Consider the following 57,545-nt stretch of genomic DNA (forward strand, 5'->3'; position numbering starts at 1 on the left):
AGGGCAGATTTGGGAAGCTTATAAATCTCGCACCCTACCAGACAGATAAAAACACCCCCCCCTACCCATCCCCCCTATACCCCCAGGGGTATCCCTCTCCGGGGTATACCGAGAACGAAAAGGGAGTATATAGAATTTCTATTTAAGGGGAACAAAAATAGTTATGCCCTCCTTACAGGGTATCACTACCCCCTCTACCCACCTCCCCTATACCCCCCTCCCTACCCCCATTCTGGGGGAGTAGAAAAACTGGAATAGGGGGTGCGACGGTAAAACGAATCCGCGTCTTTGCGTTGGGACGGCTAAAGCTCGTATATTGATTAAATCAGAATCAAAATGCCAAGGGGGATTTTTAGGTAATTACTGAACTCTTGCGAAAGCGTTCCCTCTGTCATTCCCACCCAGCTCCTCTTACTTAAACACAAACAAAGAGAGTGTTAGAACACCGCCGACGATATAGAGCATAAGCGTATTGGGCATGGCATAAGGATAACCCATGAGGAGAAATCCGGTGAGCATAAGCTTGGCATCGGAACGCTTCTTGCCGACCATGAATGCGGACAAACCGACACATCCGAATATCAACGCTCCAAACAAATCAGCTGCGGTCATTTATCACCTTCCGGCTTAGGAGGTATTTTCATCGAATAGACCGCTCCGGAGGCGGACAGATGGATAATTCCTTCTTTGCTTACCGCCATCGCATTGATGTGGCCCTTGGGCAAATTGCAATTCATTTCAACCCAACTTTTCCATTTATCATAAGAGACAAAGACGCCTGCCCTCGCCTCCGCCACGACCATGGTATAGTCATCAGAATTGACGAATGCAATGCCGACAATCCCGGACGGCATATTCGGGGTGACTTTTTGAAATATGCATTCCGTAGCATTAGTTTTTAAATCCACCCGGTAAACATATTGGGTGAATTTTTCCCTCCGCGAACCGCCGATATACACAACATCCGGATTAGCCGGATCAAAACAAACAGCAGCAATGAATAAAAACGATTCATCGCCAAAGGTAATATCCTTCTTTTTCCATGTCTTGCCCTTGTCACCGCTAAAGGCAATTCCTTCAGTGCCGATAGCCAGGGCTGAATTGCCGTTTCTTACGATAAATTGAACGCCTTCGCCGATATCGCCCGGCAATTCTCCGGCTTTTTCCCATTTGTTCCCACCGTCAGCGCTTTTGAGCGATTTTTTATCATTCCAAGTGAGGCAATATATTTCATCTTTCCCGCAATAAACCGCGTTATAGGGTGTTTTATCTTTTAACGATTCTATAAGCGACCAGCCCTTGCCGCCGTCCGTACTGCGGCAAAACCCCACATCCGTTTCGGCTATCAACAAATCGTCCGTCCCGACTATATTATATGTATTGCTGAAAGGCCGCTTGGGCTGGATAGGCTCCCATGATTCACCGCCATTGCGGCTGATTCTGATTCCGGAAGTATACTCGGCCAGATAAATATCTTTCGGATTATCAGGGTCAATATATATTTTTTGCGCCTGGTTTGCCGCGAACCCTTCTCCGCTCCACTGCCATTCTTCGCCGCCGTCGGTGGTTTTGAAAATGCCGTGCTGAGTGCCGCAATACATCACGTTTTTATCCGAAGGGTCAAAAGCGATTGCGCTGACGCTCATGTTATGCAATCCGGTATTAAGTGTTTCCCATTTTTTGCCGTTATCGCGCGAGACAAAAAGCCCGTATTCATGCGAACCGACGTAAATATCAGCCGTTTCCAGGTGGAAAGCAATGAACCTTATCGCCCGGTCTTTAAACTTTTCATCCAAAAGCTTCCAAGTCGCGCCGCCGTCGACCGATTTAAATATCCCTCCCTTGTCAGATTTATCAGAACTTAAGAAAGATATGCCGAAGAGCGTTTTGGCGTCCCGCGGCGAACAGACGATTCTCTTGTTGCCGATGACAATATCTTTCATCCAGGTCTTGCCGCCGTCTTTTGAGGTCAATAAAATGGAATCGTGCAAAGTGCTGTCCATATCGCTCGCCATCTGGCTTATGGAGATGACAAGCGTATCATCGCCGATAAAATTCAGCGACTTATTAAAGAACAGCGGCGCCGAATAGTAATAACTGCTATACGAAAAAGGGCCTATTTTAAACTGTTCCCATTCGGTTTTGTCGGAAGGCAAACACGCCAGGAAACAATCGTAGGTATGCCGGAATTCCGGTTTTTCCGCGTTATCCACCTGCTCAATCTGGCAGGAAAACAACAGGCAATAAACGCCCTTGGGCCCGCTTTCCATCAGGCCTATTTTCAGGTTATTTTTAAAGGTGTGGATTTTATTCCATGTTTTGCCATGGTCCTTGCTTTGATAAACGGACGAATCGCTATAGATATACAAAATATCTTTTACAAGGTGCACCGGCTGGTCTTCAAGAAACACTTCCGGAGGAATTATCCGGTTCCAGGATTTTCCACCGTCGGAACTGACATAATTGCCGCCGCCCGGTCCATAGGCGTAAACAATTTGTGAATCGACGGAATCAACCTCTAAATCGAAAACCAAACTCCCCCAAGGACCATGGGTCACCCAGAGATTTTCTTTGTTGCCGGCAGGCTCATCCCCGGCATAAATAAATGAAAATAACATTAAAACACATAGGATAAGAATTGCGGATGTCGCGTATCGATTCTCTTTTAACATCTGTTTCATTTTTTCTCCTGTCTGCTCAGCTGCGGTCATTTATTCTCTCCGGGTTTTAGTAATGATTCATCCTTAACATCAGCCAGCCATTTCATAAGGTCATCAGCTATATATTCCCTGTCCTGGGGGTTTTTAGTCTCGCCGGCCCATAAATATTTATCATCCGGATTATCGGCGAAATCCAATATTTTATGCTGGCCGCTATCCGGAAGCCCGACAATACTTAAGATGCAGACAATCCTGACCCATTCATCATCGCTTAAAACGCCGGATATTAACTCTCGTATCCCTTGTTTCCCCAAACCGGAAAGATTTTTTCCCGCTTTCATCACCGCTTCCTTATCCCAGGTATTATTAATTTGGGTATGATTCAACTTATACGCGTAATATTTGACTTTAAGATACGTTATCGGATTGCCTATTAAGATGACTAACCCGACCAAAGCGGCTATTATGATTACGGCAATTATTATCTTTTTCATATTATTTACTCCTCTTATTTATATTCGGTTATTTATTTCCCTTAACGTTTTTAATAGTCATTTTCCGTGTGTATTTGCGGCTAAAATCACGTATTATTCCTCCACCATTTTCAAGAACTCTTTTTCATCAATCACCTTAATCCCCAGTTTTTTTGCCTTATCCTGTTTCTCGCCCGCCCCCGGGCCGGCAACGACATAACTTACCTTCTTGCTCACGGATTCCGAGGTCTTCCCTCCAAGCGATTCCACAATCTCCTTTGCCTTGGAACGCGGATATTTTTCAAGCTCACCGGTAAAGACGAAAATCAGTCCGGCAAGTTTTCCGACTTTTGGCTTTCCGGCCTTCGGGTCTATGCCGGCTTTCTTAAGCTTTTCAATCACCTTGCGGTTGCTTGAATCGGAGAAAAACTGCCTGATAGTTTCGGCAACGACAGAGCCGATTTCCGGAATCTCCTCCAGTTTCTCCTGCGGCGCCTCCATAAATTCGTCTATTGATTGGAAATGTTCGGCAATGGTCTTGGCAATGGCCTCGCCGACATGGCGGATGCCCAATGCATAAATCAGGCGCGGCAAGGTTGCTTCCTTAATTGAATTCTTTATGGCGTCCATAATATTCTGCGCCAGCTTCTCCCCCATCCGCTCCATTTTCAAGATATCGTCCTTCGTGAGCGCGTATAAATCCGATGGGTCTTTAACCAGCCCTTTATTGACCAGTTGCTCGATAATCTTTTCACCCAGTCCTTCGATATTCATCGCCTCGCGCTGGGCAAAGTGCTCGATTCTCCCCTTGACCTGCGCCGGGCAGGCGATATTCGGACAGCGCGCGATGACCTCATCCTGCGGAAAGACTATCTTTGAACCGCATTCCGGGCATTTATCCGGCATGATAAAATTATCTTTGCCCCTGGGTTTGGAGGTAATCACCTTGACAATCTTCGGGATAACATCACCGGCGCGTTTTATCACCACCGTATCGCCTATTTTAAGGTCAAGTCGTTTTATCTCATCCTGGTTATGTAGCGTGGCGCGGGAAACCTCCACCCCTCCGACAGAAACCGGTTCCAGGATGGCAACCGGGGTGAGGGCGCCGGTTCTCCCGACCTGCACTTTGATATCCAAGAGTTTGGTGGTTTCTTCGCGTGCCGGAAACTTATAGGCAATCGCCCATCTGGGACTGCGCGCGCGCATGCCCAACCGGTCGCGCAAACTAAAATCATTCACCTTAATGACAATACCATCTATCTCGTAAGGAATTTTATCGCGCTCTGACAGCATCTTTTCGTGGTATTTTTTAAGCTCTTCCAAATTTCCGCATAGTTGCGAATGCCTGATAACCTTTAAGCCGAGCGCGGATAAATATTCCATCATATCTTGGTGTGTTTTCTCTTTAACCCCTTTGGTGTCTCCGATGCCATGAATCATAATGTCAAGCGGGCGCGCGGCGGTTATTTTGGGGTCGAGCTGGCGTAAGGAACCGGCCGCAGCATTGCGCGGATTGGCAAAGAGTTCTTCCCCTTTTTGGGCACGCTCCCGGTTAAGCTTATTAAAGGCATCCTTATTGATAAAGACCTCGCCGCGGACTTCCAGATAGGCGGGCAAGGGAAAATCCTCTTCTATCAGGCGCAGGGGAATGCTCTTTATGGTCTTAAGGTTTTCGGTTATAAGCTCCCCTGTCATCCCATCGCCCCTGGTCGAACCGACTTTAAATATGCCTTTCTCATAAACGAGTTCCACGGCCGTACCGTCTATCTTGGGTTCGGCAACGAAATCTATTTCTTTAGCGCCCTTAAGCTCGGACATCAAACGTTCGTACCATTGCTCAAATTCGGCCTCATCCATGGCGTTTTCTAGGCTGACCATAGGCTGTTTATGCTGGACGGTCAAGAATTTATCAAGCGGCTTGGCGCCGACGCGCTGGGTGGGAGAATCCGGCGTAACGAGTTCCGGATATTTCGCCTCAAGAGCGGAAAGAGCCCGCATCAATTTATCGTATTCGGCATCTGATACCTCAGGGTCATCCAGAACGTAATAACGATGGTTGTGGTAATTTATTTCCGTCCTGAGCTCATCCGCTTTCTTTTTAATATCTAGGGATATCATAAATGGTTTATTTTCGAGCTGTCATTCTGAGCCCCGCTTTGCGGGGAGAAGAATCTCATTCTCAAAACGCCATAAGATTCTTCACTTCCCCCTCCACTTTATTTCGGGGGGACACCCCGAATAATCGGGAGTCCCCGTAGGGGGCGTTCAGAATGACATTAAACCTTTATATTTTGATAGTTCGCATTATACCAGATATGGGTTTTTAGTCAAAGAGATTATCTACAGATTTAAGAAGGTTTATTCCGATAGACTTACTATGCCTGATTTATCAAATTACATAGCTGGTTTCATGGAATACCTAACGGCTAGGAATGTTTCCGTGGAAACCATCCGCGCGTATAAATCGGATTTGGCACAGTTTATTGATTTCTTTAAGGGGAAGAAAATAACGCTCGACCCGAAATCGCTCGATACGCTCCAGATGAGGGAATACATTATCCATCTAAAAGAGCTAAACAAGCTCAAGACCTCTGTGGCACGCAAGGTGGCTTCGCTCAAGGCGTTTTGCCGCTTCCTTAATAAAAAAGGCATCATGGATAAAAACCCGGCGCTGATATTGCGCTCGCCGAAACTGGATAAGCGGCTACCATCATTCCTGACCGAGACAGAAACTTCCGGATTACTGGATAAAATAGACCTTTCAACGCTGGCCGGCAAGCGCGACAAGGCAATTATCGAACTGCTTTACAGCACGGGATGCCGGGTAAGCGAACTAGCCGGATTATACATCAGAGATATTGATACGGGAGGCGCCATAGTCAGGTTAAGAGGAAAGGGGAAAAAGGAGCGGTTGGTGCCATTGGGTAATTTCGCGATAAAAGCTATCGAGGATTACCTTAATTCGCGCATCAAGGAAAACCAGTTGGCAACTCCGAATATACCGCTTTTCTTAAATCACCGCGACGGACATAAGCTAACCGACCGCAGCGTCCGGAGAATTATCAAACTGCATACCAGGATGGCCGGACTGGAAGGCAAGAAAATCAGCCCGCACACCTTGCGGCACACCTTTGCCACGCATCTATTAGACCACGGGGCGGATTTGAGGAGTGTGCAGGAATTCCTGGGGCATAAGAGTTTATCCACCACGCAGATTTATACGCACGTAACAACAGCGCGTTTGAGGGATATTTACAGTAAAAGCCATCCGCGGGCAAAAACCAAGACAGGATAATTTCGGCTATTCTAGAAAGACAAAATTTATTCTTTTACCTTCTTCACTTCCGAAGTGATCGTAATAAGCCCTTCAACCTTTATAATGGATTTAGTTTTTTCTTCGGCCTTGCTTTTTTTATCCAGAGTAAATTTGCCGTCTAATTTGACATAATGGACTATTTTATTCTCCAAATCAAAGTAACAAACGCCGGTTAATTCCACAGTCGCCTGCGGTGTATCAGCAGACTGCTCACGGGCCGCCGAGATTTTAACGGCTATCTTGGCGCAGGTATATCCTTTGTAATCGGTTATTTCCTCTAATGACGCATCCCCTATTATCGAACATTTATCGGAATCGTAATCTTCCCGGAAAATAATCATCCCGAAATCGTCTTCCCTTATTTTCCATGAATCGCCCACTTTAACCTGGGCCGGGGCAATAAATCCGTCGAATTCATTAGAAGGGATAACATACGGGACATCCCTCGATAAAATCATATCCTCTTCTTTGCTTATCACCCTGGATTCAGCAACTTTGCTATCTTTTATTTTTAATCCTAATTTCCGGTCTTTCAGGGAGGTGTCTTCGTCTTTAATCGAAGCTTTCGAATCGCTGGTAGGCAAACCGCTCTTTTTGACATGGGAGGCCGTATACACCCTCTCGGCTTCCACGGTTTCCCCGGTTGAAATAATATTTTCCGTATATTTATTCTGTATGGATTGGACAAAGGTGTAAGTTGATGGTTTCTTACCTTCGGTTTCCAAGGTAAGATTCCCTTTCCATTCCTGCGATTGATAGACCTCAAATTTATCACCGGCTTTCATTTCCGGGGTCAATTGATAAAGGTTATCAGCGGAATAATCCGTCTTCTTTGTATTGGCAACATCACCGCCGACAGGCAGATCGGATTTTGCCGCCGGTTTATCCTGCGTCCAGATTACGCCCGTGATTAAAAGCAAAAGACTCAAAGAAACGATGATGTATTTCATGTTCATAATACAGCCTCCTTTCACAATGCTATTTAGATTATATTAACCCTTGGGATTATGTCAAGAAAATCGCTTCGCGATAACTTTAATGTGATTTTCCCCTTCCCCCCGCAAAGCGGGGAAGGGACTCCCTATCAGTCCCCGCAGTATAACGGAGCAGGGCAGTGGTTAGGAAAGTTTAAACTTTTCTATACCACAAGATATGTTTTATTTAAAATAATTATTAAACAGCGCCTGTAAAACGACTGATTTTTCTGGAAGATGCATTGTGATTTTGATATTTGTAATGTATTATGAACATTAATGAAAAGCTGATAAACCATATCGCACATCTGGCGCGGCTGGAACCCAATCTTGAGGAAAAAGAAGCACTCCGCAAAAACCTCGCCCAAATCCTGGATTATATCGGGAAGCTTAAAAGCATTGATACGGATAAAATTGAGCCGTTAATCCATTCAATTGAAATGAATAACGTCTTAAGGGAAGATAAAACAAAACCGGGCATTACGCGGGAGCAAGCATTAAGCAATGCTCCAGAAAAGGAAGCGGGCTTTTTCCGCGTTCCTAAAATCATAGAATAATATGGAATTATATAAGCATACCGCCCTGGAAATAAGGGACATGGTTTTAGACAAAAAAGTTTCCTCCACAGACGTGGTTAAAGACACTTTTAAGCGCATTGATTCGGTTGAGCCGAAAATCAAGGCGTATCTCACCCTCTGCAAGGAAACCGCTTTAGCCCAGGCTGGGAAAATAGATGAGAAAATACGTAAAGGCGAAAAAATCGGACAGCTTGCCGGCATCCCGATAGCCATCAAAGATAATATCTCTACGCAAGGAATAAAAACCACCTGCGCATCCAAAATACTTAGCAATTTCACCCCGCCTTATGATGCCTATGTAATAAAGCGCATCAAGGAAGAAGATGGCATTATCATAGGGAAAACCAATCTGGATGAATTCGCCATGGGTTCTTCCTGCGAGAATTCCGCTTTCGGCCCGACCCATAACCCGCACGATTTATCCAGGGTTCCGGGTGGTTCAAGCGGCGGCTCGGCAGCGGCAATTGCTTCTGATATGGCTTTTATTTCTCTGGGTTCGGATACGGGCGGCTCTATCAGACAACCGGCGGCTTTATGCGGAGTGGTTGGACTGAAGCCAACTTATGGCGCTGTTTCCAGATACGGATTGGTTGCCTTTGCGTCTTCGCTTGACCAAATCGGACCGATAACCAAGGATGTCCGTGATGCGGCTTTGATGATGAACGTCATTGCCGGATACGACCCGCAGGATTCGACATCGGTAAAAGAGTTCAATAGTTCAAAAGTTGAATGGTTCAAAAGGCTGGAAGATGGAGTAAAGGGATTAAAAATCGGCATACCAAAGGAATACTTCGCAGAAGGAATAGATAAAGATATCAGTAAATCAGTATATCAGAGTATCGGATTATTAGAGAAATTGGGAGCAAAAACCATAGATATTTCGTTACCGCATACCGAATACGGAATCGCCACTTATTATATCATTGCGCCGTCTGAGGCAAGCTCTAACCTAGCTCGTTATGATGGAGTGCATTATGGATACCGAACCACAGATTACACAGATTTAATGTCTATGTATCATAAGAGCCGGAGCGAAGGATTCGGCCCCGAAGTAAAACGCCGGATTATGCTCGGCACATTTGCGCTTTCCAGCGGATATTACGATGCATATTATCTCCGTGCTTTAAAAGTAAGGCGTTTAATCAAGAACGATTTCGATGAGGCATTTAAGAAAGCGGATGTCATCCTCTCCCCCACCTCGCCGATACCGGCTTTTAAGATGGGAGAAAAACTGGATGACCCCTTGCAGATGTATTTATGCGATGTGATGACCGTCTCCGCAAACCTGGCAGGAATCCCGGGTATTTCCATCCCATCAGGCTTTACTAAAAGCAAGCTTCCGGTTGGCTTGCAGATATTGGGAAAACCATTTGAAGAAGAGACAATATTACGAGTCGCCAGAACGTTTGAACGGGAAACCGATTATCATAAAACAAAACCAGTTATTTAATATATGGACTACGAAATAGTTATAGGGTTAGAAGTTCATCTTCAGCTTAAGACTGATTCGAAGATGTTCTGCGGCTGCCGCAATAAATTCGGGGCGGAGCCGAATACCTTAACCTGCCCCGTCTGCCTGGGAATGCCCGGAATACTGCCGGTTATCAATAAACAAGCCTTTGATTACGCCTTGCGCGCCGGACTGGCATTAAACTGCAAGATTGATTCATTTACTAAATTCGACAGGAAGAATTATTTCTATCCGGACCTGCCTAAAAATTACCAGATATCACAATACGATCTCCCCTTTGCCAAAGACGGATGGCTTGATATTAAACTAACAACTGATAACAAACCACTAACAACTAAAAGAATCGGCATTACCAGAGTGCACCTGGAAGAAGACACGGGAAAACTTATCCACCCGGAAGTAAGGCAGGAAGCCGGGGCAGAAAAGACACAATTAGGCTATAGCTTGGTCGACCTAAACCGCGCCGGAGTGCCACTTTTGGAAATCGTCAGCAAGCCGGAGATTAACTCGCCGGAAGAAGCCTATGCGTATCTGGGAGCTTTAAAGGAAATTATGCAATACCTGGAAATATCCGATTGCGATATGGAAAAAGGGTCGTTGCGTTGCGACACCAATCTGTCCGTCCGCCCGAAAGGCGACAAGAAATTAGGCACCAAAGCAGAGATAAAAAATATCAACTCATTCAAGTTTGTCAAGAACGCCCTGGTATATGAAGCGAAACGGCAGACAGAACTCCTTAAGAAAGGCGAACCTGTTATCCAGGAAACACGACTCTGGGATGAAAAGGAAGAAGTGACAAAACCGATGCGTTCCAAAGAAGAAGCTCATGACTACCGCTATTTCCCGGAACCTGACCTCGTTCCGGTAATAATAGACGCCAAATGGCTGGAAGAAGTCAAAAAAAACATGCCAGAATTGCCGGAGACACGGCGCAAACGGCTTATTAACCAGTATCAAATCTCTGAACACGAAACAAATGTATTAACGCAAGAAAAGGCTATGGCTGATTATGCCGAATCCGGTCCCGTGAGAACAAAAACCGCCCGGAATCTTATGCTGGGAATAGTCCTGCAGATTATTAATGAGCGGAAGATAGAGTTCGGTGAATTCGCACGGAAAGTGCCGCCGGAAAATCTCTTAGAGCTGGCAGAACAATTAGACAAGAAAATAATTGTCTCTACAATGGCAACAACCGTTCTCGGTAAAATGCTGGATAGCGGGAAAACCGCCGCCGAGATTATCAAGGGACAAGGATTGGAACAGGTATCAGACAAAAGTTCGCTTGAACCGATTATCAAGGAAGTGATTAAGAATAATGCCAAAATCGTGGCTGATTATAAAGGCGGCAAGAAAACCGCCATCCAATCGCTTATCGGACAGGTAATGAAAGCCAGCCGAGGCAAAGCCAATCCGCAGATTGTAAAAGAATTGCTTGCTAAATTGTTAGACAATTAATAGAAAGGAGCTAACCATGGACCCCATGAAAGAATTTTTCCTGTTTCTTTCACGGCAGAAGTCACTGCACAAGATGTTGTCATCATCCGGTCCATTTTGCGTCATTACCAGAAGGTTTGTTTCCGGAGATACCATCGAAGAAGGCGTCAAAGCCAGCAAGGAACTAAACCAGAAAGGCGTAATGGTGTCACTGGATTGCCTTGGCGAAAGCGTCCTGGATGAGAAAATGGCTGATGCGGTCGTCCAGGAATACCTAAAAATCATGGAACATATAAAAGACGAAGAGGCGTTTAAAATCAGCGTCTCCCTGAAATTAACCCAGCTCGGACTGGATATCGGCAAAGAGCTATGCCTTAAAAACCTGCGGCAGATACTGCAAAAGGCAAAAGATTACGGCAAACTGGTCACGATTGATATGGAAGATACGCCTTACACGGACCGCACCATAGATATCTATAAATCAATGCTTGCCGAAGGCTTCAAGGGAACCGGAATCGTTATCCAATCCTATTTAAGGAGGACAGAAAGCGATATCCGGAACATGCTTCCTTTGGGGCCGCGGGTGAGGCTATGCAAAGGCGCCTATAAAGAACCGGCCACCGTCGCTTTCCCGGATAAAAAAGATGTTGATAAAAACTATCTTAACATCCTTTCCATACTACTGAGCAAAGAAGCGTTAGGCTACGGCACTTACCCGGAAGTGGCCAGCCACGACGAAAAGATAATCAACTGGACATTGGATTATGTTAAGAAAAACAATATCGCGCACGATAAATTCGAATTCCAGATGCTTTACGGAATCCGGCGCGATTTGCAGGAAAAACTTGCCAAGCAGGGCTACAGGATAAGGGCATATGTGCCCTACGGAACGCATTGCTATCCGTATTTTATGCGGCGTCTGGCCGAACGTCCGGCAAATGTGCTGTTTATGGCAAAGAATATGCTCTATAGATAAAAGGAGATTTATTATGATGGTTATCGGTTATGTCTTGGTGGGATTGGTTGCCGGCGTGGCAGGCGGAATGCTTGGAATAGGCGGAGGACTGATTATTATCCCGGCCCTTGTTTATATTTTCGGATTCGGGCAGCACATCGCGCAGGGCACGACCTTGGCGCTGATGGTCCCGCCTATCGGCATTTGGGCAGCTTATATATATTATCAAAAGAATTTCATAGACTTCCAAGCAGCGCTTTTTATCTGCCTGGCTTTTTTTCTGGGCAGTTACTTCGGCGCTAAATGGGCAGTATCAATTCCGGCTCCGCTATTAAAGAAAATATTCGCGGTCTTCCTGGCTGCAATCGCAGTCAAGATGTTTACAGAAAAATAATTCCATGCAAACAGAAACGTTAGGCGATTTTGAATTATACCGCGACCAGCCGATAGGCAAAGGCGGCGGCGGCGAGGTCTACAAAGGCAGGCAGATTTCGCTTAACCGGCCGGTAGCCATAAAGTTCCTTTCTTCAGAATTGACCGATGACGAATCATTTGTCCTGCGTTTCCGGCGGGAAGCTGAATGCCTTGCCAAGCTTAATGATGAGCATATCATCCAGGTTTACGGGGCGGGCGAATACAAAGGCTCCCATTACTTTGCCATGGAATACGTGCCGGGCGTGCCGCTTGCCAAGTTTCTGGAACGCAAGTATAAATTCTCGCTTGACGATATCATTTATATCGGCGCTGCCGTTGCCAAGGCATTAAAAGCCGCCTGGGAATGCGATGAGCAAATCATCCACCGCGATATCAAGCCATCCAACGTCATGGTAGCTTTCCCAACCGCCGTATTGGAATCAAAGAAACTCGATATGAAAGAGGCGAAAATCAAGGTAATGGATTTCGGGCTGGCGCGCGCCATCAAAACACAAGCTTCGGCGCAGGACCTGACCATGACCGGCACGATTATGGGCACGCCCAGATACATGTCGCCGGAACAGGGGCTTGGAAAACCTTTGGATATCCGCTCTGACTTATATTCATTAGGAGTCGTCCTTTACGAGCTTGCTTCAGGAAAGGCTCCTTTTGAAAGCGATACCTCAATGGGCTATATCAATATGCATATAAACACCGACCCGATTTCCATCCATAATATAAAACCAAATATCCCGAAAGAAATGGAAATGGTCATAATGAAGTGCTTGAGAAAAGAACCTGCGGAACGATATCGCAATCCAACTGAACTGATAGACGATTTTGAGGCTATTAAACAAAAGCACGCGCCATTTTATGCCAAAACTCAAATGATCACGACAGAATCGCCTGCCCAGCCAAAACCCGCGCCAAAAAGCAGGCGTTTCCCAATTGGATTAAGCATCCTTCTTATACTCGCCATACTGGGATATATCGGCTATAGAATTGCCATGAATAACCCGGATGTCCAGCGTTATATCAAGCCGAATATTGAACCGGCCATAATCGGCCAGCCTTCTCCGGAAACCATCCTAGGAGACGAACAGATGAAAATCATCAATCATACGGGAAAGGATATAAACAATCCCTTTGATTACGGCATCCAGATTATGTCCTTTATAGAAAATACTTCCGGCGAAATACAGACGCGGAAATTACGGGTTGAAATTGACTGGCAGGGAAAAACTTATATCAAGGAAAAGGAAATAACGCTTTCTCCGAAAAGCTCCAGCACATTCACGGTAGATTTCTACGAACCGACTGAAAGCGAAGATTTTTACAAGTACCGGGTTTTATTAACCAAGCCGTAAAATCACTTCGCCACCCCATTCCAGAATTTTCTATAATCGGGTGTCCCCGAACCCCGCTTCAGCGGGGGGAGAGGGGCATCAGTCGCCGTATCCAGTCAACCGTTCCCGCGCCGAACATAAATAAAAGCGACCCTATTATAAACGCCAGGCGATATATGAAAAACACAAGCCACCCTCCGCCTATAAGTTCAAGCATTTCACTGTGTTCAAAGTAGCCAATAAGAACTATCAGCAATGTCCAGCCGATTATGATAAAGAACGAGATGAGCCCTGTCTTGAAACTTGCGTTAGCTATTGATTTGCTGCCGTCAAATCCGCCTAAATTAATAGCCGAAAGAATTGCCGAAACAATGACACAAAGCAAACAAATAACATAGATAATCCACGTCAAAGTGCCCAGAAAGCCAAGCGTTTCCGTATTGAATGGAATAGACAATAATTTCCCGATATCGGCTATTGATGCCGTTTGAACGATTTGGATTGCCGCAATTATCAGAAAAGCAATCGCCGCAACCCCTCCAAGGAAACGCGCAATATCGTTTTTCTCATAGAACATCCTGAGCCGCGCGCCTGCTAACATAAGTATAAAAGCCAGTACTCCGAAAACCATCAGCAGGTTATTGCTTTCAAATGAATTAGACATATTTGAAGACATGTTGGTATTAGAGGATTTTGCCGTATAAATCAGGAAAACGATCAAACCAACTATGCTAATAGCTACCCCGCGGAAAATACCGTGGCTTAGCATCGGAAGCACAAGCAATATCACGCCGCATAACGCAGGTAACAACGAAACAAAACCATCCCAAAATGATATCTCGAAAGAGCCCCAGCTCATGTCTGTTTGTCCCATAAAAGATTTTAATGGGATGAAATAGTTGATGATTAAAGCGACACCGATAATCTTAGCCCACTTATCAATAGCGCCGGCGCCTTTATGGCTTAAAAACTGGGATGTGCTGACAACCCCGGTCCTCCGGCATGCCGGGCAAAGCCGCCTGCGGTCAACTACCATAAGGCATTCAGAACAAAAATCTTTCCGGCAGGCATCGCAGAAGCCGGCAATAGGTTTCCCCGGATGGTTTGGGCAGGTTTTTCCGCCATGATGCAAACTATCCTCGCCGCGATGGTGGACATCAAATTGATCCGGATCCGCATCCTTCTTAAGCATTTCGCCGCACAGGTTGCACGTCAAAGCGCCTTCTTTATTTTCATACTGACACTTCGGGCATTTCATAATGCTTCTCCTATAAAATATTGGCTTAACGATTATTTACACTCTGCCGGAAGGACCTCTATTTTATCTCCTTTTCGCTCCAAGTAGCCGCAATTAATTTTTGGGTCATGCTCCCAAAAGCAAATCCATTTTTCTTTCACGGCCTGTTCGATAAGGAATCCTTTTGATTCCATGGTTTCTTCCGGGTAGAGGTCATAACTCATCGCGTAAGGCAAATCAAGATGCGCGGTCGTCGGGATGAGGTCGCTCCAGAAAACACCCTTTTTCCCTCCGGAGCTAAACAAGATAACCTGATGCCCCCTGGTATGTCCGCCGGTCGGTTTCACTTTCACTCCAGGGGCAATCTCTTTTTCCCCGTCAATCAACTCCAGGACGCCGTATTCTTTCAAAGGCATGATATTTTCCGGGCGGTAGCTGGCGCGGGTGCGGACGGTCGGCGCAACCGCTTTTTCCCACTCCGCTTTCTGCACGATGTATTTCGCATTCGGGAAAGCCGGTTTGAATTTATTATTGCCATCGGGAACGGTATTATATCCGGAGTGGTCAAAATGAAGATGGGTATTAACCACCATATCAATATCTTCCGGCTTTAAGTCACAGGCGGCAAGACTGGAAAAAAGGTCAGGCGGGTGCTGAATGGCGTAAATCTCCAGGAAACGCTTGTTATATTTCTCATTCGGCCCGACGCCGGTATTAATCAGGATGTTTTTACCGCCTGCTTGTATGGCAAGGCACCACAGCCCCATTTGTATCCTGTTTTGTTCATCGGCGCTAATGCGTTTTTCCCACAAGGCTTTCGGGACAATCCCGAACATCGCCCCCCCGTCAAGCCTGAAAAACCCGTCGCTGACTATATTAATATTTACGCTTCCGAGTTTCATATCTCCCTCACCACAGAGACACAGAGACCACAAAGATTATACAATAAATCTCCTGAGCCCATCCTTTAAAAGGGGAACATTAAAATTAATTAATAATCCAATACGTATCTTTGTTAATTTCAAATACGTTATCAACTGGGCTTCATGAATCGGTAATATTTCATCTACGGATTTAATTTCTACAATTACCGATTTTTCTATAAGTAAATCTAAACGGTATCCACAATCAACTTTTAAGCCCTTATATTCAACAGAAAACGGGAGTTGGCTTTGAAATTCAATATTACGCAATTTTAATTCTTTACACAGGCATGCTTCGTAAGTACTTTCCAGCAATCCCGCACCTAAATGACGGTGGACTTCAATAGCGGCTCCGATAATCTGTTCCGTAATCTTATTATCCACTTTGTGTCCTCTGTTTCTCTGTGGTAAAATCATCCGTTTTTCCGCTCCCAGTTATATGGGATTTCCGGCGTATCAAACGGCAAACGGTATTCATCCGGTTCTTTCGGATTATACGGCTGGGTCGGGCAATTAAGCATTATCGCTTCTTCTTCGCTGATGCATTTAAACCCGTGGTAAACAAATGGAGGAATCTGGACGAGAATCGGGTTATATGCGCCCATGAAAAATTCGTTAACCTCGCCCTTGGTCGCGGAGCCTTCCCGGGAATCGTATAAAACCACTTTCATCATCCCGTGCACAACGCAAAAAGAATCGGCCTGTTTTTTATGGTAATGCCAGGCTTTAACCACGCCCGGGTAAGCGGTAGTAATGTATACCTGCCCGAATTTGATGAATAAATCATCGTCCGAACGCAGGATTTCCATAATACGCCCCCGTTCATCCGGAATCGGCTTTAACTGCTTAATCTTAACATCTTTTATCATATATTAAGCCCCTGTCTTTCTCGTATATGCGATTACCTCATCCAGTATCTGGTCAATATTCTTGGTCGGCTTATAGCCGATGGTTTTATTTATTTTCTTTAAATCCGGGACACGCCTTAGCATATCTTCAAATCCTGATTCGTAGGCTTTATCATAAGGAATATGTTTTACGGTAGATTTGCTGTTGGTTTTGGCTTTTATCTTGCGTGCAAGTTCATTTATGGTGATCTCATTTTTACTGCCGATATTAAAAACCTCTCCCACCGCCTTATTGGTATTAACTAACTTAATAATTGCGCCGACCACGTCCGTCACCGCGGTGAAACAGCGCGATTGTTTCCCGTTTCCGTAAACCGTCATAGGCTCACCGCAAAGCGCCTGCTGGACAAAGCGCGGGATGACCATTCCGTAACTGCCGGTTTGCCTCGGTCCGACCGTGTTAAACAAGCGGGCGATGACCGTGGGCGTTTTTTTCTCGCGCCAGTAAGCGATTGATAAAAACTCGTCTATCGCCTTGGAGCAGGCGTAACTCCAGCGGCTACGGCAAGTGGGGCCAAGAATCGTGTCATCCGATTCCTTAAACGGAATCTTATTGCTTTTGCCGTAGACCTCTGATGTGGAAGCGATAAAAACCTTCTTCTTTTTCTTGGAGGCATGCCTTAAAACCACTTCCGTTCCGGAGATATTCGTCTCGATAGTCCGGACCGGGCTTTCCACAATCAACCGCACCCCGACCGCCGCCGCCAGATGGAAAATGACATCGCTCTGGTCAATCAATTCCGCCAGGACCGGCTCGTTGAAAATGGTGTCTATCGCGTAATAAAACCGCGGATTATTCCTGATATGCTCGATATTTTTTATGGAGCCGGTTGAAAGGTCGTCTATAACGAATACTTCGTGTTTCTTATTAAGCAAAGCCTCGGCAAGATGCGACCCGATAAAGCCGGCGCCGCCCGTGATTAAATAACGCATTGTTTTCCTGACTCTTAAATATAATTATCCACCAGCTTGGCTAGTTCATCCTTGGAACGCATCCCGACAATCTGTTCCATTAATTTGCCGCCTTTAAATATCATCAGGGTCGGGATGGCCGAAATCCTGTATTTCGTCGCGGTTTCCGGATTATCGTCTGTATTAACCTTTCCTACCTTGACTTTGCCCTTATAATCATCGGCAAGCTTTTCAACTATCGGGCCCAACATCCGGCAGGGGCCGCACCAGGGCGCCCAAAAATCCAACAACACCGGCAGGCTGCTTTTGGTCACTTCGTTTTCAAAATTACTATCTGTTATCGCTACAACATTTTCTGACATACAGCACCTCTCATTTTTAACTTGTTCGTCATCATTACCAAATCTTATTGACAAACGCAAGAAAATATTTATATATATTGTATAACTTATATAAGGAGAATGTATGAAACAAGTTAAGGTCTATTCGACCCCGACCTGCCCCTGGTGCCGGAAGGCAAAAGAGTATCTGCAAAACAAGGGAATCCAGTTCGAGAATTGCGATGTCTCCTCTGACCGCGCCAAAGCCGATGAAATGGTCAAATTAACCGGGCAGATGGGAGTTCCGGTAATCGTAATCGACAAGGAAATCATAATCGGTTTTGATACGGCCAAGATTGATAAATTGCTGTCTTAATAAAACCACGTCCCTGAATAAATAAGGAGCTTGTGATATGGCAAGAATTGTCAGATGCGGATTGATTCAAGCGGCTAATGCCAAAGGGCCCAAGGAATCCAATAGCGCCATCAAAAAAGCAATGGTGGATAAACACGTCAGGCTAATCGCCGAAGCGCACCGTAAAAAGGTCCAGGTTTTATGCCTGCAGGAATTATTCTACGGGCCGTATTTTGCCGCCGAGCAGAATCACCGCTGGTATGATATGGCGGAAAAAGTCCCTTCGGGTGCGACCACCAAACTCATGCAGCAGCTTGCCAAGAAATATAAGATGGTTTTGGTTGTTCCTTTAATGGAAGAAGTGATGAAAGGCGAATATTACAACACCGCCGTAGTGATTGACGCGGACGGCAAATACCTCGGTAAATACCGAAAGTCCCATATCCCCCATTGCTTCCCGGGCTTCTGGGAAAAATTCTATTTCCGCCCCGGTAACCTCGGATACCCGGTATTTGAAACGGCTTACGCCAAAATCGGCGTTTATCTTTGCTACGACCGCCACTTCCCGGAAGGGCCGCGAATCATGGGATTAAACGGCGCGGAAATAGTTTTTAACCCCAACGCGACCGTCGCGGGATTATCCGAACACATCTGGAAACTGGAAATGCCCGCCCATGCCGCATTTAACCAATACTATGTCGGCGTAATCAACCGCGTAGGAAAAGAATATTGGGATATCGGCGAATTCTACGGCACAAGCTTCTTTGCCGACCCGCGCGGGCAGATTATCAGCCAGGCCTCGCGCACTAAAGAAGAACTGCTGGTTGCCGATTTGGACCTCGATAAAATAACCGAAGTCAGGGACAAATGGCAATTCTACCGGGACCGCCGCCCGGAAACTTATATCGAAAGGACGCCATGCTTATAAAAAATATCTGCCGCGGCATATTAATCCCGCTTGTCTTTGCTTTGATTTCGTGCCAGACGACCACTTTCGTCCCCACCCCGGATAAACAACTGCCGCAACCAAAGCAGCCGGAAACAATGGTGCTGGTAAAAGAAAACCTATGGCTCGGGATATTGCTGGAAGAATCCGGCAACAAATTATTAATCAAGGATTTGTTCTGGAATTCTCCCGCCGAACATGCCGGCATTAAAGCAGGCGACCAATTAACCGTAATAAACGGGAAAAAGACAAGCACGCTGGCTGAAGCAAAAACATCGCTTTATTCATTGCCCACGAACGCCCCTGTCAGGCTAAACCTTATCCGGGAAGAAGAAAAAATCACGCTTTCAGCCGGAGATAAGAAAGAAGAACTTTCCACCCCTGATTTACCATCCAAATACCGTGAATTCTGGAACGGCTTAAAGCACGGCGAAACCGTTTCGCTTTTCGTAAGCAAGAAACTTACTCCGCTTGAGTTTTCTATAAAAGCAAAAAATATACCACCCGCTTACCCTTTGCCCGTTGAGGAAACGCCGGCAGAACCGATTACCCCAACCGCGCCATCGGCGTGGATGGGCGTCCAACTGTCTGATGTCAACGATTTAGAACCATTTGGCGAACCTAAAGGGCAAAAAGGCGTCAGGATAGACCAGGTCGTTCCCGATACTCCGGCGCAAAAAGCCGGGTTGCAGGATAAAGATATCATTATCAATTACGACTCCCAATCATTCAAAACCGATGAAACATCTCCCCTGGCAACCCTTTCCGAATCCATCAAAAGCAAAAAGCCCGGAACGACGATGAACGTAACCGTCTTGCGCGAAAACCATATATTAAGCACCATGCTTAACGGCAAGCCTATGAATATATCAATAGACAAGCTTATGGAAAAAATAGAAAAACTGAATATCCCTTCCGAACTCCAGGCGACTCTTACCAAAAAGCATGATAAGCTTATCATCCCGGTAATACTGGGCGCCCGGCCGGAATTCGCCTCCGCCAAAGAACCTCAAGACTGGGATAATGAAACGCTCCACCCGGAACTAAAAAATTACAAGCACCCGATTGAAGAATCCATAAGCCAAATAATGGAATGGACCGCAATAACGGATAAATACGCCGACCTTCTGAAACGCTATACCGATGACGAGAAATGGGAGGACGCATTCAGGCTTAAAGAAATAAAATACCTGCACCGCGACCCGTTTAAGATGGAGAAAATATCGGCTGATTTCCTAAACCAGCTGCAAAGCACTTCAAATATCTCCGTCCTGCCTTTGCTTATCTCTTATATCGGGCGGGAAATGGATATGTCCGAATATCCGCATAAAATACCCGCGGAAATACCGTCCCTCAAAACAGGGATATCACTGGAAGAACATGTTAAGCAGATAGAATCCGTCCTGGAAACTGCCTCTAAACTGCGTGACGAGGCGTTTGAAGGGCTGACTAAATCGGAAATGAAATTCCTCTCCGAAAATATCTTCGGTTTTACCAACCGTTATATCCGCGATTTCCATTTCTCCGACCCCGAAGAGATTAAAAAACGCAATGATATCGACCGTGAAATACTCGCGCTGGCAGAACGCGTGGATTATGCCAAGCTCTTGAAATCAGCACAAGTCGTCGCCTCGCTCTTTGACGAAGCTTACCTCAAAGGATTGTCCGAAGACGCCGGCGATAAAGACATCGCCAAAGACACCAAATGGGGAAAAATCATCATCGGCAACAGGGATAACGACCAATACCTGGAGTTTCACGCGGTGATAATAGATTTAGGCGGAAATGATTTCTATGCCGATACCGGCGCGTCATCGCTGGAAAGGCCGTCCTCGATAATTATAGACTACAAAGGCAACGATACATATTCATCCTATAATTACGCCTGCCAGGGAACCGGTATTTTAGGCTCGGCTTTTGTGGTTGACCTTGCCGGGAACGACGCCTATGTCGCCCAGGATTGGGGACAGGGCTCGGGATTTTTCGGTATCGGCGTGCTTTATGACAAAGAAGGTAATGACATTTACCGCGGAAAGGAATACGTCCAGGGCGCCGGATTCTTCGGGCTCGGCATCCTTATAGATAACGACGGCGATGACCGCTACCAGGCAAACATGTTCGCCCAGGGATTCGCCTCGACCAAAGGTTGCGGGCTTCTGATGGATAAAAACGGGAATGACGATTATTACGCCACCGCCAGCCAGCCCAACAGCTACCCGGAAAACATCGGGACATTCAACGGATTTTCACAGGGCTCCGGCACAGGCATCCGCTGTTACGCGGATGGCGGGATGTCACGCTCGGGCGGAATCGGGATACTCATTGACGCAAACGGCCGCGACCGTTATGAAGCCGGGACATTCTCCCAGGGCGGCGGCTATTTCTTCGGCTGGGGCTTGCTTTACGACGGAGGCGAAAATAGCGATACTTACATCGGCACGCGCTACGCCCAGGGATTCACCGCCCATTCCGCGCTCGGGTTCTTCATGGATGAGGCCGGCGACGACCATTATGCTTCTTACTGCGGCGTACACGCCGGTTTATCCTGGGACTTGACCGCCACCGTATTCATTGATAAAGCAGGCAACGATACCTATGACTATGAAGGCGGCTTTTCCGTGGGCGCGGTTGCCCACAACGGGTTTTGCCTTTTCTACGACGCCGCAGGGAAAGATACATATAATTCTGTCCTGGGCAAAAACGGCGCCGGCAACAGCTACCACGGCGGCTACAGCCTTTCCATATTCCTGGACGAGGATTCAAAGGAAGACAAATATCACCAAAAAGGAGAAATTTCGCCGGTTGAAGTTGAAAAAGAATATGCGATTACCATTCGCCTCAATAAAAAGCTGTCCGAACTTTCCGAGGAAGAATTACAGTCCGGCATAAAAGATTTAACTAAATAATGCTCTTACAAGTCCACTACCCGTTTTACATCATCTTTGTTGCCGTAATAATTCTCTTGATAATAAACCTGCTGATTGCCTTCCGGCGAATCCGGAAAAACATTCTTAAGCGAACGCTCACTGCTTCGCGCCTGGACAACAAAGCCTTATTTATTTCCGTCTTGTCAATAGATGCTATCCTGATTTTATGCGTCCTTTACGGCCACTTGATTGAGCCGAACCTTGTGGAAATCAATTCATTCAGTTACACCTCTAAAAAGATAACCGGCCCGCCTGCCGGCGAGGCAGTCTCCCCTATCCGCATAGTCCATTTATCAGACTTGCATATTGAGAGCGAAGGTGAACGCGAGCTGACCGTGCCGGAGATGGTCAACAAACTCAATCCGCATATTATCGTCATAACCGGCGATTATTTAAACGAAGGGACGCCGGATGAACCATTGAAAAACTTCTTATCAAAACTGAAAGCGCCTTTCGGCATTTACGCGGTCAGCGGCAACTGGGATACGAAACACACTATGGCAGTCCTTAAAGAATCCGGCGTTACCATACTGGATAACCGTAAAATAATATTGAATATCCACGGCTCGCAAATCAGCTTACACGGCATCTCCTGCCCGGGCGCCTGGTATAACCCGGCCAAAATGGTCGAGGAACTCGAACCGGAAAAAGAAGGGCTTAATATCCTGCTTTCCCACCTGCCGGATATCCTGCCTGATGTCAAGGAGGTGGGATTTGATTTCCTGCTTTGTGGGCATACGCACGGCGGGCAGGTAAGGATTCCATTTTACGGCGCGCTGGTGACCATCTCCAGATACGGCAAGCTCTTTGAAGCCGGCTGGTATAAATCCGGCGAGACAATGATGTATGTTAACCGCGGAATCGGATTGGAAGGAATAAAACACGCCCCGCGTGTCAGGTTCTTGTGTAAACCGGAAATAATGCTCTTGGAAGTATCCGGAATGGCGCTCCCTTAAGATTAAACTTAACATCACCGATTGCGGGACGGGATTCGGGGACACCCCTCTGGCGATGACGCCCGATTATGCTGACGTAGGGGCAGCCGATAATAGGAACCTTCGGCAGAGTGGGGCGAAAGCCCGCCTGACCGGACGGGCAGGCAGGAATCCATCCCGCCGAGGCGGGACTTTATCTGACTGGATTCTCGCTGGAGTTTATCCCGCTGGACTATAGTGACAAGCGGGGCGGGAATGACAGTCAAAGTGATTCTCTTAGGACATTAATGTGGTGAGTATCAATTAATGTACAATTCGGGGAAAATAGCCTGACCAATAGAGGGGATAGGGGTTTTGAAACGGGGGTAGGTAGGGTATATACCCCCCGCTTAATTGCTTATATTCATTTTAACCCCTTAATTCTGCGTTATATTGAGTTTGGCGGGTTCTACAAGCTTTCTATTCTCAGGGCTAAAACTTTCCGACCCAGGGATAACTTTTTCCGCCTTGGGGACAAACCTTTCATCCCTTGGGCTGAACCATTCATCCTTTGGGATAAACCATCTATCCCGCGGGCTGAACCATTCATCCTTTGGGATAAACCATCTGTCCCACGGGCTGAACCATTCAGCCTTAGGGATGAATCATTCATCCCGCGGTATAAATCATTCAGGGAAATTCGGACACTTCCTGTTTTTCTTTGAGTAATATACCCCTCCTACGGAGGATTATAACTTTTCGCTTAGTTACTGACAAGGGAAAAATCTTACTCTGTTTAATCGGTGTAATCCTGTTGTCTGTTAATTGGAATGTATTTAGAATTGACTCGCGAATAACTCGCCTGCCCCGTAGGAACTGCGGACAAACGGGCCCGAAGCAATCGCCTTAAAACCTATTTCATATCCGGCTTTTTCGTAGCGCTTGAACTCATCCGGATGGACAAACCTTACCACGTCAAGGCATCTCTCATCCTTCTTGGGTTTCAGGTATTGCCCGATGGTTACCATATCGCACCCGATTGCCTTTAAATCCGATAACACATTAATCACTTCTTCTTCCGTCTCGCCAAGGCCGAGCATCAAACCGGATTTAACGATTATATCAGGCGATATCTTTTTCGCCATGCCTAAAAGATTAAGCGAACGGTAATAATCCGCGCCGGGCCTGACTACCGGATAAAGCCGCGGAACGGTTTCAAGATTATGGTTAAAGACATGCGGCTTGGCATTAAGCACTTCCTTCAACGATTCTTCATTGCCCTTGAAATCCGGAGTAAGCACTTCCACTTTCGCTTCCGGCTGGCCTTTACGGAGAGTTCTTATAGTCTCGGCGAAATGCCTGCTCCCGCCATCATGTAAATCATCGCGCGTTACCGAGGTGACCACCACGTGTTTTAATCCGAGCTTCCTGCTGATTTCGGCGATGCGTTCGGGCTCGGCATGGTCAACCGGTTTGGGCGCGCCCCCATCAATAGCGCAGAAACGGCATGAGCGCGTGCAGGTATTTCCGAGAATCAGGAAGGTCGCCGTTCCCTTGCCGAAACATTCCATCAGGTTCGGGCAACGGGCGCTTTGGCAGACTGTATGCGCGGAATGTTTTTCCAACAGCTGGTTTGTCTTAAGGCTTTCGCCCAAAGGAGGGGTTTTACGCTTAAGCCATTCGGGAAAATTACTCATTCAAGGCCTCTTGCCACAGAGGCACAGAGAACACCGAGAAATGCAAAATCCTATAATAACTCTGGAATATCCGAACCTTGTCTTCTTTTCATAACTTTATTATAATAATTTCTCTCTGTGAACTCTGTGTCTCCGTGGCTAATTAGTAGTTTTTGCCGGAACCACTAAAGCATCGCCACTTTTTGGGGAATATACGAAAGGTGCGTCTTTACCACCGTCGGCTCGACATCGAATATCTTATTATAACAACTGACGAACTCTTTCGTCACATCGCTCATCACCGGGTTCTTACCTGTCAGCTTTCCGATTGACGTAATCTTACAGCCGTTTATCCCGCAAGGGTTGATATAATTGAAATAATTCAAATCCGGATTGACATTCAGCGCGAAGCCGTGGTAAGTGACGCCTTTGGAAACGCGCACGCCGACAAATCCGATTTTCTCATTATTCACCCAGGCGCCGATATATTTGGGCTTCCTCTCGGCTTTAACACCGAAGTGCTCCAGCGTTTGAATCATCGCTTCTTCCAGGAGCTCCACATACTGGCGGATTGTTTTCTTATGGTATGCCAGGCTGATTATCGGGTAGCCGACCAGCTGCCCGGGCCCGTGATAGGTCACATCTCCCCCGCGGTCTATTTTCCGTAAGGCAATCCCCTTCTTCTTCAGCTCGTCTTCGTTGACAAGAATATTTTTGGCGTTTCCGTTCCTGCCGACTGTTATGACCGGAGGATGTTCCAGTAATACCAGGTAGCTGTCCTTACCTTTATGCTCCCTGATTCGCTCGACCAGCTCGAACTGGAAAGATAATGCCTCGTCGTAAGGGATAAGTCCCAGTTTAAATACCGTGCATTGCTTCATTTCTAAACCCTAAATCAAAAAGGAATCCGGAAATCAGAATTTATTTCCGCCTTCCCTGACTCTTTCGAGATATTTGCCTTCGCGCGTATCCACGCGGATGACCTCGCCGTTTTCCACGAAAGGCGGCACCTGGATGATAATCCCTGTCTCGACCTTTGCCGATTTATAAACATTGGTGACCGTGGCGCCTTTAAGTCCCGGCTCGGTTTCTATGACTTTCAAATCAACCGTATTGGGCATCAGGATGCTGATGGCTTCCCCGTCGTAATAATTCACCAGCACTTCGGTATTCGGTTTTAAATAGCCAAGACCATCGCCGATAACCTCCTTGTTAAGCATTATCTGGTCGTAGGTCTTAAGGTTCATAAAGACGAAATGTTCGCCGTCCTGATAAAGGTATTCCATGGCGATGCCTTCGACAAAAACCTGTTCCACTTTATCTTCGGAGCGGAAACGGTTCTCTTTGACATGCCCGAGTTTCAGGTGGCGCATCTTGACCTGCACCATCGCCCGCCAGTTGCCGGGCGCGACGTGCTGGTAATCCATGACGACGTACGGTTCGCCTTCGAACTTGATAACCATTCCTTTTCTGATATCCGTTGAACTTATCATAAACTATTTCTATAGTGACGAAAGGCTATAGATTATATGATTAATTAAAACCAAGTCAAGAAAATATTCTCACCGCAAAGACGCAAAGAAAAACACGAATTTCACGAATGGAACAAATCAGACGAATTATTAAAACCGGTTTTCTATGACGATATCTTTCAATTCTTTTCTCGGCTTGGGCGCGGGGGTTTCATCCGGGAAGCCGAGCGGCGTCAACGCAACCACCCGCAGATTAGACGGCACGTTCAAAATCTTCCTGACATCATTCTCGTTAAACGCGCCTATCCAGCAGGTGCCTAATCCTTCTTCCGTAGCGGCGAGCACAAGGTGCTCCATGGCTATCCCGATATCCAGAACCATGCTCGTCATATAACCGCCCTGCTTCTGGTAAGATTCGGCATCCGAGCCGCAGGCAATAATTGCAACCGGCGCTTGGATAAAATATTTCTGCCCCTTGCAGGCATCGACCAGCGCCTCGCGGATTTTCTTATCCTTCACCACGACAAAACGCCAGGGCTGTCCGTTCTTGCCGGAGGGCGCCAGACGCGCGGCTTCCAATACATTCATCAGCTTTTCTTCCGGAACCGAATCGGCTTTATAATTCCTTATACTCTTACGCGTTTTGATAATTTCGTAGATATTCATTATTTCACCCTCCTTATAATTAGCCACTGAGGCACAGAGGACACAGAGTAAGAACTATAATTATTTTTCTCTCTGAGCGCTCCGTGGCTCTGTGGCAGAAATTGATTGTATCCCCAATTCTTTCAACTGTTTCTCATCCACTTCACTCGGCGCATTGGTCATCAGGCACCTTGCCTGTGTGGTCTTGGGGAAGGCAATCACATCGCGGATGGAATCCAGGCCTAATAGCAGCATTACCATCCTATCCATTCCGAGCGCAATCCCGCCGTGCGGCGGCGCGCCGTATTTTAATGCCTCCAGAAGGAATCCGAATTTCATATTCGCATCCTCAGGCGTAATCTTTAAGAGGTTGAATATCCTCTGCTGCAGCTCGGTCGTATTGATACGGATGCTTCCACCGCCCAATTCTGTCCCGTTCAGAATAACATCATACGCCTTTGCCTTGGCTTCCAAAGGCTTTTCTTCCAGATTCGCCATGGATTCATCCGTCGGCGAGGTAAAAGGATGATGGGTGCTCGTCAACTGCTTGTCTTCTTTACTATATTCAAACAGCGGGAAATTCACAACCCAGCAGAATTTATAGTCATCGCGCTTGATTAATCCTAACTTACCGCCCAGATAAACCCTGACTGCAGAAAGCGCGGCGTTAACGATAGAATCTAACCCGGCAACAATCAGGATTAAATCACCCTCTTTGGAACCGGCCTTGGCGATGATTTCCTTCTGTAGCTCCGGCGAAAAGAACTTGGCAACCGGTCCGGTCAAGGCGTCCTTTTCCAGCTTGAACGGAACCACCCCGGCCGCGCCGTATTCCTTGGCGACTTCGGTGATTTTATCTATATCCTTGCGTGAGAAGGCAGCGCATTTCTCGGCATTAAGGCATTTGACTATCCCGCCCGACTGTATTATTTCCTTAAAGACCTTGAATTCGCTCTTCCCCGCGATATCCGTAATATTATGTAAGAGCATCCCGAACCGCAAATCCGGCTTATCCGTCCCGTAAGAGCCCATCGCTTCTTTATAATCCAGCCGCTTGAACGGAATCTCTATCTTCTTATCAGCCCCGCCTCCGTCCCGCAAGGCGGGACTTCGGGGACTTCGCTGCAGTTCAGCCTTTTCAAAGACCTCGACCAGCAGGCCTTCTATCAGATTGATGATATCATCCTCTTTGATAAAGGACATCTCGATATCAAGCTGGGTGAATTCGGGCTGGCGGTCGGCGCGCAAATCCTCATCGCGGAAACAGCGGACTATCTGGTAATATTTATCCATCCCGGCAACCATCAGGAGTTGCTTGAATAATTGCGGTGACTGAGGAAGCGCGAAGAAATGTCCGGGGACGGTGCGGCTGGGCACGAGGTAATCCCGCGCGCCTTCCGGTGTGCTCTTAGTGAGAAACGGAGTTTCTATATCAAGGAAACCCTGCTTATCCAGATAATTCCTGATAGCCTGCGTTATCTTATGGCGCATGATAAAGCACTTCTGCATCTCGGCGCGCCTGAGGTCAAGGTAGCGGTATTTTAAGCGGATATCCTCCGCAGGCAGTTTATCTATTTCATCGAGCATAAACGGAGGCGTCTCGCTTTTGGCAAGAATCGTAAGCTCATTGGCAAAGACCTCTATCTCACCTGTCGCCATTTTGGGGTTGACCATACCGTCCGGGCGCTTATTGACCGTGCCTTTTATGAGCGCGACGTATTCGGGCTTGAGTTGTTCGGCTAATTTATGGACGTCTTTATTCCGTTCGGGGTTGAATACCACCTGTGTAAACCCGTAGCGATCGCGCAGGTCTATGAAGATAAGCCCGCCGTGGTCACGGCGCGTCTTCACCCAGCCGGCTAAGGTAACGTCTTGCCCGACTGCCTTGGCATTAAGCTCTCCGCAAGTGTGCGTCCGGTAATTCATAAAACCTAATCTATAAACATTTCGCCGATAAGTCAAAATAAAATCGGTAACAATTACATTTGACCTGTAATGAAAGGATGGTATACTTATCTTATCGTGAAAAAAGTCATTATTGTATCAGGCATCATTATAGCAGCATTATTTGTGTTTATCCTCGTCACCCTTATTATAAATCCATGGTCACATATAGCTTGTACAGAACATTACTTTGATATCAATAGCGGGAAAATCAAGATAGAGAATTATTTTTTATACATAAAAACAAAGGAACAAATCTGCGACACAAAATTCTCCTTGTTATATAAGAATTTTTATCCAGAGGCAAAAGAGCCTAAGTGGCACGCAACAAATACAACTTCGCCAATGATTAACTATGGGCCTCACTATGCTTTTCATGGGGCAGCCGCTTGGGCAGCATTGTTAATTCATTACTTTGAAAACAAAAAGGATATATATGAAAACAGGAAAAAAGAAGTAGTAAAAGGATTTATAGACGCTTTGAATTCAGAGAATAGTGATAATAAAGCTTACGAATATGTGAAAAAAGTAATGGAGGAAACCTCAAGCCCAGATGTGAAATAAAGAAGAGGCGCCCAAACTTAACGCCCTCCCACCTGTTAGCACCTTCAATGACCCTATTAGCTCAAAAGACCCAATTACCCATAGGCAAGGGTTATTGCCCCCTCCGACCTACCTCGCCGGTAGGCGGGAGGGGTTTTAAGCACCTTTTAGGTGGTTTTAACCCATGTCGGAACCGTTCAGCGCATGCGATAACTCATTCAGCTCATGCGATATACCGTTCAGCGCATGCGATAACCCGTTCAGCGCATGCGATAACCCAATCAGCGCATGCGATATACCGTTCAGCGCATGCGATGAAACATTCCAAGCATGCTACGAAACATTCATCCATTGGAATAACTCATTCATCCCTGGGTCTAAGCCCTTGCGACCTTGGTCGGAAACCTTCAGCCCGTGGATTGAGCCCTTCGCTCCCCAGTATAAACCGTTCGTTCCTCCCCGCGTGGGCGGGACTCCCTGCCTGTGGCGAGGCTCGTCCCGGCGAACGTCGGGGCGGCAAAGGGGCTAAGGGGTAGGTAATGCCATTGTTAGAATGCTTAAGCGTTGAAATCCTACTCATACCGCAGGGCTTCCATGGGGCTAAGGCGCGCGGCGCGGACCGCCGGAAAGACTCCGGCAACCAGTCCGATTCCGGTGCAGAAAATAAGAGCGGAGACTATTATCCACCAGGGAATCCAGACCGGCATTCCAATCAGCGTTAATACCACAAAGGAAACCGCACTGCCGCAACCGACCCCGATAATGCCGCCGATGATGCCGATGAATCCGGCTTCCAGAAGGAACTGGCGGCGGATATCCGAATCTTTGGCGCCCAGCGCCTTCCTTATCCCGATTTCACGCGTCCGGTGCGCCAGAGACCCGAGCATGATATTGGTTATCCCTAAGGCACCCACGAGCAATGACAATGCCGCCATTGCCACGATAAATCCGGTCAGGGCATTGATAATCGTCCCCAGTATGGAAAGCATTTCATCCTGCGTGTGGAAATGGAAATCATCCTCGCCCTTATGGCGCTTCATCAGCATATCCTTAATCTTTTCGCGGATGATTGGCAGGTCTTTTTCCTCTTTTGCCCAGACAACCATTTCCAGTATTTTCTTGGTTCCTAAAAGGCTTTGGGCAGTAGTAATGGGGATAAGAATGATATCATCCATATTGAAACCGAGCATCTCGCCTTTTTCCTCCATCTCGCCGATGCAGGTAAATTTGGTTGTGCCTATCCAGATTTTTTCCCCTATAGGGCTAAAGGCGCCGAAGAGCTTATTCCGGATGGTCTTGCCAAGGACGCAGACCCTTCTGCGGCTGTCCACGTCGATATCGCTGAAGAATTTACCTTCGGCAACTTTATGGTTTACCAGACGCGGGTAATTGGCAGTGAGGCCCTGGACCATGGTCCGGTCTTCCTTGTTGCCGAACCGGGCGTTGCGGGAACCGATGACAACCGGGATGACGTCTATTACTTCTGGTATCCTATTTTTGACCTGTTCGGCATCGTCATAGGTCAGTTTGCTGGGTTCTATGGGAGGGTCCATCTCGCCCGGATGGACAACCAGGGCATTGGAGCCGAAACCCATGGATTGAATCTGCGCGGTAATAAAGCCCTGGGCGCTCTGCCCCATTGAAACGAAGATGATGGTAATGCCGATTCCGACCGCGATTCCGACCATGGTCAGGACGGAGCGGAACTTGTTCAGAAGAAGCGTCTGAACGGCGATATTAAAATTTCTCGGCAGTTCCATAGTTTTTAGCCACCGATTAGACAGATTTATTTAAAACATTAGCATTTAATCAGTGAAATCTGTGGCTCTCTTTATATAAATCTCCCGTCTTTCATATTGATAACCCGGTTGCCGTATCTATGGACATCCGGATTATGGGTAACCAGGAAAATAGTTACCGATTTACGGTTTAGTTCCGCAAAGAAGTCCATAATATCCCCCCCGCTTTTGGAATCAAGATTTCCCGTTGGCTCATCTGCCAGGATAAAGGTGGGGTTATTGATAAGGGCGCGGGCAATGGTTACGCGCTGCCTTTCACCGCCGGATAACTGGGCGGGTTTATGGGAAAGGCGGTGTTGCATATTGACGTCCTTAAGCAATTTCAGGGCGCGTTCCTCGCGTTCATCCCTGGCGATATCCGCGTAAACCAGCGGCAGCTGGACATTCTGGAAGACGTTAAGCTCAGGCAGGAGATTATACATCTGGAAAACAAACCCGATTTTGGAGTTTCTTAAATCCGCAATCCGGTCTTTATCCAGGCTGGAAACATTGATGCCATCCAGGAGTATATCACCACCGGAAGGCATGTCCAGGCATCCGATAAGACTAAGCAAGGTTGATTTACCGCAACCAGACGGGCCGGAAAGGATGACGAATTCGCCGCGTTTGATGGTAAGGTTTATATCTTTAAGCGCCTCGACCTTAACCGTGCCAATATCATAATTTTTGGACAGCGCTTTGGTTTCAACAACGGGTTTGTCATCTACCCCCATATACTCCATATGATAACATCTTCTAAAATAATACTATGTATAACTTGTCATTCCGTGCCTGATACGGAATCTAAGCATTTTTTACTATGGAGTAACGGGGTGAACATTAACCCTTTTTCCATCCTTCAGTTTTTCCAATTCGGTTATGGCAACGGTTTCGCCATCTTTCAAGCCTTCGGTTATTTCGACTTTTTCTGATTCTTTTATGCCTACTTCGACATTGCGCTTTTGGGCATAGCCGTCTTTTACGACATAGACATAGAACTTCCCGCTTTCGGAAAGGACGGCTTCACGTGGAATCACAAGGACATTTTCCTTGGGCTCGATAATGATATCCGCGTAAAGGGACATTCCAGGCCTCAGGCATTCGGGATATTCCTGCATTTTTACTATGCCGCGGAAGATACGCTCTTCACCGATTGTCGAAACATCTATCCGCTCGCCTTTGAGTTCGGCTTCGGCGATAATCTGGTCCAAGACGCCTTTGAATTCCGCACCCGGGCAACCGTCAGCCGTAATGCGGACGCTTTGCCCTATTTTAACATCGCCGATATCGGAATCCGCGATTTCTATTTCGATATAAGCGCTTTTCGGATTGACGATGCGGACCAGAGGAGTTCCCGGCACCACGGTTTCGCCTTGTTTTTTATAGACAATAGTTATAACACCGTTAATCGGGCTTTTGATAGTTGCTTTATCCAGAAGGTCTTTGGCGGATTTCAAAAGCGCATTTAACCCGTCGTTTGCCAGCTGGGCGGTTTCATAGTTTTTCCGGGCGCTTTTATAGGAAATTTCAGATGCCTCCAGCTTATCTTGAGAAACCGCGCCTTCTTTTTCCAGGGATTGCATACGCTCGAAATCAGTTTTGGTTTTCTCGTAAATCGATTTCAGGTCTTTTATCAGCTTCTCATTGGCAGATAGTTCTGTTTCAGCCTGGGTAACGCGGCTGGAAAGCTGGGTTTTTTCCACCTCGGCAATGATATCGCCTGCATTGACCGGTTTGCCTTCCTCCACCAGAAGTTTTTCTATCTTGCCGGAAACTTCCGAGCTGATATTGGCATCTTCTTTGGTCCTGACCAAACCGTCTTGAGGGACAATTTTGCTGATTATCCCCCGTTTAACCACGGTAGATTGGACAGTAACCGGCCACATAGAATACACTACGCCAAGTGCAACAAGGATTACCGCGATGACTGCAATGATTAATCCTATCTTTTTCATAACGATTTAATAATACAAAAGAAGCGTTGAGAGGTCAAATCAAATGGTATTTGGTCTCCACCAGTCTTCAATTATCTACGGAATTATAATATTCTCTTGACAATATGAATTCCTGGTGGCTAAATACTTATTATGTCTTTTAAACCTGAACAAAAACTGGAAGTATTTGATTTAACCAACGCGATGCTGCCGCCCGGCATACTGGAAAAAGTGCCGGTTGATTTAATTAATAAACACCATTTTGTCCCCATCGGCATTAAGGATAATATTCTCACAGCCGTTTTCGGAGAAGTGCCTGACGAAGCGGCCGTAAACGAGATTAAAACCGCCGTAAAGTACGACATTAAACTCGCCCTTGCCCCGAAGCATACGGTAAGGGATTATGTCAAATCCATAGTCGAAGGCAAGGACACTCCCTACCAACAGTCTTCAGCCGGTATATCCGAAACAGTCATCCAGGTAACCCGGTCGCAGATAACCAGATATAAGAATTTCGCTAATGAGGTTCTTTCAACCAAGAAAAAGCTGAACTACATCATCATAGGCGGGATTATATTCGCGGTGGTCTTTATCGCGGGACTTCTCATTATCCCCAAAATGTTCAGCGAGACCGAAAAAGAAGAAACGATGAAAAGCCTTGCGGAACAACAAAACAGGCTAAAAATGTTGGAACAGGACATCTCAACCCCCAAGGCTTCGCTCGGAGAAACGATATACGATAACAATCATAATGCGGTTGTGCTTATCTATATTTATGATGAAAACGGCAAGAGGTCTTCCCAAGGCAGTGGCTCGATAGTCCGTAGCGACGGCGTGGTACTAACCAATAACCATGTGGTGGAAGGGGCTCATTCCATAAAAATAACGAGGGACATTTCTTCCACAAACCATGCCAATGCCCAGGAAGAAGTAGAAGCCGAAGGCATTATCTTTGTTGATGGGGAAAACGACCTGGCTTTGGTAAAAATCAAAAGGGATAACTACCCGACCGTAAAAATCGGCGATTCGGATAAGATTAAAAATGGGGAAGACATATTTGTCATCGGCAGCCCCTTGCACATAATATTATCGCAGGGAAAATTAAACACCATGAATACAATATCTAAAGGCGTCGTTAGCAACCAGAAAGACAACAAAATCCAGATAACCGCACAAATCTCAGGTGGGAGCAGCGGAGGCCCTGTTTTCAACGCCAAAGGCGAACTTATCGCGGTTGTCGTATCCACCATTATTTACACACCGGATATAAACGCCCAGAATATAAATTTCGCCGTGCCTGTTAATTTTATAAAGGACAAGATACAATTGAAGAAATTCACTCCGGCTGCCGAATATTTCGAAAATGCCTGGGACACAGACGACGGCTACTGCCTGCGCCAAGGCAACAGGGCAATGGATGCAAAAAGATATGATGAAGCTTTTGAATACTTTAAGCAAGCTGTAAACATCAACCAGGATTGCGCCGATGCACACTTCAAATTAGGGGCTTTCTATTTGCAGATGGAACCGCCGGATTTCCAAAGTGCCATAAGTTCCTATAAAGAAGTAATTCGCGTCCAACCGGAAAATATAGACACGCATTATTGGCTGGGAATTTGTTATTGCAATGTCAACAAACTTGAAAGCGCCAGAAGAGAATACAGGGCTCTTAAAAAACTGGATAAAGACGCAGCTGAACAATTGCTTGCCGTCATAAATAAACTTGACCCGGAAGACGAGGAATAAACCGGATTAATATTATTTAGCCGGTTTTCGCCCGCCCGCATGGGCGAGATTCGCCAAAGGTGACAGACTGATAAGCGCCCCAAAACGCCCGGTTCTGGCGCCATCGCGCCGGAAGGAGTAAAACCATTCCGGATGGCATTTAGTGCAGATATTGGCGGATTCTATATGGGAAAGCCACAACCCGGCATGATGGAGCAGGTTGCGGTTGAATGACCACAAATCAAAATATGTTTTGCCTTTTCGTTTGATAATGGAATGGCGGCCTATCGGCGCAAGCGTGGTGATTACATTAATGAAATCTTTTTTGACCTCGTAACAACACGGCCCGATGGAAGGTGAAATAACCGCATGGATATTTTTGGGCTGTGAGCCGAACTGGACACGCATCCGTTTAATCATCCTGGCACAAACGCCTTCTACCGACCCGCGCCAGCTGGCGTGAATTACGGCAACGGCTTTTTTCTCGGAATCGTAACACAGGACCAGGGGACAATCAGCCGAAAGCGCCATAAGAACCACTTCTCTATTATCCGTAAGCATACCGTCAATTGATGCAATCGGATTTTTATCCAAAACCCCTCCCCTGCCTTTTTCATTATTAGTAATGACCTTGATATTGCAACCGTGCACTTGCTTGCCTAGGGTCAGGTTTTCAATTTTTATTCCCAAAGTCTGGCACATCCGCCGGCGGTTTTCCAAGACATTAGCAGGGTCATCTCCGGTGGTGAAAGATAAGTTTAAAGAATCAAACGGTTTCGAACTAACCCCGCCAATGCGAGTGGATACCGCCTGTATAACATCCATAAAACCATTCAGGGCATCAGACTGAAAAAACAATAAGTTACCAATATGTTTCTGGTGCATAATCCGCTTTACCCATACTGACCCGCGGCAAACGCTTTTATGCGCGGGGCTTTTATTCCGATATCCTTACGGTAAAATGAATTCTCAAAGGTGATGGCTTCAACGGCTTGATAGGTAATTTTACGCGCTTCTTCTATATTTTTACCGCGGCCGGTTACACCGAATACACGACCGCCGGTAGTTACAACCTGCTCATTTTTCCAAGCAGTCCCTGAATGGAATACCTGGATATTTTTAATCTTCTCTGCTTCGGCTAATCCGTTGATGACAAACCCTTTTTTATAATCACCGGGATAGCCGCCTGAAGCAATCACCACGCATAAAGCCGTTTCCGGATACCATTCAGGAGATGCAACCTTATGAAGTTCCTGTTTTATGGTAGCCAACATCAAAGGTATAATATCACTTTTCAATCTGACCATTAACGGCTGTGTTTCCGGATCGCCGAATCTTACATTATATTCGAGCACTTTAGGTCCGTTTGAAGTTAATATCAATCCGGCATAAAGAACACCCTGATACGGGACACCGCTTCTTTTGAGCCCGTGGACAGTTGGGATAATGATTTCCTTGATAATCTGGTTTATCATTTTGGGAGAAACAAAAGGGACCGGCGAATAAGCCCCCATCCCCCCTGTATTGGGACCCTGGTCGTTATCCAAAACGCGTTTATGATCCTGCGCCGGCTCCAAGACAAGTATGGAATTTCCGTCAGTAATTGTCAAAATCGAAACCTCTTCACCCTGCAGGAATTCTTCGGCAACGACGATTTTGCCCGCCTCTCCGAAAGAGCGTTTTTCCATTACATTTTTAAGCCATTCTTCAGCCGATTCGATGGTTTCGCAAATAGCCACGCCTTTACCGGCTGCCAGGCCGTCCGCTTTAAAAACAACTGGGAATTTAGCCTGTTTCATAAAGGCACGTGCTTCAGTAAAAGTCTTCAGAATGCTGAAATGTGCAGTCGGCACTCCGTTCTTTTTAAGTATATCCTTGCAAAACGCCTTGCTGCCTTCGAGTTGGGCAGCCGCCTTGCTCGGACCGAATATTTTAAGGTTATCTTCCCTGAATAAATCAACGATACCATCAACCAGAGGCGCTTCCGGACCGACCACGGTAAGGTCTATTTTATTCTTAAAGACAAAATTACGCAAGGCCAAAATATCGGTGGCGGGAATTTCCAGGCATTCAGCAATTTTACCGATACCGGCATTGCCCGGCGCGCAGTAAATCTTTTTAACCATGGGCGATTGGGCGATTTTCCAAACCAAGGCATGCTCCCGACCGCCACCTCCGATTACCAGAATTTTCATACCCTACAGATTAAACAAAGAGAAAATTCTTGTCAAGAGTTAATTGCTATGCTATTATCCCTTACCTTCGGTATGGGACTCCCGATTATTCGGGTACCCCCGAAATGAAATGGAGTGGGGTAAAAAATTATGTCCATTTTAGGAAAACTATGCGAGCAGTTCCTAGAAGCTGGGTGGCTGGCCGCCCTGATATTATCCGCTTTCTTCATGAACATCTACACGCAGCGGATGTTTGAGCCAGATAAAGCCGCACTGGTTAGATCACTCGCCATTTTGATGGTGATTGCGGTAATAATAAAATTCCTGGAAAAAGGGAAGTCTGTTTCTAATACGCAAGCCAATACGGCACCAGAAACAATAAAACCAATCGTTTCCGCTTGGAATTCCATCCGTAAATCTATTATCCTGCCAGCCATCATATTTTATTTTTCTTATCTTATTTCATCTCTGCTTTCGGTCCTGCCGTGGAACAGCTTCCTAGGCTCCTATGACCGTTTGCAGGGTTTATATACAACTTCCGCTTATTTTGTCATTTTCATCATTGCGGTAATGCATATAAAAACACTTGCCCAGATAAATCGGATAATTAATGCGGTCATTCTTACATCCATTCCGGTGATGGCTTACGGCTTGACGCAAAAATTAGGATGGGATCCTGTCCCGTGGCAATCCATGGATCCGACTGTCAGAATTTCCTCCACCATGGGCAACCCTATTTTTATGGCGGCATATCTTATTATGGTTGTTCCTATTACTTTAGGAAAAATGTTCGGCTTAATCAGCTATAAGGAAAAAAGCAGAGGGTGGATTTTCTGGTTGAAAATAAGCCTTTATATTATTGTTATCGCCTTGCAAATACTTTGCATCGCTCTTTCCCAAAGCCGCGGACCGCTTTTGGGACTCATCGGAGGTTTTGTTATTTTCTTAATCAGCTACAGCATCGTTTATAAGAAGACAAAATTGCTGGTATTATCAATAAGCAGTATCGTGCTTTTCGGAGCTTTTGTTGCGGTCTTGAACTTGCCTAAAACGCCTCTTGAACCTTTAAAGAAAATCCCTATTCTTGAACGTTTAAGCAAACTTAATCCAAAGGAAGGCTCCGGACGCGTAAGAATGATTCTTTGGAACACAGCTTTTAAAATGATGAAAGATACCGTTAACCGCCCGGAAAAGTTAGACCCCTATCACTACAGCCAGCCTTGGCGACTGGCCTTAGGTTACGGGCCGGAAACAATAGGAAATACTTTTTACCGCTACCACACCACTGAACTGGTCGGATTCGAAGGTTCCACGGTACATGCCGATAATTGCCATGACAGCGTAATCAACACCTTCGTAACCCAAGGACTCTTCGGAGTAATCACTTTCCTTACATTAATAATGGGAATATTGTATCTCGGAATCAAAAGCGCCATGAAAATAAGCGACCCCGAATCGAAACTTGTCACTATTGGAATTGTTAGCGCCATTTTATCACATTTCATAGAATCACTTTTTGGATTGCAGATTGTAGTAACGCTTACTCATTTCTGGATTTTTATCGCAGCGCTTTATTTTATTTCCCAATTAGCAAATACCCGACCGGATGAAACAAAAAATAATGCCAAACCGGATAATGCCGATTTAGAAATAAAGAATAAAAAGAAAAACCAGATAAAACCACCTGAACACGAAATAGAAAGTTTTGGGATGTTCCTATTAAGAAGCATATTCTGGACATATATCGGCGTAACGATAGTGGTTGTTATCATGGTCGTCAAATTTGACTGGCCGAACATGGAAACCGTTATTGTAAATTGGATTGGAGGAACTTATTTATATATCCTACTGGGTTTATTAATGGGAGCTTTAAGCCTTACCGGGGCAAATAAAGACGCAACAGAAAAGAAAAACACGATAGCCCGATTCATGAACACATCATCATTCAATATTATTCCTTACGGAATATTAATCACCGCCGGGTTTATCCTGATATTCCTGACTAATCTAAAACCAATCCTAGCGGATGGGTTTTATAAATTCGCCTTTTCGGCTGATTCGGAAATAACCAAAAGCCTAGTCCCTGAATATATGAGAGCAAAGAATTTATGGTATCAGTTATATTACCAGGAAGCAACCGGCAAAACACTAACCCCTGACCAGCAAAAACAAAAAGAATCAGCCTATAAACACTTCAAACAAAAGCTGGGAGAAACCTTAAATTTAAGGATCCATAGCCTGTTGCAATTACAGAAATGCCTGAAACTTTCACCGAATGAACCGACTTATCTTAACGGAATGGGAAGGCATTATATGGAACTCGCCATGCGACAATGGGATGATCTGGCACAAACCGGTATTATAAATATGAACGAGAGAACTAACCAGCTTTCAAAAATACCTGATATTCATGAAATAATCAATTTTACAGGAAAAGACTATATTGATAAATTTACCAAGCACGACCTAATGCTGTGTTGCCGGGCGGTAATTGAGCGCGCTTACAAAGTTGAACCAACCAATTTTGAAAGATTAATCGCAATGGCACGTGTGTATCAATCATTAATCGGCATTTCCGCCCCTAGTGAACAAAATTTTTACAGGGAAAAAGCTGCTGAATTTTACCAAAAGTCTTACGACGTAGCCCCATCACACCCGACTGCACAGGAAGGTTTAAAACTAAGGCAGGAACTACTCAAAACACAACAACCAATAACCCCTTAATTATCTGCTAATCACACTCGCAAAAAAGCCACAACGACGTACTGGTGGAATAGACAATTCTATTAAGAAGTTAGATAATACAAGAAAATACGTTAGTTCACCTTGCAAAAAAGCGCGCTAATTGGCTGTTAGTCAACTTATAAACGGAAGGGCGCCCGTGCGGGCAAGTCAGTTCCCCTTTAAGATTAACCCCACGCTGGTGGTATTGCTCTAGCAAAGCACTTATTTCGCCGTCCGAAAGCCGCATCCCTGATTTAATGGCCGCCTTACATGCGACTAATTTTAAAATACTGCTTTTATTAAATGATTTGCCAGAAACATCTCCTTCTTCGGAAACCGATTGCACTATTTCAACAATTATATCCTTTATGTTTTGGCCACCGATGAAACCAGGCACGGCGCGTATGATTATGTTATCACGCCCGAATTCCTCTATCTGAAAACCTAACTCCGTTAAATGAGGCAAGGCGTCTTTGATAATCGTCATCTGCCCTGCTCCTAATTCAAGCGTTTCAGGTATTAATAATTGTTGCACGATGGTGCCTTTATTTTTATCATCCTCCAGCAAACGCTCGTAAATCAAACGCTCATGCAAAGCATGCTGGTCTATTATTATAAGCCCATCGACAACCTCCTCTATAATATATGCATTATGTATCTGGATATAACGCTTTGAACTAATAACATTCTGTCCGTAAAACTCTTTTGCGGGATAAGTTAATAAAGGGCCTTTGGATAAGTTATCAGTATAAATATCCGATTTACCGTTAAGCTCTGTATCAACACCTATAGCCGGATCTTTATTAGGGTGTGCACCAAAGAAATCCACCATCGCCTGCAGAATGCGATTGTCTGCAAACACGGCCGTTTTGTTTGCAGCTAACCCATTGCTTTCACCCTTCGCCTCAATGAAATCAGAAGAAGTCAATACCTTCCTTATTGATGCGGTAATCATGTTATGCACCTGCCATGTATTACGGAAACGGACCTCTATTTTAGTCGGATGGACATTGACATCAAAATCCTGCGCGGGCAAATCTAAAAACATAATCACTACCGGGAAACGATGAGGCGGAATAAAATCGCTATAAGCCTGTATAATGGCACGGCTGATAATACGGTCGCGGATATAGCGCCCGTTAAGATAAATCCACTGCATCTTCATTGTAGATTTTGTATGAACAGGAGTAGACATATAAGCTGTAAGAAACCAATCATTTTCCCTGTTTTCTGTTTTGACAAATGAAGATACCAGTTCCTCCCCCAGAATATATTTAAAGCGATTAGTTACATCATTTGTTTCCGGTAAATTTATAACCGGCTCATTATTATGAACAAGGTCGAATCTGACACAGGGATAAGACAAAGCATAGCGTGTAACAACATCGGTAATATGGCCGAATTCGACGGAATTACTTTTAAGAAACTTTTGGCGCGCGGGCGTATTAAAAAACAGGTTATTAATCTCTATCATGGTACCGTTTAATCCGGTCGCCGGGCGGGGTAAATCAATATGGCTCTCCTGCGCGGTAATTTCCCAGGCTTCAGGCTGGCTTTCTGTTTTCGATACAACTTTTATCTGGCTGACTGATGCAATGCTCGCCAAAGCTTCGCCTCGGAAGCCTAATGATTTAACAGAAAAAAGCTCTTTCTCTGTCGATATTTTGCTAGTCGCATGCCTAACAAAAAGCAGCTTTAAATCTTCCTGAAGCACGCCCGAGCCGTTGTCTGATATCCGGATAGACCTCTTCCCGCCTTCCGCGATGTCGATTTTTATATAAGAAGCCCCGGCATCAAGAGAATTCTCAATCAGCTCTTTGACAACTGAGGCGGGACGCTCAATAACCTCACCGGCTGCGATTTTATCTACCAATAATTGTGGTAAAACTTTAATTCGACCCATAAGCAAAAATTATATCTATTCCTACTCAAAGGGTCAAACAAATTCTTTCTGCAAACCCTGCTTGATAAAACCGTGATTCCTGTTTATTATTACTTGACAGTTTATGTAATTTAAGTAATATATGTCGGATATGAAAAATAGATTTGGGGCATATATTTATTTGTTATTGGCTATTTTAGCTTTAATATTACCTGATTGCGCCGGCACCAAAGGTTCAAGTAGCGTAGAAACAAGCGGCATTAAACAATCATTTAACAAGTTTTCCGATGCCATGGTAAAAGGCGAACTGGAAACTGCTTATAACCTGTTAAGCTCATCTTATAAAATGGCACAACCATTTGATGATTTCTGCGCTGAATACAATGAAAATAAAGAGTTTCTAGTCATCCAGTATAAAAATGCCTCGCTGACAACAGTTGCCATTGAAGGCAATAATGCCACTGCAAGAGTCAGATGGGGAACGGGAGAAGATCAGGTTCTTGATTTTCTTAATGAAAACGATACATGGAAAATAAGCCGTAAAAGCCAGCGGAGAATTAGGACGACTCGATAATTTACGAGGAGAACAAAAAATATGCCTTGCTATTTGAAAATAGTTACCTGCTTGATTTTTATATTAGCCTTATCTATTATTACTAATCCCCTTATGGCTCAAACACCGGAGACAACAACCACCCCGGTTTCCCCGACTAATACTTCCTCAGATAAACCGGAAAAACCGACGACTCTAGAAACAGAAACAGACACTCTTATCGACCAGCTTTTGAACGATAATCCACTGGTGGTAGAAGAAGCCAGAAACGAATTACTGGAAATCGGGAAAAGAGCCGTCCCTGCGCTCATAATGGCGCTGGAAAACGAAAAGCCAAGGTTGCGTTATATGGTGTGTGAAATACTGACGGAGATACGCGACGAAAGGGCTTTACCTGTATTCATAAAACTACTTACTGATAAAGAAGAAATCGGGAACAGCATCGCATCGCTAGCGGCCAAAGGCCTGGGCAAACTGGGCGATTCGACCGCCATCACCCCTCTTGTTTCAAGCTTGCCGACACCTGATGTAGAATTGCGCTATGAAGTAATCAACGCGTTGGGAATATTAAGGGCAGAACAAGCAATTCCATTGTTACTCTCCGCTATAACCGATACGGCAAAAACATATTCTGATTATCTGGTAAAATGCGCCGCTATCGAAGCCTTGGGAAAATTAAAATCTAAAGACGCCGTAAAAAGGCTTATCAATATGCTTTCTGATACGGAAACGGAACCAGCAACAGATGCACCGGTGCTTCATTATGCCATTAAAGCCCTGGAAAAAATAACCGATACTTCATTTGGACAGATTTTATTCAACGACAAAAAGAAAGAAAAAGAAATCGTAAAACAATGGCAGGATTGGTGGGAAAAGAACAAGTTTTCTTATGGAGAAGTTCCGCCTCCTCCGCCGGAACCGCCAAAACAACCGGAAATACTTAAGCTGCCGGAACAACCAAAGACTCCGGAAAACCCGCCGACTCCGCCGCCTCCCAAAAACGAACAGGATAAGCCCGAAGAGAAAAAAGATACTCCGGAACAACCTAAAAATCAATAGTGTTAAGAAAGGATATAAAAATGGTCCAGCAACCACAGCACGAGGAAAGCAAAAGGGATGTCCGCGTGGATGTGAAAGAAGGCAAGGTGCAATTCAAAAATACCGGCGGATTATTTACTTTCCTCAAAGGCATGTCCGGGGAATACCAGATAATCAATATAAGCCATCGCGGATTAAAATTCCTTAGCAAACAACGCCTTGAGCCAGGTGACAAGCTGTCGTTTAACATCGGAATACCCCTCTTGGGTAACGAACCTTTAAAAACAGACGGCAAAGTAGTGTGGGTGGAAAAATCCAAACGCTACGGCGGATATTTGGTGGGTGTTCGTTTTACCGCCATGACCCGTGATTCGGTCAGCCGTTTAAGTAATCTTATAAACTTCCTTGGCAGCCGCATCCCAATAAAGCAAAAAGTTAAGGTGACCTTTGCCGAAGAACAACGCAGCCAACCAACCCTATGGGCAATCGCGCGTGATTTTGATGTCACCGTTAATATCAAGGAAGGTCTGGTAACTGATCGCGCCGGATGGCTCGTATTGGAAATAGAAGGGGAAAGAGAAGAAATCAGAAGGGTTCTGGAATACCTTAAAACTCAGGGGGCAAAATTAGCCTTCCCTAAAAAAGCTACTTCGTAACCAAGAAATGTAAAAAGTATGGCATGGAGCGGATCAGAAAGAAGAGAAAACAAACGTTTTGGTGTTAAAGGATGTTCTATCCAATATAAACACACCAAGTTGTTCGGACTTCTAGGCTCGTTTTCTAACCGTTACCTCGTCTTAAACATAAGCCCTACGGGGCTTTCTTTTATTTCCAAGGAAGAAATTCACACGGGCGATAAAATATCCCTATTGATTACCGCCCCTCTTTTGGAAAACGGCGAAATCAATTTAAAGGGTGAAGTCGTCTGGGTAAAAAAATCAGAACAACATCAGGCTTACCGTAACGGTGTAAAGTTCATCGATCCATCAAAAAAGGCAAAATTAAAACTCAGGCTTATACTGGATAACGCCCTTCTCGACCAAATCGATATTTCCACCAGAGTATATTTAAAAGAAGTCAATAAGTTATGACGGCCGAAAAAGCTACGTGCCTTAACCAGCTTAATAACACCAAAAATTGTAATTGCTCCTACAGCAACTGTTCCAGGAAAGGCATATGTTGCGAATGTATTTCTTACCACCGGTCAAATAAAGAATTACCGGCTTGCTTCTTTACGGCAGAAGATGAAAAAACCTACGACCGCTCGATACGTAAATTCACCAGCCGCTACCACTGAATAAAAAAGAACTTATGGCAGAAGGAAGAAAGTTACTAGGGCAAATCCTTAAGGAAATGGAACTGGTCAAGGAATCACAAATCCAAGAAGCCCTGAAAGTCCAACGCCAGAAAGGCGGCGCCATAGGGCAAATCCTAATCCAACTTGGCTACGTGACGGAAGAAGAAGTCCTCCTGGCATTAGGCGCACAAGTGGGGATGGAAGTAGTTAACCTGGAAGAAATAGAAATATCTCCTGAAATCATCGCTAAAATTCCGCTTTCCCTTGCCAGATTATATAAAATAATCCCGATTAAATCGGAAAATAATATTCTTACCGTAGCCATGGCAAATCCGCTTAATATCAACGTATTGGATGACCTGCGCTTTACCATAAACTGCGAAGTGCAAGGCGCGGTCAGCGATGAAAGCGCAGTCAACAAAGCCCTTGCCAAATATTACGCCGAATCGACCGACGGCCTGGAAAAGATTTTCAAGGATATGGATACCGGGGCGGATGTTCAAATCGGGGAAAAGAAAAACGACTCAATCGATATTTCAAGCGTGGAATCAGCTGCCGACCAGGCACCCGTAAGGAAACTCCTTAACCTGATATTAAACCACGCTATCAAAGACCGCGCTGCGGATATACATTTCGAACCATTTGAAAAGGAATTCAAAGTCCGTTACCGCGTGGACGGCGTTTTGTATGAAATGTCTCCCCCACCCTTGACCCTGGCACCAGCTATTATTTCGCGTATTAAGGTAATGGCAAACCTAAATATTTCGGAAACACGGCTCCCCCAAGACGGCAGAATCCCGCTTAATGTCTCGGGACGATCCATTGATATCCGCGTTTCTACCCTGCCTACAATGTTCGGGGAAAGCGTGGTCTTGCGTATACTGGATAAAAGCGTGGTCGCGCTGGATATCGATAATCTCGGCATGCGCCCGGATGACAGTAAGCTCATCAAAAACCTATTAAATCTACCTAACGGAATTATTGTCGTCACAGGCCCGACCGGTTCAGGCAAAACCACCACTCTTTATTCAGCGCTTAATTTCCTGAATGATGTCAAGTGGAAAATAATAACCACCGAAGACCCTGTTGAATATGACCTGCCGGGAATAGTCCAGTGCCCAATCCATGAAGATATCGGTGTCACCTATGGAGCCTGCTTAAGAAGCATCCTAAGGCAGGATCCGGATGTAATACTCGTCGGAGAAATCCGCGACCAGGAAACAGCCCGCATGAGTATTGAAGCCGCCCTCACCGGCCACCTGGTATTAACCACGCTTCATACCAACGACGCACCGGCTTCTATTACCAGATTGCTTGACCTTGGAATAGAACCGTTCCTTTTAACCGCCACGGTTGAAGCCGTCATCGCCCAGCGACTGATCCGCCGCATTTGCCCCCATTGCAAGGAGGAATATGAACCCTCGCCAGATTTGCTGGCCGAACTAAACCTTACCACTGATGAAACAAAAGGGAAAAAGTTTTATTACGGCAAGGGATGCAATCAGTGCAATAACATCGGCTATCTGGGAAGGGTCGCAATTTATGAGGTTATGCTCGTAACCGATAAAGTTGAAACGTTAATCAACGAGCACGCTTCCACGGAAAAAGTCAGAATCACCGCGCGCGAGGAAGGGATGAGAACACTGCGCGAAAGCGGCATACTTGCCATATACGACGGTATAACAACGATTGAAGAAGTCATCAAGGAAACACTCTTTAACTAAAAACGCCTGGCCAAATGAGTAATACGAGATTGCTTCGTCATTCACGTTGCGATTTCCTCGCAATGACGTCATTGCGAGTCCCGACGTTATGTCGGGACGTGGCAATCTCATTTTATTATAGTATTTAAACATAATGTTATCCTCCGCATTCAACGATGAATTCCTGCAAAAATTATCCTCGCTTAAGTTAATCGTTAAGAAAATACTGCTTTCCGGCGTTATCGGGGAAAAAAGCTTCCGGCAAAAAGGCGGGAAAGTGGAATTCAGCGAATATCGCGATTACTCCCCCGGCGATGAAACCAAGCATATCGACTGGAACGTCTTCGGCAGGACCGAAAAACTCTTTGTCAAGGAATTCGCCCGCGAGGAATCGGTCAATGTTTATCTTATAATGGATTTGACAAAATCAATGGATTATAATCCCCGTTCAAATAAATTCCTGTTTGCCAAGCAACTACTGGCTGCGCTTTCTTATATCGCGCTTGTTGCCGGGCACCGTGTAAAAACAATCGGCTTCAGCAACGAAACAATCACGATTTCCCCTGAATTCTACCGTGAACAGGATATATTCGAACTGATGAAGCATATTGATCCATTGAAAGCTGATGGCAGAACAAATTTCGACCACATACTCGCCGAGATAGACAAAGAAACCCCTTCCAAAGGAATAATTATTTTCATATCTGACCTAATGACTCAAACGGATTCTCTTAACCCAAAAGAGGGGTTTATCCGTTTTATCAACCGTGGGTTTGAGGCGAATCTCCTGAATATCCTCTCACCTGAGGAAACAGACATCACCTTAAACGGATGGATAAAACTCAGGGATTCGGAAACAAACGATATCAAACCGGTATTCGTCACGCGAGCAATCAAAAACAATTACTCGCAAGAACTCAATAAATTCACTGAGGAATGGAACTCATTCTGCCTCCAGCATAATATCCGCTATTTCTACATCAAAGCCGATACGCCACTGGAAACTATAGTGCTTGATTTCCTCAGACGAGGCGGATTACTGAGGTGATTTTGGCGATAAAACCGTCTAAACTACCGGTTATCAGCTTACTCACTTCCTTGACAAAAATATATAGTTATATATAATAATCTCATGCAACATAAGGATAAAGCACAGAGCATCCAGAATATTATTAAGGATGTCATCCGGACCTTGGGCGGAAAAAGAAGGATGAAACAGCAAAAAGAACTCTCTGAAATCTGGACTGAAATCTCCGGAAAAACGCTTTCTTCCCATACCAAACTGATGGGAGTAAGAAAAAAAGTCATCCAGGTAAAAGTGGATTCCGTCCCACTTATGTCCGAACTCTCCAACTTTAAAAGGCAGGAACTCCTGGCTAAAATACGCGAAAAGACTCCTAAAAAGTCTTATCTTGATATAAAATTCATCTTATAACTCGAGGATTTATATGAGTAAAAAAGAAGCCAAAACCAAAGTTAAAGAATTACCGGCTAAAACTAAGCCAGTGGACAAGCCTGCCGAAAAGGCATCCGCCCCATCAGGCAAATATGATGCCACACACATCAAGGTCCTTGGCGGAATAGAAGCCGTCCGCACCAGGCCCGCCATGTATATCGGCGATACGGGCAACCGCGGGCTTCACCATCTTATTTACGAAGTGGTTGACAACAGCGTTGATGAAGCGCTTGCCGGACACTGCAAGAATATATCCGTAAAACTCAACCGGGAAGGAAGCATCACGGTCATAGATGACGGCCGCGGCATTCCGGTTGATATGCATAAAGAACAGAAGCGCCCCGCCCTGGAAGTGGTCATGACCATGCTACACGCCGGCGGAAAATTTGACCAGAAATCCTATAAAGTCTCCGGCGGTCTTCACGGCGTAGGCGTTTCGGTTGTCAACGCCTTAAGCGAATGGCTGGAAGTGACTGTCTGGCGAGACGGGATAGAACATTTCCAGAAATACGAACGAGGCAGACCGGTAACCAAGGTGGAAAAACGCGGTAAAACCAACAAGCAAGGCACGAAAGTGGAATTCATGCCGGATATTAAAATATTCCCGGAAATCAAATTTAAGTATGATATCGCGGCCAGCCGTTTGCGCGAACTTGCGTTCCTTAACAAAGGGCTTACCATCATCGCCTCTGACGAACGCTCCGCAAAGACCGAGACATTCAAATACGACGGCGGCATCAAGGCTTTTATCGACCACCTTAACCAGTCCAAAAAGAAAATACATAATGACATCATTTACTTCGAAAGGCAGGATGGCAGCGTCCACGCGGAAATCGCCCTGCAATACCAGGATGGATATTCGGAAAACATTTTCTCTTTCGCGAATAACATCAATACCATCGAAGGCGGCACGCATTTAAGCGGATTCAGGACAGCCCTGACCAGGACTTTCAATACCTACGCGAAAAAACACGGGTTGCTCAAGGAAAGCGAAGCCACCCCGTCCGGAGATGATTACCGTGAAGGGCTGACCGCGATAGTCAACGTAAAACTGCCTAACCCGCAGTTTGAAGGCCAAACCAAAACCAAGCTCGGCAACCGCGAAATAGAAGGCATCGTCCAGGCATTGGTCAATAGCGGCCTGGAATCTTATCTTGAAGAACACCCAACCACCTCGAAAGCAGTTATCAATAAAGTAATACTTGCATCCCGTGCGCGTGAAGCCGCCCGGAAAGCGCGTGATTTGACGCGCCGCAAAGGGGCATTAACCTCAGGCGACCTCCCCGGTAAACTGGCTGATTGCTCCTCGCGCGATGTCGCTTCCACCGAACTCTACATCGTAGAAGGCGATTCAGCCGGCGGCTCCGCCAAACAGGGACGCGACCGCTCTTTCCAGGCGATACTCCCAATCAAAGGTAAAATCCTTAACGTGGAAAAAGCGCGGCTGGAAAAGATGCTGGCCCATGAAGAAATCCGCACTATTATTACCGCCTTAGGAACGGGCATCGGGCAGGACGAGTTCGATATCGCCAAAATCCGTTACGGTAAAATCATCATCATGACAGATGCCGATGTTGACGGCTCACATATCAGAACACTCCTTTTGACCTTCTTCTTCCGCCATATGCCCAAAGTGATCGAAGACGGCCATCTTTATATCGCGCAACCGCCCCTTTTTAAGATTAAAAGAAAGGGTAAAGAAGAATATATCCTGAGCGAAAAGGAAATGCACCATGCCCTCGTCAAACTCGGCATGGACGGCACAACGCTGGAAGTGATGGGCAAAAAAGGCAAGGTTGAAGATAAGATACAGGAAAACCGCCTTAAAAAGATTACCGAACTGATTACCGCCTTGGAAGATAATATCATTGCTCTCCAGCAAAAAGGCGTTTCTGCGGAGACGTTCCTTTCTCACCGGGATGCAAAATCAGGAAAACTGCCTCTCTACTGGGGCAAGCTTAACGGGCAGGAGCTCTTCTTCCATACGGATAAGCAGTTTAATAAATACGTGGAACAGCAAAAGAAAATTTCCAATAAGGAAATAATAGTGATTGACCGCGCCGATGACATCACTGAAGAAGCCGAAAAAACCAGAGAAATAGAAAGCGACGAAATCGCCCTGGAATACCTGGAGTTCCACCAGACTAAGGAATTAGAATCGCTTATCAAGGACATAGAAAAGATGGGTTTCAGCATCACGGATTACTTCTCCTGCGCGAACGTCACGGATAATATCCAGAAATTCCGCCTGACCGGAGAAGAAAACGGCGAAGGCAAACCGGAATCCATCCAGGTCGCCTGCCTGCGCGATATATTGAAAGGCATCCGCAAAATCGGACAGAAAGGGCTTGATATCCAGCGCTACAAAGGCTTAGGAGAAATGAATCCGGGACAGCTCTGGGAAACCACCATGGATCCGAAAACCCGCTCGCTCCTTAAAGTTAGGCAGGAAGACGCGGTAAAAGCCGACCGGATATTCACCATCCTTATGGGCGAAGAAGTCGAACCCCGGCGCGACTTTATCGAACGCCACGCCCTTGAGGTCAAATACCTGGATATTTAAGGGCAATGAAGCGGACAGAATTTGAAAAGCTGGCCAGGGAAGCCCTGGAAAACCTCCCTGAATTCTTCCGCAGTAAGATGGAAAATGTCGGCATCGTAATAGAAGACACTCCTTCCAAAAAGCAGCTAAAAGAACTCTCCGGCGAAAGAAGCGAAATAATACTCGGGCTTTACCAAGGCATCCCCTTAAGCGAGCGCACCCATCTTTACGGAATGGTCCTGCCGGATAAAATCACGCTCTTTAAGAAGAATATAGAAAAGACATGCCGCTCAAAGGCCGAGATAAAAAAGACGGTCATTCAAACCGTCAAGCACGAGATTGCCCACTATTTCGGCATTTCTGATGAACATCTTGAGGAAATGGGCACTTATTAAATCTTCCTTTGGCAGGAATAAAGCCTGCCCGCCCCATCATAGATTTCAAACCTGATATCCTTAATCTTTAAAGGCATGGCATCGGATTGTTTCAGGCTTAATGCGATATCGTAACGCCTGCCTCTCTTCTTTATATCTATCTTGATAGCGGAAAAATCGCCATTATTGAAATCGTATGTCGCCCCGTCATCCTCGTAATAAGTAAAAGATGCTTTCCCGGTAACAAAAGCAACCACGGTCAGCGACTCGGTTTCCTTTTCCCCGATATAATTCACCGGCTCTGTTAACGCAATCATGGAATTCTCTTTGATAAAGAGCGGAATACTTTCAAGGGCGCACTTGACATAATAGTCGCCCGGCTCCATCACTTTCATCTTGCGCTTATTATATTCTGAAGCGTTCCAATGGAGCCACTCATTCTCCGGAAGGTGGACGAACCTGCCTTGGGCGCCCGGCGCGTGGACCGGCGCCACCATCAATGAATCTCCGTACATAAACTGGTCTTCGATATCTTTTACCCGTTCACCCTTAAAGCTGAACATCAAATGAGAGACAAACGGCTTCAATTCCTTTACCGATCGCATAAACTCCGAATAGGCATAGGGGATAAAAGCATAGCGCAGTTTAAGGATATTCCGCATGATACCGGCTGAACCCTTATCAAAAGCCCAGGGCTCCTGCGCGCGCGTGGCAAAAGAAGAATGGTTCCTGTAAAGCGGGGAGAACGCGCCCAACTGCATCCACCTGATAAGAAGCTCCGGGGCAATCTCCCCTCCAAACCCGCCGATATCCGCCCCGTTATAAAAAACTCCCGCCATATTCAAAGCCATCATCATCCGCATCTGGACAAGCATATGCTCCCACCAACTGGCGTTATCTCCGGTCCATAAAGCGGCAAAGCGGTGCAATCCGGTGCAACTGCTCCTGGTCAGGAGGAAATATCGCCTGCCTGGGGCGAACTCGTTAAAGGCTTCGGCAGTGGCACGGCTCATGTTAAATCCGTAAAGGTTGTGGATATCGTGATGCAAAATCATCCGCCCGTCATCCATCCGGTGGTAAAACTCCTTATAATATTCCCTGCGGTTGGAGAAATTATACATGCTTCGCCTTAACGCCCTTAGGGCAAAGGCATCCTTGCCGTCAAAGGCGCTTATGGTCTTATTCAAATCCTTCAGGCTCTGCGGGGTATAGAAAATGGAAGGCTCGTTCATATCATTCCAGAAACCCTCTATGCCCCAATCAATAAAATCCTTGTGGAAGCCGCCCCACCACTTGCGGACTTCCGGTTCCAGGAAATTCGGGAAATGTGTGAATCCCGGCCAGACCGCCGGCTGGAAAGGCCTGCCGTCTTTATGGACGCAGAAACAGCCCTTCTTTTTGCCGTCCTCGTAAACATCATAGCCTTTTTCCACCTTGACACCGGGGTCGATAATCGGGATAAGCTTAAATCCGTTCTTCTTCATCTTTCCGACGAAATCCTTGAAACGCGGGAACTTCTTCCCATCCACGGTAAAGACCTTGTAGCGTTCCATGTAATCTATATCCATATAAATGGCGTCGCAGGGCATCTCGTTTTTACGGAAGCCTTCGGCGATATTCGATACGGTCTTGGCATCCGGATAGCTCCATCGGCATTGCTGGTATCCGAACGCCCATTTCGGCGGAATATACGGTGCGCCGGTAAGCGTCAGATATTCCTTAATCACCTTCAGCTTATCGGATTCATTAAAGATATAGAAATCGAAGTTATTTGAAGGAATCCTTATCTCCATGACATCTTTATGCGTAAAGCCAATATCGAAAATAATCTCGGAAGGATAATCTATAAGGAAGGCGAACTTCTCTTCCCCGTCTATCATGACAAAAGGATAGGAAGTATAAAGCGAGGTCTTGTCGGGCGTGTGGTTGGGGTCGTCCGTGGCGTAAAGCACGTATTTCCTGCCGCGCTTGTTGAAGCCGCCCAGCGTCCCGCCCAGGCCGTATACCTTGTCATTTTCCGCAAGGTCGTAACGGAAAACCATATCCCCTTTTTCCTTAGTGAACTTGAAATGCTTAATCTTTGAAACAGGCCTTAATGCCTTGGAGTTAATATCAATAACCGTCGCCTCTGTCTTAAAAGGATTGCCGCTCCTGTATAACGTGGTGAAATCAAGAAGATTCGAACTCTTAAACATATAACCCTCCCTTAAAGAAAATATTGGAATGAGTTTTACAACACACACGCGCCTTTGTCAAAGAATAAGCACATCTCATCTTGACTTTTCAGCCATTATTTGTATATTTAGCGCATTATGTTTAATGTCCAAAGCAGTTACAAGCGGTTAAGAAAAGTCCTGATGCATAAACCGGGACCGGAGATTGAGCTGGTCACCAAATCTAATGCGCATCTGTTTAATTACGCCGGACCGGTAAACGCGCCGAAGTTCATGAGCGATTACGATATCTTCCTCAAACGCCTGCGGGAAAACGGCACCGAACCGGTTCTCATTACGGATGTCCTTAAAAACGACAAGGATGCCCTTAACTATATCAGCCGCCGCCCGAATATGATCTACACGCGCGATATCGCGGTGGTGGCAGGCAAAGGCATCATTTTACTTAATATGCTCCTTAAAGGCAGAAAATTCGATGAATTAATCATAGAAAAAGCCGCCAAAAGACTCGGACTGCCGGTCTTAGGGCGCATCGAGCCGCCGGGCCTTGTGGAAGGAGGCGGCGTAATGTTCTTTGACGAGCATACCGTCCTAGCAAGCCTGTGCGACCGCGCCAATGAGCAGGGCTTGAAGCAGTTAAGGGAAATCCTCTTTGCCAAAACCCCGGTCGACCGCTTTATCATGACCATACCGCCCGAAGGAAGAATACATATCGACGGCGAATTCATGCTGATAGATGAAAAACTCGCGCTTATCAGCCGTCCGGATTTCGAGCTTTATCCGGCAATGCTTTATGCCAAAAAGCAGGCAGTAAAACCAACCTGGTTCATGGATTTCCTGGAATCCAATCAGGTCGAGCTGATAGAACTCTCCCGGCAAGAGCACGACAATCTCGGCGCCAATTACGTTGCTACCAAACCCAGAGAGGTGGTCGGCTACGACCTTAATCCGCGGGTGGATAAGGAAATCACTAAAAGAGGCGGAAAAGTCAGCACCTTCCCGGCAAGCGAGCTTGTCAAAGGACGCGGCGGCCCGCACTGCATGACCTGCCCCATATGGCGGGAATAAGTTGATACCTGCTAATCGGCATTTCCTAACGGTAAAATCATAATTATCCGCTAAAGAAACACCCTGTTTGTGACGATGATATATATTAATAGGGGACACTCCCCGAAACATCTTAATAAAAAGGAGGACTTGCATGGGCAAGAAAATAGGCACGGAAAAAGTTACCCGGGAAAAGGGATACCTGTACTATTTGGGCAAAGACGGCTACGTCTGGAGAGCCCCGATGACCACGAACAAAAAAGGCACCAAGAAGAAAGTCGGCACGGAAAAAATCACCAGGGAAAAAGGTTACATGTATTATCTGGATAAAGCCGGTTACGTTGCCGAAGCCAAGATGGCTCGTAAGTAAGCTAAACACTCTCATTAACATTAAATCCGGGCGTTGAACCTTAGAGATAAGGCCTGCGTCCGGATTTTCATTTCACCGCAAAGACGCGAAGAAAGAATCTTTATAAGGAGACCAAGAAAAAAGGAGTAATTCTCTCCTGCATTCATGGTTCCCTTATAAATGCCCCATCTACTTGCTACTCACTACTCGCGCCTCCACTTGTTTTATCAATCAGGCGTCCCCGAATCCCATCCCGCAAGGCGGGACGGGATAAGTGGGGATACTGGCTACTCGCTACTATCCGCTGATTTCGCTTGACATTCCGTTTATGTGTGGTATACTACCGCTAACTCTTATAAAAGGAGATACGATATGGAACAACAAAAACAAGCCAGCCAAGAACCACAAACACCCCCACCGCCTAAAATGACAGGCACTTGTTTTGGATGCAAAAAGGAAATGCCGAAAACAAACCTGACTTATATTAACGGGCAACCTATTTGTATAGGATGCAAGACCAATCTCCTCAATGAAATAGCCGCCCAAAAAGCCACTGGAGCCGATATCATGACCGGCACCTTAGGCGCGGCTGCCGGCGCGATTATTGCCGGAGGACTTTGGGGACTGATGGTCATCTTCACTAATTACGAAATCGGGTTTGCGGCCATTGGGGTCGGCATACTGGCTGGCTATGGCGCATTACTCGGCGCAGCTAAAAAGAGAGGGCTTGAACTCCAGATAATCGCGTCCATCGCCTCCATCACCGGCATTGCCATTGGTAAATATATCTCTTTTTACCATTATGTCACGAAAGAATTCGAGGGGGTTTCCTTTTTCAGTTCTGATACAATATCTGTATTTTTCTCCACGACATCGGAATGGTTTTCCGGCTATGATATCCTCTGGGTAATTCTGGCCGTAGGCGCAGCGTATAAGATACCGGGAATGCTTAAGCTGGAATTAAAAGGGAAAACAGCCACATTACAAAAACCCAATGATTAAACGCTGCAAGATAAAATAAAGGGTTAACTGATTTAAGGATTTTAAAAATGTCTGAGGGCGTATTCGCGTTATTGATGATAGCGGGCATCTTGTTCTTCGCCTTTATCATCGCCCCGCCTAAAAGGAAGGATGAGGAAGAGGATAATCCCGCTTCACTGCGTTCCGGGGACGTCGCTTCGCTCCGGGACGGTGAGAAATTGGTCACGCTGACTGAAAACCTGCATCCGGCGCAAGCCGAATCAATTCAAGCCTATCTTAAATCAGAAGGAATTGAAACATATCGTCATGATAAAAAACCATCCTTAAAAAACCCATTGGTAGTAACCGAAACCACTCTAATGATAAAGAAAGACGACCTTGAAAAGGTTCTGAGCCTGATGAAACAACAACACGCCCCTACCACCACTGACATAATCGGGCGTCCCCGCCCCATTCTGCGTAATGGGACTCCCAATAATCGGGTGTCCCCGAATTCCGCCTTGCGTGATGAGCGGGGAAGCGAAGCGGATGGGGAACAACAAGAGATACACGGTTGCGCCATGCAAAAGCCGGATAAAGAAGCGGCAGCTATAGTAGTCGACCAGAAATACATCGAATTCAACTGCCCCCTATGCCAAGCAAAGGTATCGTTCCCGGAAAGCTTTAAGGGACAGGAAGAACAATGCCCGTTTTGTTTAAAGAATATTATTGTTTCATAAGGTTAAAACAACGGGATTAAACCGATTAAACGGAGAGGACTCACCACAGAGACACAGAGGACACTAAGAGAGTATAATCAAAACATTATGTTCAAGAGAGAAGCAATTATTAATTTAATCTATTTATTAGCCCCTATCTTATTAGCCGTCATTATCGCGTTATTGCTTCCATTAAGATTTAATCGCCAGAGCCTTATAGAAAACTCACCAAACACATCAACTGATTCCATAGCATCTTCAAATATTAACGAAAGAGCTACAGAACCGGCATTTAAAGGAATGGAATTATATAGCTGGAAAAATGAAAATGATGAATGGTGTTTTGCTTTGATGTATGGAACAAATCGTGATAAATCCTACGATGAAATCACTTCCAAAGAGAACACAATTGTTGGAATCCCTAACCTAAAAGAAAAGCTGAAATTACTCGCTCTCGGAGAGCAATTGTTTTGGTTTAATTCTTTACGTAATCCACCAGCAGATGCAAAATATAAATTAGCTTATCCCCCAGAAATTGTTATTAAAGATATTAAGAATTATTGCGATGACTTAAATATTAAAATGCATGACGGCAGTATCAATCGGTAACAAAAACATATCAGCTTAATCAGCTTACAAAATCTTTAATAAGAAAAGGAGGGAAGCTATGAAAAACGGAAAATGGGTAACCGGGGTATTAATCGGAATTGCTCTGGGAGCGATTCTTACAGGGAGCCTGGGGAAAGTTATCGGCGCGCCGGAAAAAGATACCGAATACAAATGCGGCAGATTCCAAATCTTCCAGGGAACGGTAAACTTAAACAACGAAGTTGATAAGAAAATCGAACCGATTCCCTTGGTCTTTTTATTGGATTCCTGCACCGGCGAGGTAAAATACTATTATATGATGCTGAGCAAGAACGATATGATGGTCGGGGAATGGCTACCCACGCGGTATAACATTCAGATGGTGCGACCGTCAACATCCCCGATTCCCGTGCCGGCATCGAAGTGAAGCTCCACCCCGTCCCGATGTACCTGTCTGCCGTCGCACAGGCAGGCATCGGGGCGTGGGTAAACTAAATCAAAGCACGGAAAACGAATTAAATGCGGTTTAAAACGTATATATTAATTCGCAAATCAATTAAATGCGGTTTTAGGCTGAGGGGGGTACTGCCCCCCACCCCCTAATTACATCCCCCCGGCCTATAAGATACTTCTCCCCGGTCCATAATACTTATCTCCCCGGTCTACAATATACCTGCCCCCGGACGACAATATACCTCTCCCCGGTCCATAATATACCTGCCCCCGGTCTATAATACTTATCTCCCCCGTCTATAGTATACATGCCCCCGGCCTACAAGATAGCTCTCCCCCGTCCATAATACTTATCTCCCCGGTCTGTGATATACTTCTCCCCGGTCGACAGTATCCCTCTCCCTGGTCTATAATATACCTGGGCCGGGTGGATAAAGTTAATGGGGGAGGATAAAATTTTACCCCTTGCCTATCGGCAGGGACTCCTTATTAATTCCGATTTCATCGGGAAACTATGTGGAGCGGGGCAGAGGAGTAAAGAACACAGAGAATGTGAAGGTGATCCTTTATGGAATTCGGTATGGCGCCCCCCTGCTTTGTTGAATAATTATTTTGAGGAGTGATATAAAAGTTAAAGTAAAACAGGGTCATAGACGAAAATACTTGTAGAGAACAGTATTTTTATAAGGAGAACCCGTCTATGACCCCTGATTTATTATGTGAATCGGC

The 57,545-nt window shown here is 45.8% G+C and carries 53 protein-coding genes; 30 read left to right on the forward strand and 23 right to left on the reverse strand.

Going from position 1 to position 57,545, the window contains the following annotated elements; all coding sequences use genetic code 11:
• Positions 1-411: 411 nt before the first annotated feature.
• The 4 genes from HY811_10610 to ligA all read right to left on the reverse strand — a co-directional run bounded on the left by HY811_10610 (position 412) and on the right by ligA (position 5,254).
• Entirely contained in the window at positions 412-612 is a 201-nt protein-coding gene (locus HY811_10610) for an amino acid transport protein (protein MBI4835248.1), read from the reverse strand.
• A complete protein-coding gene (locus HY811_10615) occupies positions 609-2,681 on the reverse strand; it encodes a hypothetical protein (GenBank protein MBI4835249.1) in 2,073 nt (690 codons plus the stop codon). Before HY811_10615 ends, HY811_10610 begins: the two co-directional genes overlap by 4 nt.
• A gap of 26 nt (positions 2,682-2,707) precedes the next feature.
• Complete coding sequence (locus HY811_10620; protein ID MBI4835250.1) at positions 2,708-3,154, reverse strand: hypothetical protein; 447 nt, start codon at positions 3,152-3,154, stop codon at positions 2,708-2,710.
• A 93-nt stretch (positions 3,155-3,247) separates the two neighbouring features.
• Positions 3,248-5,254 carry an NAD-dependent DNA ligase LigA gene (gene ligA, locus HY811_10625; GenBank protein MBI4835251.1) on the reverse strand — a complete coding sequence of 669 codons (2,007 nt, stop codon included), beginning with the start codon at positions 5,252-5,254 and terminating at the stop codon, positions 3,248-3,250.
• Between the two features lie 259 nt (positions 5,255-5,513).
• Here ligA and HY811_10630 point away from each other — a divergent pair, with 259 nt between their 5' ends.
• The gene (locus HY811_10630) at positions 5,514-6,431 is read left to right on the forward strand and encodes a tyrosine recombinase XerC (GenBank protein ID MBI4835252.1); all 918 of its coding nucleotides are present in this window, start codon (positions 5,514-5,516) and stop codon (positions 6,429-6,431) included.
• 26 nt (positions 6,432-6,457) lie between these two features.
• Here HY811_10630 and HY811_10635 read toward each other — a convergent pair whose 3' ends face one another.
• Entirely contained in the window at positions 6,458-7,408 is a 951-nt protein-coding gene (locus tag HY811_10635) for a hypothetical protein (GenBank protein MBI4835253.1), read from the reverse strand.
• Between the two features lie 287 nt (positions 7,409-7,695).
• On the opposite strand from HY811_10635, the gene gatC reads away from it, so the two are divergent.
• The 6 genes from gatC to HY811_10665 are packed head-to-tail and all read left to right on the forward strand — an operon-like array spanning position 7,696 to position 13,645.
• On the forward strand, positions 7,696-7,983 hold the full coding sequence (gatC, locus tag HY811_10640; protein ID MBI4835254.1) for an Asp-tRNA(Asn)/Glu-tRNA(Gln) amidotransferase subunit GatC: 288 nt from the start codon (positions 7,696-7,698) through the stop codon (positions 7,981-7,983).
• A gap of 1 nt (position 7,984) precedes the next feature.
• On the forward strand, positions 7,985-9,454 hold the full coding sequence (gene gatA / locus HY811_10645) for an Asp-tRNA(Asn)/Glu-tRNA(Gln) amidotransferase subunit GatA (protein ID MBI4835255.1): 1,470 nt from the start codon (positions 7,985-7,987) through the stop codon (positions 9,452-9,454).
• Between the two features lie 3 nt (positions 9,455-9,457).
• Positions 9,458-10,930: an Asp-tRNA(Asn)/Glu-tRNA(Gln) amidotransferase subunit GatB gene (gatB, locus tag HY811_10650; protein MBI4835256.1), complete on the forward strand. Its 1,473-nt coding sequence runs from the start codon at positions 9,458-9,460 to the stop codon at positions 10,928-10,930.
• 16 nt (positions 10,931-10,946) lie between these two features.
• Entirely contained in the window at positions 10,947-11,885 is a 939-nt protein-coding gene (locus HY811_10655) for a proline dehydrogenase family protein (GenBank protein ID MBI4835257.1), read from the forward strand.
• Between the two features lie 13 nt (positions 11,886-11,898).
• Complete coding sequence (locus HY811_10660) at positions 11,899-12,258, forward strand: sulfite exporter TauE/SafE family protein (protein ID MBI4835258.1); 360 nt, start codon at positions 11,899-11,901, stop codon at positions 12,256-12,258.
• Between the two features lie 4 nt (positions 12,259-12,262).
• Complete coding sequence (locus HY811_10665) at positions 12,263-13,645, forward strand: serine/threonine protein kinase (protein ID MBI4835259.1); 1,383 nt, start codon at positions 12,263-12,265, stop codon at positions 13,643-13,645.
• Between the two features lie 58 nt (positions 13,646-13,703).
• Here the strand turns inward: HY811_10665 and HY811_10670 are convergent, their stop codons facing one another.
• From HY811_10670 to trxA, 6 genes are read right to left on the reverse strand one after another with little or no spacing between them, the layout of a single operon-like run.
• A complete protein-coding gene (locus tag HY811_10670; protein MBI4835260.1) occupies positions 13,704-14,882 on the reverse strand; it encodes a hypothetical protein in 1,179 nt (392 codons plus the stop codon).
• A gap of 32 nt (positions 14,883-14,914) precedes the next feature.
• Positions 14,915-15,763: an MBL fold metallo-hydrolase gene (locus HY811_10675; GenBank protein ID MBI4835261.1), complete on the reverse strand. Its 849-nt coding sequence runs from the start codon at positions 15,761-15,763 to the stop codon at positions 14,915-14,917.
• 36 nt (positions 15,764-15,799) lie between these two features.
• Positions 15,800-16,201 (reverse strand): GxxExxY protein, encoded by a 402-nt coding sequence (locus tag HY811_10680; protein ID MBI4835262.1) that lies wholly within the window; start codon positions 16,199-16,201, stop codon positions 15,800-15,802.
• Entirely contained in the window at positions 16,198-16,653 is a 456-nt protein-coding gene (locus HY811_10685; protein MBI4835263.1) for a dTDP-4-dehydrorhamnose 3,5-epimerase family protein, read from the reverse strand. Before HY811_10685 ends, HY811_10680 begins: the two co-directional genes overlap by 4 nt.
• A gap of 3 nt (positions 16,654-16,656) precedes the next feature.
• Positions 16,657-17,625, reverse strand: coding sequence for a GDP-mannose 4,6-dehydratase (locus HY811_10690; GenBank protein MBI4835264.1), 969 nt, complete (start codon positions 17,623-17,625; stop codon positions 16,657-16,659).
• 14 nt (positions 17,626-17,639) lie between these two features.
• Positions 17,640-17,966 carry a thioredoxin gene (gene trxA / locus HY811_10695; protein ID MBI4835265.1) on the reverse strand — a complete coding sequence of 109 codons (327 nt, stop codon included), beginning with the start codon at positions 17,964-17,966 and terminating at the stop codon, positions 17,640-17,642.
• Between the two features lie 103 nt (positions 17,967-18,069).
• Here trxA and HY811_10700 point away from each other — a divergent pair, with 103 nt between their 5' ends.
• Genes HY811_10700 through HY811_10715 form a run of 4 tightly spaced genes read left to right on the forward strand, consistent with a single transcriptional unit; the run spans position 18,070 to position 23,108 of the window.
• A complete protein-coding gene (locus tag HY811_10700; GenBank protein ID MBI4835266.1) occupies positions 18,070-18,300 on the forward strand; it encodes a glutaredoxin family protein in 231 nt (76 codons plus the stop codon).
• A 37-nt stretch (positions 18,301-18,337) separates the two neighbouring features.
• A complete protein-coding gene (locus tag HY811_10705; GenBank protein ID MBI4835267.1) occupies positions 18,338-19,207 on the forward strand; it encodes an acyltransferase in 870 nt (289 codons plus the stop codon).
• Complete coding sequence (locus HY811_10710; GenBank protein ID MBI4835268.1) at positions 19,198-22,131, forward strand: PDZ domain-containing protein; 2,934 nt, start codon at positions 19,198-19,200, stop codon at positions 22,129-22,131. The genes HY811_10705 and HY811_10710 overlap by 10 nt, the downstream gene beginning before the upstream one ends.
• Positions 22,131-23,108 (forward strand): metallophosphoesterase, encoded by a 978-nt coding sequence (locus tag HY811_10715; protein ID MBI4835269.1) that lies wholly within the window; start codon positions 22,131-22,133, stop codon positions 23,106-23,108. The genes HY811_10710 and HY811_10715 overlap by 1 nt, the downstream gene beginning before the upstream one ends.
• A 794-nt stretch (positions 23,109-23,902) precedes the next feature.
• On the opposite strand, the gene lipA is transcribed toward HY811_10715, so the two are convergent.
• The 5 genes from lipA to aspS form a co-directional block, all read right to left on the reverse strand.
• A complete protein-coding gene (lipA, locus tag HY811_10720; protein ID MBI4835270.1) occupies positions 23,903-24,763 on the reverse strand; it encodes a lipoyl synthase in 861 nt (286 codons plus the stop codon).
• 164 nt (positions 24,764-24,927) lie between these two features.
• Positions 24,928-25,623, reverse strand: coding sequence for a lipoyl(octanoyl) transferase LipB (gene lipB, locus HY811_10725; GenBank protein ID MBI4835271.1), 696 nt, complete (start codon positions 25,621-25,623; stop codon positions 24,928-24,930).
• A gap of 33 nt (positions 25,624-25,656) precedes the next feature.
• The gene (efp, locus tag HY811_10730; protein MBI4835272.1) at positions 25,657-26,235 is read right to left on the reverse strand and encodes an elongation factor P; all 579 of its coding nucleotides are present in this window, start codon (positions 26,233-26,235) and stop codon (positions 25,657-25,659) included.
• A 129-nt stretch (positions 26,236-26,364) separates the two neighbouring features.
• Positions 26,365-26,880: a nitroreductase family protein gene (locus HY811_10735; GenBank protein MBI4835273.1), complete on the reverse strand. Its 516-nt coding sequence runs from the start codon at positions 26,878-26,880 to the stop codon at positions 26,365-26,367.
• 60 nt (positions 26,881-26,940) lie between these two features.
• On the reverse strand, positions 26,941-28,785 hold the full coding sequence (aspS, locus tag HY811_10740) for an aspartate--tRNA ligase (protein MBI4835274.1): 1,845 nt from the start codon (positions 28,783-28,785) through the stop codon (positions 26,941-26,943).
• Positions 28,786-28,881: 96 nt separating this feature from the next.
• Here aspS and HY811_10745 point away from each other — a divergent pair, with 96 nt between their 5' ends.
• Positions 28,882-29,367, forward strand: a complete 486-nt coding sequence (locus HY811_10745; GenBank protein MBI4835275.1) for a hypothetical protein — start codon at positions 28,882-28,884, stop codon at positions 29,365-29,367.
• Between the two features lie 551 nt (positions 29,368-29,918).
• Here the strand turns inward: HY811_10745 and HY811_10750 are convergent.
• The 3 genes from HY811_10750 to HY811_10760 form a co-directional block, all read right to left on the reverse strand.
• Positions 29,919-31,106 carry an ABC transporter permease gene (locus HY811_10750; GenBank protein ID MBI4835276.1) on the reverse strand — a complete coding sequence of 396 codons (1,188 nt, stop codon included), beginning with the start codon at positions 31,104-31,106 and terminating at the stop codon, positions 29,919-29,921.
• A 71-nt stretch (positions 31,107-31,177) separates the two neighbouring features.
• Positions 31,178-31,858 (reverse strand): ABC transporter ATP-binding protein, encoded by a 681-nt coding sequence (locus tag HY811_10755; GenBank protein MBI4835277.1) that lies wholly within the window; start codon positions 31,856-31,858, stop codon positions 31,178-31,180.
• A gap of 84 nt (positions 31,859-31,942) precedes the next feature.
• On the reverse strand, positions 31,943-33,079 hold the full coding sequence (locus HY811_10760) for an efflux RND transporter periplasmic adaptor subunit (protein MBI4835278.1): 1,137 nt from the start codon (positions 33,077-33,079) through the stop codon (positions 31,943-31,945).
• 132 nt (positions 33,080-33,211) lie between these two features.
• Between HY811_10760 and HY811_10765 the strand changes: the two genes are divergently transcribed.
• Positions 33,212-34,804, forward strand: coding sequence for a trypsin-like peptidase domain-containing protein (locus tag HY811_10765; GenBank protein ID MBI4835279.1), 1,593 nt, complete (start codon positions 33,212-33,214; stop codon positions 34,802-34,804).
• A 12-nt stretch (positions 34,805-34,816) separates the two neighbouring features.
• Here the strand turns inward: HY811_10765 and pgeF are convergent, their stop codons facing one another.
• Together pgeF and purD are read right to left on the reverse strand one after the other, a co-directional pair.
• Entirely contained in the window at positions 34,817-35,668 is an 852-nt protein-coding gene (gene pgeF, locus HY811_10770) for a peptidoglycan editing factor PgeF (GenBank protein MBI4835280.1), read from the reverse strand.
• 8 nt (positions 35,669-35,676) lie between these two features.
• Positions 35,677-36,978 (reverse strand): phosphoribosylamine--glycine ligase, encoded by a 1,302-nt coding sequence (gene purD, locus HY811_10775; protein ID MBI4835281.1) that lies wholly within the window; start codon positions 36,976-36,978, stop codon positions 35,677-35,679.
• A 129-nt stretch (positions 36,979-37,107) separates the two neighbouring features.
• Here purD and HY811_10780 point away from each other — a divergent pair, with 129 nt between their 5' ends.
• Positions 37,108-39,681 (forward strand): O-antigen ligase family protein, encoded by a 2,574-nt coding sequence (locus HY811_10780; GenBank protein ID MBI4835282.1) that lies wholly within the window; start codon positions 37,108-37,110, stop codon positions 39,679-39,681.
• 97 nt (positions 39,682-39,778) lie between these two features.
• Here HY811_10780 and mutL read toward each other — a convergent pair whose 3' ends face one another.
• Positions 39,779-41,584, reverse strand: coding sequence for a DNA mismatch repair endonuclease MutL (mutL, locus tag HY811_10785; GenBank protein MBI4835283.1), 1,806 nt, complete (start codon positions 41,582-41,584; stop codon positions 39,779-39,781).
• A 130-nt stretch (positions 41,585-41,714) separates the two neighbouring features.
• Between mutL and HY811_10790 the strand changes: the two genes are divergently transcribed.
• The 10 genes from HY811_10790 (at position 41,715) to HY811_10835 (ending at position 50,547) form a co-directional block, all read left to right on the forward strand.
• The gene (locus HY811_10790; protein MBI4835284.1) at positions 41,715-42,137 is read left to right on the forward strand and encodes a hypothetical protein; all 423 of its coding nucleotides are present in this window, start codon (positions 41,715-41,717) and stop codon (positions 42,135-42,137) included.
• A 21-nt stretch (positions 42,138-42,158) separates the two neighbouring features.
• Positions 42,159-43,175 carry a HEAT repeat domain-containing protein gene (locus tag HY811_10795; GenBank protein ID MBI4835285.1) on the forward strand — a complete coding sequence of 339 codons (1,017 nt, stop codon included), beginning with the start codon at positions 42,159-42,161 and terminating at the stop codon, positions 43,173-43,175.
• Between the two features lie 20 nt (positions 43,176-43,195).
• Positions 43,196-43,810, forward strand: a complete 615-nt coding sequence (locus HY811_10800) for a PilZ domain-containing protein (GenBank protein MBI4835286.1) — start codon at positions 43,196-43,198, stop codon at positions 43,808-43,810.
• A gap of 18 nt (positions 43,811-43,828) precedes the next feature.
• Positions 43,829-44,245, forward strand: a complete 417-nt coding sequence (locus HY811_10805; protein ID MBI4835287.1) for a PilZ domain-containing protein — start codon at positions 43,829-43,831, stop codon at positions 44,243-44,245.
• The gene (locus HY811_10810) at positions 44,242-44,451 is read left to right on the forward strand and encodes a hypothetical protein (GenBank protein MBI4835288.1); all 210 of its coding nucleotides are present in this window, start codon (positions 44,242-44,244) and stop codon (positions 44,449-44,451) included. The genes HY811_10805 and HY811_10810 overlap by 4 nt, the downstream gene beginning before the upstream one ends.
• A gap of 14 nt (positions 44,452-44,465) precedes the next feature.
• Positions 44,466-46,175, forward strand: a complete 1,710-nt coding sequence (gene tadA / locus HY811_10815) for a Flp pilus assembly complex ATPase component TadA (protein ID MBI4835289.1) — start codon at positions 44,466-44,468, stop codon at positions 46,173-46,175.
• Positions 46,176-46,308: 133 nt separating this feature from the next.
• Positions 46,309-47,202 carry a DUF58 domain-containing protein gene (locus HY811_10820; protein ID MBI4835290.1) on the forward strand — a complete coding sequence of 298 codons (894 nt, stop codon included), beginning with the start codon at positions 46,309-46,311 and terminating at the stop codon, positions 47,200-47,202.
• Positions 47,203-47,286: 84 nt separating this feature from the next.
• Positions 47,287-47,589 carry a DUF721 domain-containing protein gene (locus HY811_10825; protein ID MBI4835291.1) on the forward strand — a complete coding sequence of 101 codons (303 nt, stop codon included), beginning with the start codon at positions 47,287-47,289 and terminating at the stop codon, positions 47,587-47,589.
• A 13-nt stretch (positions 47,590-47,602) separates the two neighbouring features.
• The gene (gene gyrB, locus HY811_10830) at positions 47,603-50,173 is read left to right on the forward strand and encodes a DNA topoisomerase (ATP-hydrolyzing) subunit B (GenBank protein ID MBI4835292.1); all 2,571 of its coding nucleotides are present in this window, start codon (positions 47,603-47,605) and stop codon (positions 50,171-50,173) included.
• A 5-nt stretch (positions 50,174-50,178) separates the two neighbouring features.
• On the forward strand, positions 50,179-50,547 hold the full coding sequence (locus HY811_10835; GenBank protein ID MBI4835293.1) for a metallopeptidase family protein: 369 nt from the start codon (positions 50,179-50,181) through the stop codon (positions 50,545-50,547).
• Here the strand turns inward: HY811_10835 and HY811_10840 are convergent.
• The gene (locus tag HY811_10840; GenBank protein MBI4835294.1) at positions 50,544-52,721 is read right to left on the reverse strand and encodes a DUF5110 domain-containing protein; all 2,178 of its coding nucleotides are present in this window, start codon (positions 52,719-52,721) and stop codon (positions 50,544-50,546) included. The genes HY811_10835 and HY811_10840 overlap by 4 nt on opposite strands.
• Before the next feature lie 117 nt (positions 52,722-52,838).
• Between HY811_10840 and HY811_10845 the strand changes: the two genes are divergently transcribed.
• The 6 genes from HY811_10845 (at position 52,839) to HY811_10870 (ending at position 56,790) form a co-directional block, all read left to right on the forward strand.
• Positions 52,839-53,768 (forward strand): hypothetical protein, encoded by a 930-nt coding sequence (locus tag HY811_10845; protein ID MBI4835295.1) that lies wholly within the window; start codon positions 52,839-52,841, stop codon positions 53,766-53,768.
• Between the two features lie 133 nt (positions 53,769-53,901).
• The gene (locus HY811_10850) at positions 53,902-54,117 is read left to right on the forward strand and encodes a hypothetical protein (protein ID MBI4835296.1); all 216 of its coding nucleotides are present in this window, start codon (positions 53,902-53,904) and stop codon (positions 54,115-54,117) included.
• Between the two features lie 351 nt (positions 54,118-54,468).
• Complete coding sequence (locus tag HY811_10855) at positions 54,469-55,098, forward strand: hypothetical protein (GenBank protein ID MBI4835297.1); 630 nt, start codon at positions 54,469-54,471, stop codon at positions 55,096-55,098.
• A gap of 47 nt (positions 55,099-55,145) precedes the next feature.
• Positions 55,146-55,796, forward strand: coding sequence for a hypothetical protein (locus HY811_10860; GenBank protein MBI4835298.1), 651 nt, complete (start codon positions 55,146-55,148; stop codon positions 55,794-55,796).
• A gap of 87 nt (positions 55,797-55,883) precedes the next feature.
• A complete protein-coding gene (locus HY811_10865; GenBank protein ID MBI4835299.1) occupies positions 55,884-56,384 on the forward strand; it encodes a hypothetical protein in 501 nt (166 codons plus the stop codon).
• 58 nt (positions 56,385-56,442) lie between these two features.
• Positions 56,443-56,790: a hypothetical protein gene (locus HY811_10870; protein ID MBI4835300.1), complete on the forward strand. Its 348-nt coding sequence runs from the start codon at positions 56,443-56,445 to the stop codon at positions 56,788-56,790.
• Positions 56,791-57,545 lie beyond the last annotated feature (755 nt).

It is taken from the genome of Planctomycetota bacterium (assembly GCA_016207825.1).
In the GTDB taxonomy this organism is placed as follows: domain Bacteria; phylum Planctomycetota; class MHYJ01; order JACQXL01; family JACQZI01; genus JACQZI01.

Excerpts from the sequence above, each read along its gene's own strand:
- HY811_10610 (MBI4835248.1), bottom strand. The coding sequence starts at position 612 with ATGACCGCAGCTGATTTGTTTGGAGCGTTGATATTCGGATGTGTCGGT.
- HY811_10615 (MBI4835249.1), bottom strand. The coding sequence starts at position 2,681 with ATGAAACAGATGTTAAAAGAGAATCGATACGCGACATCCGCAATTCTT.
- HY811_10620 (MBI4835250.1), bottom strand. The coding sequence starts at position 3,154 with ATGAAAAAGATAATAATTGCCGTAATCATAATAGCCGCTTTGGTCGGG.
- ligA (MBI4835251.1), bottom strand. The coding sequence starts at position 5,254 with ATGATATCCCTAGATATTAAAAAGAAAGCGGATGAGCTCAGGACGGAA.
- HY811_10630 (MBI4835252.1), top strand. The coding sequence starts at position 5,514 with ATGCCTGATTTATCAAATTACATAGCTGGTTTCATGGAATACCTAACG.
- HY811_10635 (MBI4835253.1), bottom strand. The coding sequence starts at position 7,408 with ATGAACATGAAATACATCATCGTTTCTTTGAGTCTTTTGCTTTTAATC.
- gatC (MBI4835254.1), top strand. The coding sequence starts at position 7,696 with ATGAACATTAATGAAAAGCTGATAAACCATATCGCACATCTGGCGCGG.
- gatA (MBI4835255.1), top strand. The coding sequence starts at position 7,985 with ATGGAATTATATAAGCATACCGCCCTGGAAATAAGGGACATGGTTTTA.
- gatB (MBI4835256.1), top strand. The coding sequence starts at position 9,458 with ATGGACTACGAAATAGTTATAGGGTTAGAAGTTCATCTTCAGCTTAAG.
- HY811_10655 (MBI4835257.1), top strand. The coding sequence starts at position 10,947 with ATGGACCCCATGAAAGAATTTTTCCTGTTTCTTTCACGGCAGAAGTCA.
- HY811_10660 (MBI4835258.1), top strand. The coding sequence starts at position 11,899 with ATGATGGTTATCGGTTATGTCTTGGTGGGATTGGTTGCCGGCGTGGCA.
- HY811_10665 (MBI4835259.1), top strand. The coding sequence starts at position 12,263 with ATGCAAACAGAAACGTTAGGCGATTTTGAATTATACCGCGACCAGCCG.
- HY811_10670 (MBI4835260.1), bottom strand. The coding sequence starts at position 14,882 with ATGAAATGCCCGAAGTGTCAGTATGAAAATAAAGAAGGCGCTTTGACG.
- HY811_10675 (MBI4835261.1), bottom strand. The coding sequence starts at position 15,763 with ATGAAACTCGGAAGCGTAAATATTAATATAGTCAGCGACGGGTTTTTC.
- HY811_10680 (MBI4835262.1), bottom strand. The coding sequence starts at position 16,201 with ATGATTTTACCACAGAGAAACAGAGGACACAAAGTGGATAATAAGATT.
- HY811_10685 (MBI4835263.1), bottom strand. The coding sequence starts at position 16,653 with ATGATAAAAGATGTTAAGATTAAGCAGTTAAAGCCGATTCCGGATGAA.
- HY811_10690 (MBI4835264.1), bottom strand. The coding sequence starts at position 17,625 with ATGCGTTATTTAATCACGGGCGGCGCCGGCTTTATCGGGTCGCATCTT.
- trxA (MBI4835265.1), bottom strand. The coding sequence starts at position 17,966 with ATGTCAGAAAATGTTGTAGCGATAACAGATAGTAATTTTGAAAACGAA.
- HY811_10700 (MBI4835266.1), top strand. The coding sequence starts at position 18,070 with ATGAAACAAGTTAAGGTCTATTCGACCCCGACCTGCCCCTGGTGCCGG.
- HY811_10705 (MBI4835267.1), top strand. The coding sequence starts at position 18,338 with ATGGCAAGAATTGTCAGATGCGGATTGATTCAAGCGGCTAATGCCAAA.
- HY811_10710 (MBI4835268.1), top strand. The coding sequence starts at position 19,198 with ATGCTTATAAAAAATATCTGCCGCGGCATATTAATCCCGCTTGTCTTT.
- HY811_10715 (MBI4835269.1), top strand. The coding sequence starts at position 22,131 with ATGCTCTTACAAGTCCACTACCCGTTTTACATCATCTTTGTTGCCGTA.
- lipA (MBI4835270.1), bottom strand. The coding sequence starts at position 24,763 with ATGAGTAATTTTCCCGAATGGCTTAAGCGTAAAACCCCTCCTTTGGGC.
- lipB (MBI4835271.1), bottom strand. The coding sequence starts at position 25,623 with ATGAAGCAATGCACGGTATTTAAACTGGGACTTATCCCTTACGACGAG.
- efp (MBI4835272.1), bottom strand. The coding sequence starts at position 26,235 with ATGATAAGTTCAACGGATATCAGAAAAGGAATGGTTATCAAGTTCGAA.
- HY811_10735 (MBI4835273.1), bottom strand. The coding sequence starts at position 26,880 with ATGAATATCTACGAAATTATCAAAACGCGTAAGAGTATAAGGAATTAT.
- aspS (MBI4835274.1), bottom strand. The coding sequence starts at position 28,785 with ATGAATTACCGGACGCACACTTGCGGAGAGCTTAATGCCAAGGCAGTC.
- HY811_10750 (MBI4835276.1), bottom strand. The coding sequence starts at position 31,106 with ATGGAACTGCCGAGAAATTTTAATATCGCCGTTCAGACGCTTCTTCTG.
- HY811_10755 (MBI4835277.1), bottom strand. The coding sequence starts at position 31,858 with ATGGGGGTAGATGACAAACCCGTTGTTGAAACCAAAGCGCTGTCCAAA.
- HY811_10760 (MBI4835278.1), bottom strand. The coding sequence starts at position 33,079 with ATGAAAAAGATAGGATTAATCATTGCAGTCATCGCGGTAATCCTTGTT.
- HY811_10765 (MBI4835279.1), top strand. The coding sequence starts at position 33,212 with ATGTCTTTTAAACCTGAACAAAAACTGGAAGTATTTGATTTAACCAAC.
- pgeF (MBI4835280.1), bottom strand. The coding sequence starts at position 35,668 with ATGCACCAGAAACATATTGGTAACTTATTGTTTTTTCAGTCTGATGCC.
- purD (MBI4835281.1), bottom strand. The coding sequence starts at position 36,978 with ATGAAAATTCTGGTAATCGGAGGTGGCGGTCGGGAGCATGCCTTGGTT.
- HY811_10780 (MBI4835282.1), top strand. The coding sequence starts at position 37,108 with ATGTCCATTTTAGGAAAACTATGCGAGCAGTTCCTAGAAGCTGGGTGG.
- mutL (MBI4835283.1), bottom strand. The coding sequence starts at position 41,584 with ATGGGTCGAATTAAAGTTTTACCACAATTATTGGTAGATAAAATCGCA.
- HY811_10790 (MBI4835284.1), top strand. The coding sequence starts at position 41,715 with ATGAAAAATAGATTTGGGGCATATATTTATTTGTTATTGGCTATTTTA.
- HY811_10795 (MBI4835285.1), top strand. The coding sequence starts at position 42,159 with ATGCCTTGCTATTTGAAAATAGTTACCTGCTTGATTTTTATATTAGCC.
- HY811_10800 (MBI4835286.1), top strand. The coding sequence starts at position 43,196 with ATGGTCCAGCAACCACAGCACGAGGAAAGCAAAAGGGATGTCCGCGTG.
- HY811_10805 (MBI4835287.1), top strand. The coding sequence starts at position 43,829 with ATGGCATGGAGCGGATCAGAAAGAAGAGAAAACAAACGTTTTGGTGTT.
- HY811_10810 (MBI4835288.1), top strand. The coding sequence starts at position 44,242 with ATGACGGCCGAAAAAGCTACGTGCCTTAACCAGCTTAATAACACCAAA.
- tadA (MBI4835289.1), top strand. The coding sequence starts at position 44,466 with ATGGCAGAAGGAAGAAAGTTACTAGGGCAAATCCTTAAGGAAATGGAA.
- HY811_10820 (MBI4835290.1), top strand. The coding sequence starts at position 46,309 with ATGTTATCCTCCGCATTCAACGATGAATTCCTGCAAAAATTATCCTCG.
- HY811_10825 (MBI4835291.1), top strand. The coding sequence starts at position 47,287 with ATGCAACATAAGGATAAAGCACAGAGCATCCAGAATATTATTAAGGAT.
- gyrB (MBI4835292.1), top strand. The coding sequence starts at position 47,603 with ATGAGTAAAAAAGAAGCCAAAACCAAAGTTAAAGAATTACCGGCTAAA.
- HY811_10835 (MBI4835293.1), top strand. The coding sequence starts at position 50,179 with ATGAAGCGGACAGAATTTGAAAAGCTGGCCAGGGAAGCCCTGGAAAAC.
- HY811_10840 (MBI4835294.1), bottom strand. The coding sequence starts at position 52,721 with ATGTTTAAGAGTTCGAATCTTCTTGATTTCACCACGTTATACAGGAGC.
- HY811_10845 (MBI4835295.1), top strand. The coding sequence starts at position 52,839 with ATGTTTAATGTCCAAAGCAGTTACAAGCGGTTAAGAAAAGTCCTGATG.
- HY811_10850 (MBI4835296.1), top strand. The coding sequence starts at position 53,902 with ATGGGCAAGAAAATAGGCACGGAAAAAGTTACCCGGGAAAAGGGATAC.
- HY811_10855 (MBI4835297.1), top strand. The coding sequence starts at position 54,469 with ATGGAACAACAAAAACAAGCCAGCCAAGAACCACAAACACCCCCACCG.
- HY811_10860 (MBI4835298.1), top strand. The coding sequence starts at position 55,146 with ATGTCTGAGGGCGTATTCGCGTTATTGATGATAGCGGGCATCTTGTTC.
- HY811_10865 (MBI4835299.1), top strand. The coding sequence starts at position 55,884 with ATGTTCAAGAGAGAAGCAATTATTAATTTAATCTATTTATTAGCCCCT.
- HY811_10870 (MBI4835300.1), top strand. The coding sequence starts at position 56,443 with ATGAAAAACGGAAAATGGGTAACCGGGGTATTAATCGGAATTGCTCTG.